Origin of the sequence: Streptococcus infantis, assembly GCF_047464215.1 — a bacterium.
Lineage (GTDB): Bacteria > Bacillota > Bacilli > Lactobacillales > Streptococcaceae > Streptococcus > Streptococcus infantis_P.
Genome location: NZ_JASHCG010000012.1, coordinates 1 through 57,671 on the forward strand (window position 1 = coordinate 1; position 57,671 = coordinate 57,671).

At 41.7% G+C, this 57,671-nt stretch carries 49 protein-coding genes (1 of these 49 running past the window's edge); 14 read left to right on the forward strand and 35 right to left on the reverse strand.

The features are described 5' to 3' along the window. A partial coding sequence (locus QM469_RS07615; protein ID WP_414276478.1) for a Rib/alpha-like domain-containing protein occupies positions 1-4,329 on the reverse strand: 4,329 nt, incomplete at its 3' end. A 293-nt stretch (positions 4,330-4,622) separates the two neighbouring features. Here QM469_RS07615 and QM469_RS07620 point away from each other — a divergent pair. Both QM469_RS07620 and QM469_RS07625 read left to right on the forward strand, forming a co-directional pair. After that, entirely contained in the window at positions 4,623-6,092 is a 1,470-nt protein-coding gene (locus tag QM469_RS07620; protein ID WP_414276479.1) for a M protein trans-acting positive regulator PRD domain-containing protein, read from the forward strand. A 962-nt stretch (positions 6,093-7,054) separates the two neighbouring features. Further along, the gene (locus tag QM469_RS07625; protein ID WP_414276480.1) at positions 7,055-10,750 is read left to right on the forward strand and encodes a pullulanase; all 3,696 of its coding nucleotides are present in this window, start codon (positions 7,055-7,057) and stop codon (positions 10,748-10,750) included. A gap of 378 nt (positions 10,751-11,128) precedes the next feature. Here QM469_RS07625 and QM469_RS07630 read toward each other — a convergent pair whose 3' ends face one another. Continuing rightward, complete coding sequence (locus QM469_RS07630) at positions 11,129-11,566, reverse strand: Rrf2 family transcriptional regulator (protein WP_281335747.1); 438 nt, start codon at positions 11,564-11,566, stop codon at positions 11,129-11,131. A gap of 71 nt (positions 11,567-11,637) precedes the next feature. After that, entirely contained in the window at positions 11,638-12,477 is an 840-nt protein-coding gene (locus tag QM469_RS07635) for a metallophosphoesterase family protein (protein ID WP_371560951.1), read from the reverse strand. 144 nt (positions 12,478-12,621) lie between these two features. On the opposite strand from QM469_RS07635, the gene QM469_RS07640 reads away from it, so the two are divergent. Beyond that, the gene (locus QM469_RS07640; protein ID WP_045762643.1) at positions 12,622-13,074 is read left to right on the forward strand and encodes a universal stress protein; all 453 of its coding nucleotides are present in this window, start codon (positions 12,622-12,624) and stop codon (positions 13,072-13,074) included. Between the two features lie 115 nt (positions 13,075-13,189). On the opposite strand, the gene QM469_RS07645 is transcribed toward QM469_RS07640, so the two are convergent. Then, complete coding sequence (locus QM469_RS07645; protein WP_371560954.1) at positions 13,190-14,581, reverse strand: Cof-type HAD-IIB family hydrolase; 1,392 nt, start codon at positions 14,579-14,581, stop codon at positions 13,190-13,192. Between the two features lie 66 nt (positions 14,582-14,647). On the opposite strand from QM469_RS07645, the gene QM469_RS07650 reads away from it, so the two are divergent. Next, positions 14,648-15,610 (forward strand): asparaginase, encoded by a 963-nt coding sequence (locus QM469_RS07650; RefSeq protein ID WP_414276481.1) that lies wholly within the window; start codon positions 14,648-14,650, stop codon positions 15,608-15,610. Between the two features lie 303 nt (positions 15,611-15,913). On the opposite strand, the gene ccpA is transcribed toward QM469_RS07650, so the two are convergent. Beyond that, positions 15,914-16,921, reverse strand: coding sequence for a catabolite control protein A (gene ccpA, locus QM469_RS07655; RefSeq protein WP_311522810.1), 1,008 nt, complete (start codon positions 16,919-16,921; stop codon positions 15,914-15,916). A 205-nt stretch (positions 16,922-17,126) separates the two neighbouring features. On the opposite strand from ccpA, the gene QM469_RS07660 reads away from it, so the two are divergent. Next, complete coding sequence (locus QM469_RS07660; RefSeq protein ID WP_311522812.1) at positions 17,127-17,444, forward strand: DUF960 domain-containing protein; 318 nt, start codon at positions 17,127-17,129, stop codon at positions 17,442-17,444. A gap of 48 nt (positions 17,445-17,492) precedes the next feature. Here QM469_RS07660 and QM469_RS07665 read toward each other — a convergent pair whose 3' ends face one another. From QM469_RS07665 to QM469_RS07700, 8 genes are all read right to left on the reverse strand, one after another. Then, complete coding sequence (locus QM469_RS07665) at positions 17,493-18,776, reverse strand: DUF308 domain-containing protein (protein ID WP_311522813.1); 1,284 nt, start codon at positions 18,774-18,776, stop codon at positions 17,493-17,495. After that, positions 18,769-19,590: a 2-amino-4-hydroxy-6-hydroxymethyldihydropteridine diphosphokinase gene (folK, locus tag QM469_RS07670; RefSeq protein ID WP_311522815.1), complete on the reverse strand. Its 822-nt coding sequence runs from the start codon at positions 19,588-19,590 to the stop codon at positions 18,769-18,771. Before folK ends, QM469_RS07665 begins: the two co-directional genes overlap by 8 nt. Before the next feature lie 40 nt (positions 19,591-19,630). Next, positions 19,631-20,185, reverse strand: coding sequence for a GTP cyclohydrolase I FolE (gene folE, locus QM469_RS07675; RefSeq protein WP_000380927.1), 555 nt, complete (start codon positions 20,183-20,185; stop codon positions 19,631-19,633). A 1-nt stretch (position 20,186) separates the two neighbouring features. After that, positions 20,187-21,485 carry a bifunctional folylpolyglutamate synthase/dihydrofolate synthase gene (locus QM469_RS07680; RefSeq protein ID WP_414276482.1) on the reverse strand — a complete coding sequence of 433 codons (1,299 nt, stop codon included), beginning with the start codon at positions 21,483-21,485 and terminating at the stop codon, positions 20,187-20,189. Position 21,486: 1 nt separating this feature from the next. After that, complete coding sequence (gene folP / locus QM469_RS07685; RefSeq protein WP_311522818.1) at positions 21,487-22,437, reverse strand: dihydropteroate synthase; 951 nt, start codon at positions 22,435-22,437, stop codon at positions 21,487-21,489. A 135-nt stretch (positions 22,438-22,572) separates the two neighbouring features. After that, positions 22,573-23,772 (reverse strand): phosphoglycerate kinase, encoded by a 1,200-nt coding sequence (locus QM469_RS07690; RefSeq protein ID WP_001096781.1) that lies wholly within the window; start codon positions 23,770-23,772, stop codon positions 22,573-22,575. Between the two features lie 374 nt (positions 23,773-24,146). Further along, positions 24,147-24,680 (reverse strand): hypothetical protein, encoded by a 534-nt coding sequence (locus QM469_RS07695; protein WP_075231975.1) that lies wholly within the window; start codon positions 24,678-24,680, stop codon positions 24,147-24,149. Positions 24,681-24,931: 251 nt separating this feature from the next. Then, a complete protein-coding gene (locus QM469_RS07700; protein ID WP_414276483.1) occupies positions 24,932-29,932 on the reverse strand; it encodes an endo-beta-N-acetylglucosaminidase in 5,001 nt (1,666 codons plus the stop codon). A gap of 304 nt (positions 29,933-30,236) precedes the next feature. Between QM469_RS07700 and QM469_RS07705 the strand changes: the two genes are divergently transcribed. Beyond that, complete coding sequence (locus tag QM469_RS07705) at positions 30,237-31,868, forward strand: Na/Pi cotransporter family protein (protein WP_248034841.1); 1,632 nt, start codon at positions 30,237-30,239, stop codon at positions 31,866-31,868. A 96-nt stretch (positions 31,869-31,964) separates the two neighbouring features. Here QM469_RS07705 and QM469_RS07710 read toward each other — a convergent pair whose 3' ends face one another. From QM469_RS07710 to QM469_RS07765, 12 genes are all read right to left on the reverse strand, one after another. After that, complete coding sequence (locus tag QM469_RS07710; protein ID WP_414273922.1) at positions 31,965-32,261, reverse strand: bacteriocin immunity protein; 297 nt, start codon at positions 32,259-32,261, stop codon at positions 31,965-31,967. A 24-nt stretch (positions 32,262-32,285) separates the two neighbouring features. After that, positions 32,286-33,350, reverse strand: coding sequence for a glutamyl aminopeptidase (gene pepA, locus QM469_RS07715; protein WP_414273923.1), 1,065 nt, complete (start codon positions 33,348-33,350; stop codon positions 32,286-32,288). 103 nt (positions 33,351-33,453) lie between these two features. Beyond that, a complete protein-coding gene (gene yidD, locus QM469_RS07720) occupies positions 33,454-33,708 on the reverse strand; it encodes a membrane protein insertion efficiency factor YidD (RefSeq protein WP_414273924.1) in 255 nt (84 codons plus the stop codon). Then, a complete protein-coding gene (locus tag QM469_RS07725; RefSeq protein WP_414273925.1) occupies positions 33,708-34,433 on the reverse strand; it encodes a pseudouridine synthase in 726 nt (241 codons plus the stop codon). The genes yidD and QM469_RS07725 overlap by 1 nt, the downstream gene beginning before the upstream one ends. After that, positions 34,420-34,989: an SMC-Scp complex subunit ScpB gene (gene scpB, locus QM469_RS07730; RefSeq protein WP_414276484.1), complete on the reverse strand. Its 570-nt coding sequence runs from the start codon at positions 34,987-34,989 to the stop codon at positions 34,420-34,422. Before scpB ends, QM469_RS07725 begins: the two co-directional genes overlap by 14 nt. Positions 34,990-35,001: 12 nt before the next feature. Further along, a complete protein-coding gene (locus QM469_RS07735; RefSeq protein ID WP_414276485.1) occupies positions 35,002-35,736 on the reverse strand; it encodes a segregation/condensation protein A in 735 nt (244 codons plus the stop codon). Then, positions 35,736-36,470 (reverse strand): site-specific tyrosine recombinase XerD, encoded by a 735-nt coding sequence (xerD, locus tag QM469_RS07740; RefSeq protein WP_414276486.1) that lies wholly within the window; start codon positions 36,468-36,470, stop codon positions 35,736-35,738. The genes QM469_RS07735 and xerD overlap by 1 nt, the downstream gene beginning before the upstream one ends. Next, positions 36,467-36,928, reverse strand: a complete 462-nt coding sequence (cbpB, locus tag QM469_RS07745; RefSeq protein WP_414273927.1) for a cyclic-di-AMP-binding protein CbpB — start codon at positions 36,926-36,928, stop codon at positions 36,467-36,469. Before cbpB ends, xerD begins: the two co-directional genes overlap by 4 nt. Continuing rightward, entirely contained in the window at positions 36,925-37,446 is a 522-nt protein-coding gene (locus QM469_RS07750; RefSeq protein WP_004251713.1) for a metallophosphoesterase, read from the reverse strand. The genes cbpB and QM469_RS07750 overlap by 4 nt, the downstream gene beginning before the upstream one ends. Beyond that, the gene (locus QM469_RS07755; RefSeq protein WP_414273928.1) at positions 37,422-38,393 is read right to left on the reverse strand and encodes a nucleoside-triphosphate diphosphatase; all 972 of its coding nucleotides are present in this window, start codon (positions 38,391-38,393) and stop codon (positions 37,422-37,424) included. The genes QM469_RS07750 and QM469_RS07755 overlap by 25 nt, the downstream gene beginning before the upstream one ends. After that, positions 38,390-39,184 carry a glutamate racemase gene (gene racE / locus QM469_RS07760; RefSeq protein ID WP_049503242.1) on the reverse strand — a complete coding sequence of 265 codons (795 nt, stop codon included), beginning with the start codon at positions 39,182-39,184 and terminating at the stop codon, positions 38,390-38,392. Before racE ends, QM469_RS07755 begins: the two co-directional genes overlap by 4 nt. 205 nt (positions 39,185-39,389) lie before the next feature. Next, positions 39,390-39,635, reverse strand: coding sequence for a YneF family protein (locus tag QM469_RS07765; protein ID WP_001048970.1), 246 nt, complete (start codon positions 39,633-39,635; stop codon positions 39,390-39,392). Between the two features lie 315 nt (positions 39,636-39,950). Between QM469_RS07765 and QM469_RS07770 the strand changes: the two genes are divergently transcribed. Then, the gene (locus QM469_RS07770; RefSeq protein ID WP_414276487.1) at positions 39,951-45,464 is read left to right on the forward strand and encodes an SIALI-17 repeat-containing surface protein; all 5,514 of its coding nucleotides are present in this window, start codon (positions 39,951-39,953) and stop codon (positions 45,462-45,464) included. A gap of 110 nt (positions 45,465-45,574) precedes the next feature. On the opposite strand, the gene QM469_RS07775 is transcribed toward QM469_RS07770, so the two are convergent. The 3 genes from QM469_RS07775 to QM469_RS07785 form a co-directional block, all read right to left on the reverse strand. Next, entirely contained in the window at positions 45,575-46,237 is a 663-nt protein-coding gene (locus tag QM469_RS07775; protein WP_248034830.1) for a hypothetical protein, read from the reverse strand. 190 nt (positions 46,238-46,427) lie between these two features. Then, positions 46,428-47,123, reverse strand: a complete 696-nt coding sequence (locus QM469_RS07780; RefSeq protein WP_248034829.1) for an LrgB family protein — start codon at positions 47,121-47,123, stop codon at positions 46,428-46,430. Next, complete coding sequence (locus tag QM469_RS07785; RefSeq protein ID WP_049530030.1) at positions 47,120-47,494, reverse strand: CidA/LrgA family protein; 375 nt, start codon at positions 47,492-47,494, stop codon at positions 47,120-47,122. Before QM469_RS07785 ends, QM469_RS07780 begins: the two co-directional genes overlap by 4 nt. A gap of 282 nt (positions 47,495-47,776) precedes the next feature. Between QM469_RS07785 and QM469_RS07790 the strand changes: the two genes are divergently transcribed. The 7 genes from QM469_RS07790 (at position 47,777) to queF (ending at position 51,327) form a co-directional block, all read left to right on the forward strand. After that, positions 47,777-48,157 (forward strand): MarR family transcriptional regulator, encoded by a 381-nt coding sequence (locus QM469_RS07790; protein ID WP_153195764.1) that lies wholly within the window; start codon positions 47,777-47,779, stop codon positions 48,155-48,157. Positions 48,158-48,258: 101 nt separating this feature from the next. Beyond that, a complete protein-coding gene (locus QM469_RS07795; protein WP_000570253.1) occupies positions 48,259-48,480 on the forward strand; it encodes a DUF4649 family protein in 222 nt (73 codons plus the stop codon). 15 nt (positions 48,481-48,495) lie between these two features. Continuing rightward, complete coding sequence (gene trxA, locus QM469_RS07800; protein ID WP_001029581.1) at positions 48,496-48,810, forward strand: thioredoxin; 315 nt, start codon at positions 48,496-48,498, stop codon at positions 48,808-48,810. Between the two features lie 201 nt (positions 48,811-49,011). Next, on the forward strand, positions 49,012-49,665 hold the full coding sequence (gene queC, locus QM469_RS07805) for a 7-cyano-7-deazaguanine synthase QueC (protein ID WP_000828764.1): 654 nt from the start codon (positions 49,012-49,014) through the stop codon (positions 49,663-49,665). Further along, positions 49,665-50,108 carry a 6-carboxytetrahydropterin synthase QueD gene (gene queD / locus QM469_RS07810; RefSeq protein WP_414276488.1) on the forward strand — a complete coding sequence of 148 codons (444 nt, stop codon included), beginning with the start codon at positions 49,665-49,667 and terminating at the stop codon, positions 50,106-50,108. The genes queC and queD overlap by 1 nt, the downstream gene beginning before the upstream one ends. Then, complete coding sequence (gene queE, locus QM469_RS07815; protein ID WP_000196456.1) at positions 50,101-50,817, forward strand: 7-carboxy-7-deazaguanine synthase QueE; 717 nt, start codon at positions 50,101-50,103, stop codon at positions 50,815-50,817. The genes queD and queE overlap by 8 nt, the downstream gene beginning before the upstream one ends. Positions 50,818-50,835: 18 nt before the next feature. Further along, positions 50,836-51,327 carry a preQ(1) synthase gene (gene queF / locus QM469_RS07820; RefSeq protein ID WP_000082587.1) on the forward strand — a complete coding sequence of 164 codons (492 nt, stop codon included), beginning with the start codon at positions 50,836-50,838 and terminating at the stop codon, positions 51,325-51,327. A gap of 57 nt (positions 51,328-51,384) precedes the next feature. Here queF and QM469_RS07825 read toward each other — a convergent pair whose 3' ends face one another. The 7 genes from QM469_RS07825 to QM469_RS07855 all read right to left on the reverse strand — a co-directional run. After that, entirely contained in the window at positions 51,385-52,053 is a 669-nt protein-coding gene (locus tag QM469_RS07825) for an MIP/aquaporin family protein (RefSeq protein WP_414276489.1), read from the reverse strand. Positions 52,054-52,162: 109 nt separating this feature from the next. Next, complete coding sequence (locus tag QM469_RS07830) at positions 52,163-52,954, reverse strand: DUF2785 domain-containing protein (RefSeq protein ID WP_075231898.1); 792 nt, start codon at positions 52,952-52,954, stop codon at positions 52,163-52,165. Positions 52,955-53,189: 235 nt separating this feature from the next. Then, entirely contained in the window at positions 53,190-54,986 is a 1,797-nt protein-coding gene (gene pepF / locus QM469_RS07835) for an oligoendopeptidase F (protein WP_414276490.1), read from the reverse strand. A 10-nt stretch (positions 54,987-54,996) separates the two neighbouring features. Further along, positions 54,997-55,740 (reverse strand): 16S rRNA (uracil(1498)-N(3))-methyltransferase, encoded by a 744-nt coding sequence (locus QM469_RS07840; protein ID WP_049531871.1) that lies wholly within the window; start codon positions 55,738-55,740, stop codon positions 54,997-54,999. A 1-nt stretch (position 55,741) separates the two neighbouring features. Further along, entirely contained in the window at positions 55,742-56,692 is a 951-nt protein-coding gene (gene prmA, locus QM469_RS07845; RefSeq protein WP_414276493.1) for a 50S ribosomal protein L11 methyltransferase, read from the reverse strand. A gap of 137 nt (positions 56,693-56,829) precedes the next feature. Beyond that, entirely contained in the window at positions 56,830-57,303 is a 474-nt protein-coding gene (locus QM469_RS07850; protein ID WP_153224866.1) for a GNAT family N-acetyltransferase, read from the reverse strand. Further along, positions 57,296-57,671, reverse strand: partial view of an NUDIX hydrolase gene (locus QM469_RS07855; RefSeq protein ID WP_322741472.1) — the 3' portion only. Its footprint extends 56 nt past the window's final position; 376 of the gene's 432 nt are visible here — the last part of the coding sequence; the start codon falls outside the window, past its right edge; it ends in the stop codon at positions 57,296-57,298. Before QM469_RS07855 ends, QM469_RS07850 begins: the two co-directional genes overlap by 8 nt.

Consider the following 57,671-nt stretch of genomic DNA (forward strand, 5'->3'; position numbering starts at 1 on the left):
GGCTACTGTTGTACCCTTAGGAAGATCTTTCAAGTTACCGATTGAATCTTCTGCTTTTGGTTCAGTTCCTTTATCTACAGTTTGAGCTTTTGGTGTTGGCTCGTTCTTATCTGCATCTGTTGGTTTTTTAGTTACAAATTCTGATAATGGTTTTTTATCTGTAGAACCATCTGTGTATGTTACGACAAGATTTCCATCTGCATCTTTTGTGACTGATTTAATCTTACCATCTTTATCAACTGGAGTATCTTTTGCGATATTCGCATCGTCATTTTTCTTGTTGTACTCAAGTTGAAGTTTTTCTTTGATTTTATCTAACTCAGCATCTGTTACGTTAGTTGGATCTGATACTTCAACTTTATCAGCTGGAGCTGGAGTTGCAATATCGTACTTATCTGTTTGAGATTTAACGATAAAGTGAACATATCCTGGTGTCTGAGTTGCATTAGGGTTTTGATCCAATGCTCTAAAATCAGTAGTTGATGGTGCATTATCATTGTCATTAGCAACAACAAAACTTGTCCAATGGTTTGGAGCTTTAAGTGTTGTAACACCTGTCATCTTAATAGTAGCTGTAGCACCTGATACAGTACCATCACCATGAGTGACTGCTGAATTCTCGATTTTTCCAGTTGTGAAACCGTAATCTGCCGTATTATCTTTTCCAATACCACCAGGACCACGTACATACATATCTTTAACAGCAGTGTTGTCTGATGCTTTGAATGTTAAATCAGTGTTTTCACCTGTATAAACATAGATTTCTTTCTTAGCTTCATTTGAGTATGGGAGCTCAACTGTTGGAGCTACGTTTACAAATTCTGACAATGGTTTCTTATCTTGAGAACCATCTTTATAGGTCACAACAAGATTTCCATCAGCGTCTTTTGTGACTGATTGAATCTTAGCATCTTTATCAGCTACAGCTGTACCTTTTTTGTCTGCCAAGTTAGCATCATCATTCGTTTGAGAGTACTCAAGTTGGAGTTTCTCTTTGATTTTAGCTAAGTCGTCATCTGTTACATTCGTTGGGTCTGCTACAGCAACTTTTTCTGTTGGAGCTACAATGTCATATTTTTGAGTTTGTGCCTTAAGCATGACACGGAATGCACCTGGGTCAGTTGGGTTTGAAGCATTTGTTGCTCCATTCTCAATAAATGCACCATCTGTATCCGTTGCAGTTGCATAACGCCATCCCAAAGCCAAACCTTCTGGATTTAGTCCTTTAGTTGCTGCGTCTAGTCTTTCTTTTGATAAACCATCTGTTGCTGCTGGAGTACCTGAGTAGGTAATGACTGCTGGTGCATCTGCTGTTGCCGGAGTTTCAGCATTGATAACATTTGCTTTAAATCCATATTGAGTGTTGATGGTATTTGCTTCACCTGCAACATCAGCAAACGCTTTGTTACCACCTTGTTTTACAGTAGCACTTGCAATTTTTCCGCTATCATCTTTGAATTTGATATCGAATGAGTTTGCTTCTCCACCATATACATAAACTTCTTTAGTAGCTTTATTAGAGTAAGGGATCTCTACTGTTGGTGCTACGTTTTCACGTGCAGGAGTAGTTGGGTTAACAAGATATGCTGCTGCAACCTTATCTGTTGATCCATCAGGATAAGTGATAGTAAGGTTACCTTTTTCATCTACACTGTATTGTGTTTCTGCTGGAAGATTTGGGTTAGCAGTTTTAACTGAGTCGATAATCTTGTTCTTTTCATCATCACTAACGTTGTTTGGATTTGCAATATCTACTTTTGTACCTGCAACTGGGTCATACTTTTTAGTGGTTTCAAGAACTGTGACAGTAATTGTTCGTTCAATTGCTGCTCTCTGATTGCTTGTTGGATTTGGACTTCCTTCAGCTCTAAAGGTAACCGTAGTATCTCCAAGACGTTGGTTCCATGAAACAGTACCTTCTGTTTCGGCATGGCTGTTTCTTATTGCACTACTTCCATTAGTAGCTAATCCACCCGTTGGTGATACCCCTTTTACATTAAAAGCTGTGGCTTTAGTAATCCCAAACCAACGCAAGGCTGTCCCAGCAGCATCACCTGTTAAATGAAGTTTATCTCCACGATAAAGTGTAACCTTAGTCGCATTGGTCATCATTTGTAACTTATAAGGACCCGTAGTTACCTGCTTGTTCTCAATTGGAGTTGGTGTTTTTGTAACCGTAATCGGTGCACTCTTAGCTGACTCTGTTCCACCTGCTGGTGTTGAAGTCGCAGTAATCTCTCCTTCTGGAAGGCTGTTTGTAGGGTGAACAGTTGCTACACCTTGGTCGTTAGCTACAGCTTCACCAATCACAACGCCATCTTTGTTGTAAAGCTTAACAGTTGAACCTGCTGGTGCTTTCACTGTCACATCAGCTGGAGTACTTGCTTTACCTGCCAAGTTATTGACAATTTCTGGGGCTGATGCTGGGGCTGTAGTTGCGCTATCTACTGCTGGAGTGTTTGGTTTTGATGGTTCTGGTTGTGGTGCAACTGGTGCTGGAGTTTCTTCTTTTGGAGTCTCTTCTTTTGGAGCTTCCTCAACGTTACGTGATTGCCATCCTTGAAGACTTGAGTAGCTGCCTTCTTGCATGTTAGAGATAACTCGAGCTGTTGTTCCAGCTTTCATATCTTTGTTCAAGGTCAAGTTGATTGTTGAGTAGAACTTACCATCTTCACTTGAAGCAACGCTTGCAAGTGCACTGCTTGAAGAGTTTACTTGCCACTTACCTGGAACAGCATCACGTTTGAGCCCAACTTCTCGAGCATTGCCATCAGCGTCCGTAAATTGGAAGTAAGCTGCTCCTGCATCGTGTGGCACTTTCAAGGTAACGTTTCTATCATTTGCAACAAGATTATTCTGTTGTTTTGATTTAGATGATGGTACGATCTCTGAGTGACCGAGAGAGATGTTTACAGGGGTAGCAGCACTTTCTTGACCATTAACTGTTTGGGTGACGCTAATGTCATCCCCAGTAACTAACTGTGGACCACCAGAGACACTACTATTCAAGCCAAAATCAAGTGGGAATGACCATTGGCCGTTTGGTGCAACTTGGGTTTGCTTAGCAGTTTGACCCTTACTCTTAAGATTGATGATAGCACCTGGCTTACCTGTACCTGAGATTGTTGTATCTGTAGAAGCTACAGTAGGCACTGTAATCGTGTCATTTGTTTGGGTATAAGTGTTGTTGACTCCTGGTTGTGGTGCAAGTCTTGATGAAAGATTGATACCGACTTCTGGGAAGTCTGAAGTACGATTTTTAACAGCTGATGAACCATTCATCCCACCATTTTCTAGTGAGTTTTTTACAATAGCTGTTGCAAAACGAGCAAACAGATTGTGATGGGTCCCTTTAGTCACTACACTATAGGTAAGCGAATCAGGAACTCCTCCACCAACGTATTTATAATGAGACGCCAAAGCTTTGTGATTGCTCATAGCAGGGAGCTTTCCAAAATCTTTCTCAACGTAATAGTCCTCATTCAGACGTCCAGCATTAGGACCACGGTCTACGACAGTAATACTTTGAATTGTATCATCTGATGCGACCACCAAGCCAGCAGCTTGGTGATTCTTATGCTGCGGTACAACACTAATTGTCCAAGTTGTTTTGTCTCCATCCACACTGTAGCGAACTGACTGAAACTGCTTGACACCCGCACCAGCAAATTCACCTTCAGCGATTGATCCGTCAGTCGAACGGCTTGCTGCACGTGAACTTAGATCACGTTTGCCTCTTGGACGAGCTACTTCAGTTTCCGCTACTGCTGTTTCAGCTTTATCCTCTGTCGCTTCAGCTTTAGCTTCAGTGGCTACTGCTGTTGCTTTTTCTTCTTTAGCAGCAAGTTGAGCTACAGCCTCTTTGAGGCTAGCAAGAGCTGCATCCACTTGGTCTTGGCTAGCTTCTGCATTTGCCAAAACATTTTGTGCTTGTTCAAGTGCTGTGTTCAAGCGAGAAAGAGAGTCTTCTGTCTTGCCTGCTTTGTCCAAGCCTTTCACTTCTTCGACCAATTGGGTCAAAGCTTCTTTGTTAGCTGTTTTAGCAGTAGTATTTTCCGCTACCACTGCTTTTTCAACTGTTGCTGACTGAGTCTCTGCTACAGCAGCAGGAGCTTCATAAGTCCCCGTTTCTCCACCATATCCAGGCTTAGCCTCTTCAGCTTTTGAGCCACTCTCAACTGTAGATTCCGATGCTGTGTCTGCATGGACCGTTTGAGTAGCTAAGCTAGCTCCGACCGCAAAAACAAGCGAACAACCAAAAAGGAAATGTTTTCCTTTTTTAATCATACGCCAGTTCTTCTGCTCTGCATTTTTACGATTAAAATACATTCTTATCTCCTATTTATTTTTTATTAGAGTCGCATGTGTTTTACATACATTGCTATTATAAAATATGGTATCAACATAGTCAAGTTTTTTGCTCCTTTTAGAAAAAAAAAAAACATTTGATGCAAATCATTTCCAAATTTTCGATTTTTTTAGTAAAATTATTATAAAAATTGGTAATTTATAAACGAATTTTAAAAATTTTTTCCGAAAACATGCTATAATAGAAAAAAGCCCTGATAATTTTTTTATCTTTTTTTGTTTATAATACATTATATTTTCAAGGAGTATTTTCTATGAGAGAACTATTATCTCACAAAGAACAGAGACAATTAAAAATTCTAGAATACTTATTTGAGAACCAAGAATGGATTCATATCGACACCTTGGCTGATATTCTAGATTTGAATGGACGCATCATCAAAAGCGATATCAAAGAAATGCGCGAGCAACTTTCGTGTTTTGATATTCTATCATCAACCGCTGGTATCATACTGACGAACGAACATAATTTTGGTATTGAGCGAATTTATAGACACGTTTTGCAAGAGTCTGTTAATTTTCAGGTACTCAGAGCTTTCTTCCTATTAGAAGAACCATTTACTTTCGAGCACCTAGTTCAAACGCTTGACATTTCTCTTCCCTCACTTCGTAAGAAGGTTGCTGAAATCAATAATATTCTGCAGTCAAAATATAAATTCAAGCTCAAGGTGACGCCTATTTCAATTATTGGAGACGAAAGAGACATTCGCTTCTTTTTTGCCCAGTATTTCCATGAAGCCTATGGTTTCTTCAAATGGCCATTTCATCTGTCTTCTGAAGATGTAGAGGAACTTGTGACTTTTCTTGTCAAGGTAACAGGCTATCCCATCACCTACCAAAATATGTTTCAGCTGAAGACACAAATTGCAGTCAATCTCCATCGAGCAAAGATTTTACCGAGACCTAAAGGGGAAATCGAGTCTGACTCTCTTCGCCCTATTTTTAGTCAACTTTCAAACTTCCAGCAGGAATTGCAATCTCTTGGTGATCGTCTTGGAATCACACTCGATTTTACAACTATTGACCAAATTTTCAGCTCCTATACTCAAGAGGGGATTTTCTTCACGGTTGAAGATTTCCTAGAGGCGCGGAAAGACAATGAGAAAGTCGATCACTCCTATCACTCAGCTCGAGATGTCCTAGACAATCTTACCCGACAGTTTGATGTCCACTTTTCAAATACCGATCAATTGATTTGGCACTTGCATAACACTGCATTTCTAGAACGTCAAGAAATCAACTCAGAATCTATCATTTCTCATAATAAATCTTATGCACTGAATAAGATTAAAAAGTTCTTCCCAGATTTTTACGAAGCTGCTAGTTTTGAAATGATGCGCTATAAGTCTAGCTTGGGACAAAAGGAGCAACTTCACGCTGTTGTTCATCTAGTCTATACTCTTTTAACCCACGCAACTGATCTAATGGAACAACTCCTAAAGCGCCAAACTAAGGTTCGTGTTCTTGTTTTGAGTGAGTTTGACTTTGCCCATCCTCAGGCCTTGATTTCACTTTATCAATTTTACACCTCTAAAAACATTCACTTTGAAACATGGGATAAAGAGACACTCAATGTTGATGAAATCATGGAAGCGGGTTACGATGCCATCATTACAAACTTTGATATTGAAGGATTGGTTCATCCGAAAGTCATGAACGTAGGCCGTATGGCTAATCTACAAGTCGTCAATGAACTCAATACTCTTTCCATTGGTAAACTTTAAAATAGCCTCTGTTTTATGACCAAACAAGCAGGCTAAAATAGATATAAACGCATAATGTCAGGTATTTTAAAAACTTGATATTATGCGTTTTTATACTCTTCGAAAATCTCTTCAAACCGCGTCAACGTCGCCTTGCCGTACTCAAGTATAGCCTGCGGCTAGTTTCCTAGTTTACTCTTTGATTTTCATTGAGTATTACTTTCAACAATGGATTCGCACTTATTGATAAATTTCTGCTCATTTACAACATAGTGGATTGAAATAAGGGATGAACAATTCGATTAGGAAAGTCAAACTTATTTCTAGAAATATTTTTAGCAGCCGTGATGTACTATTCTAGATTCAATATACTATAATTTTGTTGTGTAGCAGATTAAATAGAAAACACTATAGTAGATTCAAATAAGATATGAACAAATAGATTAGGAAAGTCAAACTTATTTCTACAATGTTTTAGAATTCGTAGCGTACTATTCTAGATTCAATATATTATAATTTTATTGTGTAGCAGATTGAATAGAAAACACTATAGTAGATTCAAATAAGGGATGAACAAATAGATTAGGAAAGTCAAACTTATTTCTAGAAATATTTTTAGCAGTCGTGATGTACTATTCTAGATTCAACAAACTCTGCATTGTGAATTCTAAAAAATTGCTAGAAATTGACTTAACTTCTCTAGTAAATTTGTTGAGATTTTATTTCATCTATCTATGTAAACATATATATTTTAGTCTGCCTAAAAACTTTTTCCTTGCTTTGCTAGAATATAGTAAGATCTACTGATGAGCTGGTCAATGTCAATGTTTTTACTCAGGCTACAATATTTCTTCAGTAGACTATCAACAAAAAGGGGTTTTGATTTTAATGGAGGATGATTTTTCACCTACAAAAAGAAAACGATTGCATAAAATTTTACTCCATGCTATACTAGGATAGAAATAAATGATAGGAGAGTGTCTATGAAAAACACGTCATCTCAACCAGATAAAAAAATGGTTTACAGTATCCGTTCTCTGAAAAACGGAACTGGCTCTGTCCTTATTGGAGCAAGCTTTATCCTCCTTGCCTTAACAGCACCTTCTGTAGCTGCAGCTGAAACTAGTCTTGGCACACAAGAAAATGTAAGCGCTATTAGTGCAGGCCCAGTTACTACAGAAACCAGCCAAGCTGAGGAAAAAACGCCTATTTTGGACCACAAAGATGCAAACGCTTCCCTAGAGTCTAAAACATCTGAACCAGTAGCAGTTTCTGAAATAACTACAACTGAAGCTACTCCAAACCTTCCAAACAACAAAGACGAGAAAACAGAAGTATCAAGTCTAGCTGCTGAGAAAGCTTCGCCAGCAGACACTGTATCTGAAAATCCGATCCAAGACAACTACTTCCGTATCCACGTCAAAAAACTTCCCCAAGAAAACCAAGATTCGCAAGGTCTTTGGACCTGGGACGATGTCGAAAAACCATCTGAGAACTGGCCAAATGGCGCCCAGTCCTTCAAGGATGCCAAGAAAGACGACTACGGCTACTACCTTGATGTCAAACTTAAAAATGAGCAAGCCAAGAAAGTCAGCTTCCTCATTAACAACACCAAAGGTGACAACCTTACTGGAGACCGTTCGGTAGAGCGCCTCTCTCCAAAGATGAATGAAGCTTGGCTTGATGAGGACTACAAGGTCCACAACTATCAACCTCAGCCTGCGGGAACGATCCGCGTCAACTATTTCCGCACCGATGGCAACTATGACAAGAAATCTCTCTGGTACTGGGGAGATGTGAAGACTCCAAGCAATGGTGAATGGCCTGACGGTACAGACTTTACTGCAAGTGGAAAACATGGACGCTACATCGACATTCCGCTCAATGAAGCCGCCAGAGAATTTGGATTTTTACTATTGGATGAGAGCAAGAAAGGCGATGATGTGAAAATCAGAAAAGAAGATTATAAATTTACTGACCTGAAAAACCACAGTCAAATCTTCCTTAAGGATGATGACGAAACAATCTACACCAACCCTTATTATGTGCATGACATCCGTATGACTGGTGCCCAACATGTGGCTAAGTCCCGTATTGAAAGCAGTTTTTCTACCTTGGTTGGGGCTAAAAAAGAAGACATCCTTAAACATTCCAACATCACTGACCACCAAGGGAATAAAGTGGCTATCTCCGATGTTACAATCGATGAAGCAGGTAAGAAAGTAACTTACATCGGTGATTTCTCTGACACTCAAAACCCATATACAGTCGCCTATGATTCAGACCATTTTACAACTCGTTCAAACTGGCGTCTCAAAGATGAGACTTACAGTTACGATGGCCCACTCGGTGCAAATCTTAAAGAAGATGGTAAACGTGTTGATCTGACTCTTTGGTCTCCAAGTGCCGATAAGGTTTCAGTTGTCGTCTACGATAAGAAAGATCCTGAAAAAGTGGTCGGAACCGTCGCCCTTGAAAAAGGAGAAAAAGGAACCTGGAAACAAACTCTGAATGAAAACTCTGGTCTTGGCATCAGCAACTATACTGGCTACTACTACCACTACCAGATCGAGCGCCAAGGCAAGACTGTCCTCGTACTTGATCCTTACGCTAAATCTCTGGCAGCTTGGAACAGCGATCTAGCCAAAACAGACGCTGCCCATAAGGTTGCTAAAGCTGCTTTTGTGGATCCAGCAAAACTTGGACCTCAAGACCTGACTTATGGTAAGATTCATAACTTCAAATCTCGTGAAGATGCTGTTATCTACGAGGCTCACGTTCGTGACTTCACTTCAGATCCTGCCATCGCAAAAGATTTAACTAAGCCATTTGGTACTTTTGAAGCCTTTATCGAAAAACTTGACTACCTCAAAGACCTGGGCGTGACCCACATCCAGCTCCTTCCAGTCTTGTCATACTACTTTGTCAATGAATTGAAGAACCATGAACGCTTGTCCGCCTATGCTTCAAGCGATAGCAACTACAACTGGGGTTATGACCCTCAAAACTACTTCTCCTTGACTGGTATGTACTCAAGCAATCCTAAGGACCCAGAAAAACGTATCGCAGAATTTAAGAACCTTGTCAACGAAATCCATAAACGTGGCATGGGTGCTATCTTAGACGTAGTTTACAACCATACTGCCAATGTTGATATCTTTGAAGACCTTGAGCCAAACTACTACCACTTCATGGATGCAGACGGAACACCTCGTACTAGCTTTGGTGGTGGTCGTCTAGGAACAACCCACTACATGTCTAAACGCGTCATGGTAGACTCTATCAAGTATCTAGTTGAAACCTACAAAGTAGATGGTTTCCGTTTCGATATGATGGGAGATCATGATGCAGCTTCTGTCGAAGAAGCTTACAAGGATGCACGCGCCCTCAATCCAAATCTCATCATGCTTGGTGAAGGTTGGAGAACCTATTCTGGTGATGAAAATATGCCTACTAAAGCTGCTGACCAAGATTGGATGAAACATACCGATACTGTCGCTGTCTTTTCAGATGACATCCGTAACAACCTCAAATCTGGTTATCCAAACGAAGGTCAACCTGCCTTTATCACAGGTGGAAAACGCGATATCAATACCATCTTTAAAAATCTGATTGCTCAACCAACCAACTTTGAAGCAGATAGCCCTGGAGATGTGATTCAATACATCGCAGCCCATGATAACTTGACCCTTTTTGACATCATTGCCCAATCAATCAAAAAAGACCCAAGCAAGGCTGAAAACTATGCGGAAATCCATCGTCGTTTGCGCCTTGGAAATCTCATGGTCTTGACAGCTCAAGGAACTCCATTTATCCACTCTGGTCAGGAATACGGACGTACCAAACAATTCCGTGACCCTGCTTACAAGACTCCAGTAGCAGAAGATAAGGTTCCAAACAAATCTCACTTACTTCGTGATAAGGATGGGAACCCATTTGACTATCCTTACTTCATCCATGATTCTTATGACTCTAGCGATGCTGTCAACAAGTTTGATTGGACCAAGGCAACTGATGGAAAAGCTTATCCTGAAAATGTCAAGAGCCGTGACTACATGAAAGGTTTGATTGCACTTCGCCAATCTACAGATGCCTTCCGACTCAAGAGTCTGCAAGATATCAAAGACCGTGTCCAACTCATCACTGTCCCAGGCCAAAATGGTGTGGAAAAAGAAGATGTAGTGATTGGCTACCAAATCACTGCTCCGAATGGAGATATCTACGCAGTCTTTGTCAATGCGGACGAAAAAGCTCGTGAATTTAACTTGGGAACTGCCTTTGCCCACCTCAGAAATGCTGAAGTTTTAGCAGATGAAAACCAAGCAGGACCAGTCGGAATTGCCAACCCGAAAGGACTTGAATGGACTGAAAAAGGATTGAAATTAAATGCCCTTACAGCTACTGTTCTTCGAATCGCACAAGGTGGTGCCATCGTTGCCCCAGCTGTGGAAGAAAAACCAGAATTTGATCTTTCTAGCTTGAATGTCGAACAAGAACAAGGTCAAGCCCAAAACCTAGCAGCAAATCCTGAAACCCAAGAAACTGCTGCAGAGGCTCTTTCTCAGAAAGTCCTTCCAAACACTGGAACTGAGAGCAAATCTCTTCTTACTCTTGCAGGAATCAGCCTCCTAGCCCTCCTTGGACTTGGTAGCTTCCTCAAGTCAAGAAAGGAACAATAAAAGCAAGGACTCTATAAATCTATCACCTTAGTATAAAGACATGTAAAAAAAAGCTGGGATAAAAGTCTTTAAAATCAGAAAAACGCATATTATCAGATGTTTAAAAAACTTGATAATATGCGTTTTATTGTAGAAAGATTTATACTCAATATTCTACTAAAATTATGTTTATACCTCAACTCTTCAGATTAAAGAAAAGATTCATTTTGATCAAGTTGCTTCAATCTCTTTCTTTTACTAGAGAAAATAAAAAACTCTTAAAAATAGCATTATGTCAGCATTTCTAAGAGTTTTTACTATATAGTATCCAACCTCTATAAGGGCAATTTTTTTATTACTGATAGGGTATGTCTACGTTCCGCCTCTTTCTAGAAGCTCTTATTTCTCTATCCTTGCTTCTGCATCTGCCACTACTTGGGCAAGACTGGTTTGGCCCAACTCCTGCTCCATAGCTAGCTGAATCTTTTGTAATTTCTCATCTAAAATCCCATGGATATTTGCGCCAACTGGACAGGCTGGATTGGGATTGTCGTGAAAACTAAAGAGTTGACCTGTCTTTCCTAGACATTCAACTGCTTGGTAAACATCTAAAAGACTGATATCCTCTAGGTCTTTGATGATCTCTGCTCCACCAGTTCCACGCGCAACTGAGATCAACTCTGCCTTTTTCAGTTGAGATAAGGTCTTACGGATAATGACAGGATTGACTCCAACGCTACTAGCAAGAAAATCACTAGTCACCTTACTTTCTTTCCCTTTTAAGGCTATGATAATCAACATATGGGTCGCGATGGTAAATCGACTTGAAATTTGCATAAGGTTCTCCTTTTTTCGTCAGATTAGTTCCTTCTTTTCTTAAGTTTATTATATCTCTTCTAGTTGTAATGTCAAGAGTTACCACTAAGCCAGTCATCCAATTCAACATCATGTCCTTGACTCTGAGCGATTTCGTGCAACAAGTCCTGATTGTGGGTATGGTGAATCCCATTAACCAAACTTTCATAATAAACTTGGTAGTAGGGTAATTGTAAGTCTTTGGCTAGCTGTAATTCTGCCTCAATATCATAATCAACCCGACGAAAATCAGCATCTTTCAAGCCTTTTTCATCAAATTCTAAGATCATGTACTGGGCCCGCAAGTCCTTGCGTAAATTCTCAGATAAAAAGAAGGGTTGCCCAATGGAACCTGGATTCAGGATGAGCTGGCCACCACTACCATAACGAAGAAACTGTTGATGGATATGCCCGTATATGGCAACATCGCAGTTAGGATTGGTGACAAGACGGTCAAAGTCCTCTTGCTTCCCAAGATGAATCAGCTCTCGTCCCCAATTTTTATCAGGCAAGTGGTGGCTAATCCCTAGCTTCAAATCTCCAAACTGGCGGTGCACTTGCAAGGGATAGTTCTGTAGCGCCTCAATCTCCTCAATGCTGAGTTCTTCCATAATATACTGACACTGGCGTAAGAGATAACGATGGCTGGGTCTGGTTTCATCTAACTGACGATGGCAGGCACGCCATAAACTCTCCTCCCAATTCCCTAAAACTCTAAGAGTGATTGGTAAAGTGTCCAAGATCTGGAGAATATTTTTTCGTCCTGTTCCAGGCATGAGAATATCTCCTAAGAGCCAATACTCATCAACCTCCGCCTTCTGCGCATCTGTCAGAACAGCCTCCAAAGCTGTCGTATTGCCATGTATATCCGATAATACTGCGATTTTTGTCATATCTCTTCCTCTTAGCTTTTCTAGTTTTATTATAACAAACTCTAAGCCAAAGTCAAAAAGCATCTATATTCCTATCGTTTTTTACTTTACTTTTTTAGTGAAAAGGAATACAATGAAGGTAATAAGAATGAGGAGGTTTTTGCTATGGCACAACGTTATGAAAACATCATGGTAGCGGTTGACGGTTCTAAGGAAGCTGACTTGGCTTTCATCAAAGGGGTTCATTCAGCACTACGTAACCAGGCAAAACTAACGATTGCCCATGTTATTGACACACGTGCTCTTCAAAGCATCTCAACATTTGATGCCGAAGTTTACGAAGAATTGCAAGTAGAGGCCAACGATTTGATGGCGGAATACGAAAAACGTGCAAAAGATGCTGGGCTCACAGACATTAAAGTAGTTATTGAGATGGGAAATCCTAAAACTCTCTTAGCTAAAACAATTCCAGACAAAGAAAAGGTTGATTTGATTTTAGTTGGGGCAACAGGACTCAATGCCTTTGAGCGCCTACTAGTTGGTTCTTCATCAGAATATATCCTACGCCATACCAGCGTTGACCTTCTCGTCGTTAGAGATAAGGATAAAACTTTGTAATAAAAACAGAAATGAGGTTGGGATTTTTCTCCTAACCTCATTTTTTTATAAATTGTTGATGTCGTAGTTAGAGCTAGGAACTCAAAATATCATTCCAGGCTTCCTCTGCGATCGCCTATTTTTTATCTTCTCTTTCCTTGTGGCGTTCATAGGCCTTTATCTGGCGCTCAATCTCCTTTTTAATAGCAGGCTCTGGAGCGTATTTTTCTTCCCAGTCATCTGGTTTTAGGATCTTGTGGGTCACTGGATCAAAATGAGCTTTTCCATCAGGGAACATTTTACCCATATTTGCTTGATGGACAATGTCAAAAATCCGTTCTGGATCCACCCCCATCAAAACAAAGCTACCATAGGTGAAGTATAGGGTGTCAATCAAGGCATCCACTTGCCCTACCAAATCTTGCTTCGCAGGTGTCTTCTTGACTACTTTCTCTGCTGCCTGATCCAGCGCTTGGTGTAGCTGTCCAACTGCCTGTTCAAAATCTTCTTCAGAAGAGCTAGCAGCTCGAACAAACTCCACCAATTCTTCTATCTTAAATCCTGCTCTATGGGTGGCACCTTCTAAGTCCCAAGCTTGTGGCTCTTCTTGAGTTCGTTCATCCATCATGTGGTGGAAGGTCTTGACCTTATTAAAATGGTAATCACGACTGACAAAGACTTTTTCTGAAGCCAGAACACCAAAATGCTCTAAAGCTTTGTGAATCCCATCTTGCTGGTTGCTGGTTGTGATATGCTTAGCGACTTCCTTGACACTGCTACTACCATTGCCCATAGCGACTGACATCCCAACACCCGCCAGCATCTCTAGGTCATTGTCCGAGTCACCAAAGGCCATGACTTGATTGAGATCAAAACCATACTCTTTTCCGACACGGCGAATGCCTTCTAGCTTGGAATTTCCTTGGTTGATGACATCAGCTGCAAAAGGATTACTACGAGTCAATTTCAAGTCTTGAAAATCAGCTGCTGCTTTCTCAGATTCTTCTGGCGTCATTAGCATCAAAACTTGATAAATAGGCTGATTCATCAACTGGAGCAAGTCTTCTTCCTTCTGAGGAACAACCTTACTCACCATTCGATTAAAGGAATGACTAACCGTACGAGTCAACATAGAGGGGACAAAACGACTCACTCTTTGTGAAAAAGAACCTAGGCCAAAAGACATGATTTTTGAACCCAGCATGGCATCCTTGGTCCCCAAAGCAATTTCCTTGCCCTCTTTTTTAGCATAGGCTATCAACTGCCGTAAATGAGATTTGGAAAGAGGACTTGTAAACAAGACTCTGTCTTTATTAAAGATATATTGGCCGTTATAGGTTACAGCAAAATCCAGATCTAACTCTTCCATTAAATCCTTAACAAAAAAAGGTCCTCGACCTGTCGCTACTCCAACAAGCACTCCCTGTTCCTTTACAATCTTAATCGCATCCTTAGTGGATTTCAAAACACTCTTGCGATCGTTGACCAGTGTTCCATCGATATCAAAAAAAACAGCTTTGACTTCCATCCTACCTCAATCTCCCCTTTTTGTGATACAATGATTATACCACATTTCAGAAAGAGTGAGTAAATCATGCCTAAGAAAATCCTTGTTTTACATACGGGTGGTACTATTTCCATGCAAGCCGATGACTCTGGTGCTGTTGTGACTAGTCAAGACAACCCTATGAATCATGTATCCAATCCACTTGAGGGAGTTGAAGTCCATGCTCTCGACTTTTTTAATCTGCCAAGTCCCCATATTAAACCCAAACATATGCTGTCCCTCTATCAAAAGATCAAAGAGGAGTCTGAACATTATGACGGTTTCGTGATTACACATGGGACAGATACCTTGGAGGAAACTGCCTATTTCCTTGACACTATGGAGGTTCCTCACAAACCAATCGTGCTAACAGGGGCCATGCGTAGCTCTAACGAACTTGGAAGCGACGGCGTCTACAATTATCTTAGTGCCCTACGCGTCGCGAGTGACGATAAGGCTGCTGATAAGGGTGTCTTGGTCGTGATGAATGACGAGATTCACGCTGCTAAGTATGTGACCAAGACGCACACGACAAATGTTAGCACCTTTCAAACGCCAACCCACGGCCCTCTTGGGCTCATCATGAAACACGAGATTCTCTACTTTAAAACAGCTGAACCCCGTGTTCGTTTTGACCTAGATAAGATTCAAGGCTTGGTCCCTATTATCCCTGTCTATGCCGGTATGACAGAAGAACTCCTCGATTTACTTCCCGTTGATCAACTGGATGGACTTATTATTCAGGCTTTTGGTGCTGGAAATGTTCCCAAGGAAACAGCACAAAAATTGAACGCCCTCATCCAAGAAGGACTTCCAATCGCCTTGGTCTCTCGTTGTTTTAACGGGATTGCCGAACCTGTTTATGCCTATGAAGGTGGTGGCGTTTGCCTGCAAAATGCTGGTGTCTTCTTTGTCAAAGAGTTAAACGCTCAAAAGGCTCGTCTCAAACTCCTCATTGCTATCAATGCTGGCCTTAGAGGAGAGGAATTACGAGCCTATATGGAAGGATAATACTCTTCGAAAATCAAATTCAAACCTCGTCAACGTCGCCTTGCCGTAGGTATGGTTACTGACTTCGTCAGTTTCATCTACAACCTCAAAGCAGTGCTTTGAGCAACCTGCGGCTAGTTTCCTAGTTTGCTCTTTGATTTTCATTGAGTATAAAAAAGTCGGTGAGATAGAAATTACTAGATCAAGTCTTGTTTTCTAGTCACCCCCAAAGCCTTCTACCATCAACTTGATGCTTGAACTATTGGCTAAAAAGTTTTTACTACTAAAAAGCGAGGTCGGGATTTTTATCCCGACCTCTTCTTGTTAATCTTTACGAGTTGAATGACGTTCTACCAAACCATGTGGCAAAAGAACTTCACGCTCTTCTAACTCTTCCTTATGCATAATCTTCGTCAACATACGCATACTAATAGCACCAAGGTCATACAAAGGTTGCGCAATGGTGGTTAGGTTTGGACGAGTGTAACGCGCGATTTGCGAATCATCACTGGTGATGATTTCAAAGTCTTCTGGTACAGAAACTCCCTTGTCAGCAAGTCCGTTCAACACACCTGCTGCTAGTTCATCTCCTGTTACAATCGCTGCGGTTGCTTTAGAAGAAATCAAACGTTCTGCCAAGGCATAGCCATCATCATAACGGTATTTTGATTCGAAAACAAGACCTTCACTGTAGTTAATTCCCGCTTCTTTCAAAGCATCTTTGTAACCAGATAAGCGAATCTTGCCATTAATATCATCCACTAATGGTCCACTAACGAAGGCAATTTTTTTATTTCGTTTCAAGAGATGCCGGACTGCATCAACCGTAGCATGTTTATAGTCAATATTGACACTTGGAAGTTGGTGCTCCACATCCACTGTTCCTGAAAGAACCACAGGTGTGCGTGAGCGTGAAAACTCTGAGCGAATCTTCTCAGTTAAATGATAACCCATGAAGATAACGCCATCCACCTGTTTAGAAAAGAGAGTATTGACCACAGATACTTCCTTTTCATCATCCTCATCACTGTTAGCAAGGACGATGTTGTATTTGTACATCTCCGCGATATCGTCAATCCCTTTAGCAAGGGCAGAGAAATAAGTATTTGTGATATCTGGAATGACGACTCCAACTGTTGTCGTTTTCTTGCTTGCTAGACCACGTGCTACTGCATTAGGACGATAATCTAGACGTTCAATAACCTCTAAGACTTTCTTTCGAGTATTTTCTTTAACATTTTTATTGCCATTGACAACACGGCTGACAGTCGCCATTGACACTCCCGCTTCTCGGGCAACGTCATAAATTGTTACTGTATCATCTGTGTTCATTCCGTTTCCTTTCTACTTTGAAAATTTTGTTTTCATGATTCCACTGTTCTCATTTTACCACTAATTGTAAGCATTTTCAAGCGTTTGATGAAGATTCGTTGAAAAAATTTCAAAATCATTCTCATATTTTTAAAGGTAGTTGACTTTTCTTGATTTTTCTAGCAGTTTGCAGTATGATAATAAAAAAATCAATTAGGAGATAGGAATGGCTTTTACAGATTCTCATAGACGATGTGCCAGTTTCGGTGTGGTGACCAATTTACCCGACGATGTTATCGATTCAATCTGGTATATAATCGATCATTTTTTAAAGCATGTTTTTGAGCTAGAAGATGAATTGGAATTTCGACTTTTGAATCATGAAGGCTCCATCACTTTTCGTTTTTCTAGTCAACATCTACCAACTACGATTGAATTCGACTTCAATCATCCCTTTGACCCACTCTATCCACCTAAAGTTCTGGTCATGGATATGGATGGGAAGGAAACCATTCTCCTACCAGAAGAAAATGACCTATTTTAAAAACTCTAGTCTCCTCTATCTACTTAGGAAACTAGAGTTTTCTTTTTGCTAATAAATGGAACGACTGACTACTATACCACTTGGTTTGGTGTATTCTAAGTCAAGATAATCCTGATAAGTTCCTGGGACAATAAATCCTTGGGGGCTGAGAATGTCTGTTCCAGCTTTACCCACGATAGAGTCAGCCAATAAGACACAATTTGTGCTGAGAACAAAATAAGTCTTAAACTTGGACGAACTGAACTTATAAAGAGTGGCATCAGCCTCGTGTTTCAGCTGATAAGAGTAGGTATGCTTGATTTCCCCTTCTCTTCTTTTCATGAGTTGCGAACTTGGTTTCCAAGGAATTAAGAGTCCTTCAATTTCTCTCAGTTGTTCTTCTATAGCTTTTTTCTGTTGCTCAGACAAGCTTAAGCCATAGGCAAATAGAGTTTTCTGACTTTCTCTCTTACAGAGTTCGATGTATTTCTCTTTATTGGCCTTAAACAAAACCCCATTCCCAATCATCCCAAATAAACGCTCCGAGTGAGGATCATAAGAACCATAGGAGATAACCTGACCTTGATAGCAGATATCCACATGCCCCATGGCTAAAAAGAAAGAGGATTCTGAAGCATGGATAAAAATTTCCAAATCAACTGTCTGATCATTTTTCCTCTCTGAATGTACTTGACTTTCTTCCGTCTGATGAGTAGATAACAGTTCATTCCATCGTCGTAAAGTGCTGATTGGAATCAAAGCTGTCATGAATATAGGCAGTGTCATTCTCATTCTGCGCTTCAGCTTGGGATTACTTCTCCCTTTTTCAAAATAGAAACCATCCCTGACACTACTCGCTCCCAACATGATTAAGTAAAAACCTAACAGGAGCAACTCAAAATTTGTTGCATCATGAAAAGGGGAGATACTATAGAGACCAAATCCCATCATCCACATTGCATCAAATAAGTAATTGACCCTCGGATGGATATGATTATTTCGGTAAATCAACCAAGTAATCAGACTGATCAGACCTGTAAACAGTTGATAACCTCCGATAATCATCACAAGGAGATAGAGGGCTATCCCTTGCAGGATGACTGAATCAAATAGGATGACTGCAAGAAAGAGCTTGGCTATGGTTACAAAAATATTTTCTCTACGGGACTTTTCCTGAAACCATCGTGTCAATAAATGCCAAATAGCCGACAAGGAAAAGTACCCCATCAAGAGTTGATAACCAAGCCTCGGTACAATCTGCCCAAAACAAATCAAGAGAAGACCTAGGACAATAGCTAGCGCTCCCTCCCCTAGACTTCTCCATTTACTATAAGTTTCGGAAAACTTAGGCATTTTCTTTCTCCAATTGACGATACAAGTGCCGAATCGGTTGTTTCAGTGTTGGGTGGATAAAATGGGGGGCTATTTCCTGTAAAGACTCTAAAACAAAGAGACGCTCAGCAATATAAGGATGAGGCAAGATGAGGTCGTCTGTATAGATGACCTGGTCCTCTACAAAAAGCAAATCCAGGTCAATCAAGCGAGGTCCCCAATGCACCTCTCTGACCCGTCCCATCTCTGATTCAATCTCTAACAAGGTTTCTAACAAGATTGGAGCTGGCAACCAGGTTTCCACCTCAACCACTTGATTAGCAAAGCTATCCTGCTCCACTCCACCCCAAGGCTTAGTCGTAATTACGCTAGACTCCTTGAGAACATGGATGCCACGAGCTTGCATTTTGTCAATCGCTTGCTGGAGATTAGTCGTCTTATCCCCCATATTGCTTCCTAAAGCGATAAAGGCACGCTGTTTGCGACGGTGGATGGTTACTGAACAAGTATCCAGCGGAAGATGGATAGGTGCCCAAGGTTTTTTTAGTTCCAGCTCAATCTCTTGAACGATAGGATAGGTCTCAAAAGTACGCTCTACTAGTTTGTAGGCTACTGTTTCAATCAAATCCTCACTCGTTTCCTGAAACCATGTCGTCCATTGCTGGCAAAGTTCTCCGTAATGGACAGAAGCAGTTAAATCCAAGTCTGTCGCAGCCTTGGTCATATCATAGGATAGGGTGGCTGAAACGACAAACTTCTGCCCCAGTTCCTTCTCACTAGGGAAAAGTCCATGAAAGGCAAAAATTTCTAGGTCTTTAATTCGCAGTTGATCCATAACTAATCCTTTCTAGAAAAATCCGCTTGACGCGGATTTTTTATAGTCCCATCAGACGATAAGCCTGATCCCGAAGATCCTTATCTGTCTCAAATAGACCACGAGCTACTGTAGTCAAGGTCGCAGTTCCTGGTTTTCGAACACCACGCATACTCATACACATATGCTCTGCTTCGATGACAACAAAAGCTCCCTTAGCACCCAAATACTCCATCAAGGCATCGGCCACCTCAATATTCAAACGCTCTTGAATCTGTGGCTTTTTAGAGTAAACTTCCACAGTACGAGCTAACTTTGATAAACCTGCTACACGTCCATCTGGGATATAGGCAATGTGAGCTCGACCATAAAATGGTAAAAAGTGGTGTTCACACATGGTATGGAAAAAGATATCCTTTTCCACTACCATATTGTCATCGATAATCTCAAAGGACTTTGACAGGTGCTCTTCAGCAGTTTGCCCAAGACCTGAAAAAATCTCTTGGTACATGCGGGCTACACGGGCTGGTGTTTCCTGCAAGCCTTCGCGATTTGCATCCTCACCAACTGCCTCGATAATCATTTTTACAGCTTCTTCAATCTTTTGTGTATCCATTCTAATTTTTCCCCTCCATTAGGTAGGCTCTCACTTGGGCTAAAAAGTATAATGAGCCCGTGATAATCCTAACTGTTTTTTTCTCTTCATTTCCTGATAATTTTTGGTCTAGAAATTCTTGCCAATCTTGGTAGTTGAGATTTCTAGAATCAGCTAGTTCTTTCAAGACTTTTTCAGCCGTCGCCCGACTATCCTCAAAATGAGTTAGCGTAATCTTAGTATCGGGCAAGGTTTCTAGCAAGTCCAACATTTCCTCCAAGGCCTTAGTTTTGATACAAGTAAAGAGGATTTCCTTCTGATAGTCCGTAAAGCGTTCTTTCAAGGTAGCCAACAAGGCCTTGACAGCATGAGGATTGTGGGCCCCATCCAAAATCATCAAGGGTTCTCTAGAAACAACTTCCAAGCGTCCTGGCCAACTTGTTTCTTCCAAAGCTTGAGCCACTAAAGCATTATCTGGCAATTCTCGACCAGTCGCTTGGCAATAGCTATCTAACAAGGCCAGAGCCATCCCAGCATTCTCAATCTGGTGCAAACCCAGCAATCCTGTTTGGAAACGACCTTGTCTAAGCGTACTTGTATAGTCGAAGATTTCGCCCGTTACGGTACTCTCACAATGATTGAGCTGATAGTCATCTCCATGGGCAAGTCTAGGAGCTTGTTTCGCTTTTGCAATCTGGTCAATAACCGCCAAGGCTTCTGGGACAATGTGACCAGCCACTAGAGGAATTCCTTGTTTGATAATCCCTGCTTTCTGCTCTGCTATGGCTTCCAAGCTATCTCCTAAAAGTGCTACATGATCCAACCCAATGGTAGTGATGCCTGTTAGGATGGGTTGACAGACATTGGTACTATCCAAAAGTCCGCCCATACCAACTTCCATAATCGCCACATCGACTTGCTCAGAAGCAAAATAGTCATAAGCTATAGCAGTGATAATCTCGAATTCTGTCGTTCCTTGCAAGGCTTGAGCATGCTCCCCTTCAAGTAGTAAACGATAATCCGCCATCAAGGACTCTAATCTTGCTTCTGGGATAGATTCCCCATTAATGGCAATCTGGTCGGTATAATGAATCAGATAGGGAGAGCTAAAAACTCCAACTCTTAGCCCCATCTTTTCCAGCATATTCTTCAAAAAGGCTATAGTAGAGCCCTTGCCATTGGTTCCACCAATGTGGATAACCTTAAGCTTAAGATGTGGATTGCCTCGTAAAGCTAAAAGCTCTACCATTCTTTCCAAACCAAAGTGCGGTTGGTCTGTCCGGTAGTGGGCAATCCACTGATTCGTTTCGTTTTTATTCATCTTACTTATATTGTTTCAAATCTAAATTTTCCGCATGGTCTGCCAGACGGATAGCAGACGCAATTTCGACTGCCATCTTGTGGCTGGCTACATCGTGCACGCGCACCACTTCCACACCTTGTCTAGTAGCGATACTAGTCACATAAGCCGAAGCCGTATCACGATTTCGGAAGCCTTCTTCAGTATCAGGATTGACTTCAAATCCATTTTCTTCAAGAATATTGATGACAAAGCGCTTGCGAGAGACTCCTAAAAAGATAGGATAGCCCATCTCGTGAAGCTTATCAAGGTCACGTAGGAGGATGAGATTTTCTTTCTTTGTCAAACCAAAGCCAATCCCTGGATCCAGCATGATGTTTTCTTTCGAAATCCCTGCTTTTTCCGCTCTTACTAGAGCACGATCAAAGAAAGCTGTCATCAATTCTTCTACTGGTAGTTGTTCAAAGTCTGCTAAGTCTTCCTTTGTAAAAGGCTCTCCAAATCCAAAATGAGGAAATATGAGTGAACTAGGGTGCTGAGGGCGTGCCATGACTGGATTAAACATGATGACCACCTGAGCTCCAGCCCTGGCAACCACCTCTGCCATCTTCTCATCCCCCATAAGGCCTGTAATGTCATTGACTATATTGGCACCAGCATTTAAAGCTGCTTCTGCCACTTGGCTTTTCCAAGTATCGACCGAAATCAGAACATCACTTTCTTGACGAATAGCCTGAATGACTGGAACCACACGCTGGATTTCCTCTCCAATCTCAACATAGCCACTTCCAGGTCGAGTAGATTCTCCACCGATATCTAAGATAGTGGCACCTTCAGCTATCAATTTTCTAGCCTGTTTTAAGGCTTCTTCAATAGCAAAAAATTGGCCCCCGTCAGAAAAAGAATCTGGGGTAACATTGATAATACCGCAAATAGCTGTTTTTGTAAGATTCTCTCTTTTTTCCACGTTCATCACTCAAATTTCATTTAGATTGGTATTCCTCTATTTTACTGTTTTTTTTGGATTCTGTCCAATTATCCCTCAGTACTCTTTAACTTTAAAAGAGCGCAAAAAAAGGAGAACCTGAGTCCTCCTTTTTCTATATTCTTATTTCTCAGTCAAAGCTGCAAGTCCTGGAAGAACTTTACCTTCGAGAAGTTCCATTGAAGCGCCTCCGCCCGTACTAATCCATGAGAACTTGTCTGCACGTCCAAGGTTGATTGCTGCGGCAGCTGAATCACCACCACCGATGATTGATTTAACGCCTGGTTGTTTCACGATAGCGTCCATCACACCGATTGTACCAGCTTGGAAGTCAGGGTTTTCAAATACACCCATAGGTCCGTTCCATACAACTGTTTTCGCACCAGTCAATGCTTCATCAAATTTAGCGATAGATTTTGGACCGATATCCAAACCAAGGAATCCTGGGTCTACTGCTTCACCTTCAGTGTCTTTCACTTCAGTGTAGTCAGCAAATGCATTAGCTTCTTTTGAGTCAACTGGCAAGATCAATTTGCCGTTTGCTTTTTCAAGAAGAGCTTTCGCAACATCCAATTTGTCTTCTTCTACAAGTGAGTTACCGATTTCGATACCTTGTGCTTTGTAGAATGTGTAAGTCATACCACCACCGATAAGAACTTTATCAGCTTTTTCAAGCAAGTTTTCGATAACACCGATCTTATCTGAAACTTTTGAACCACCAAGGATAGCCACGAATGGACGTTCTGGAGCTTCAACAGCTTCTTGGATGTATGCAATTTCGTTTTCAAGAAGGAATCCAGCAACTGCTTTTTCAACGTTTGCTGAGATACCAACGTTAGATGCGTGTGCACGGTGAGCTGTACCGAATGCATCGTTTACGAAGATACCATCTCCAAGTGATGCCCAGTATTTACCAAGTTCAGGATCATTTTTAGATTCTTTCTTACCGTCAACATCTTCAAAACGAGTGTTTTCAACCAAAAGAACTTGTCCATCTTCAAGAGCGTTGATAGCTGCTTCCAATTCAGCACCACGAGTTACACCTGGAAGGAATGTAACTTCTTGACCCAATTTAGCAGCCAAGTCAGCAGCTACAGGAGCAAGTGATTTACCAGCTTTGTCTGCTTCTTCTTTTACACGTCCAAGGTGAGAGAAAAGAATCGCACGTCCACCTTGTTCAAGGATGTACTTGATAGTTGGAAGAGCTGCAGTGATACGGTTGTCATTAGTAATCACGCCATCTTTTACAGGTACGTTGAAGTCAACACGAACGAGAACTTTTTTCCCTTTCAACTCAACGTCTTTAACAGTCAATTTTGCCATTTGGAAAGACTCCTTAATTTTTTTTACGTGTTAATTATATCACAAAATCAATAAAAGAGATAGCAAAACCTTAAACTTTTATCTTGAAACAGGTCTCTCTAGTAAATTAAACTTACTCTTTACTCTCTGAGGAAATCCCTCACTGTTTTTATCTTCATCTATGGTATGTTGCTCATTTATAGAGAAAGAGCTACTGTCTGGAGTTGTGTCTTTATTTTTTGAACTAACTCTTCAGAAACCGTTCAATTTTTAAAAATCTATTTTGAAAGTTTTGCATGGCGATAGAAAAACTCTCAGAAATATCAGCATCGCATTTCTAAGAGTTCAATCACTTTTGTTCAGTTTAATTTCAAATTAAAGACCTATCTGCATCTCTAATTAAACCTATCCTGATACTTCATATTAAACAACCATTGAAGATTGACAACGGGCTTAGATTGTACATCAAGTATGGGTTTAAGGGTCTCTCTAATCTCTCCTTTTATCTTTGTTTCATCAATTGTTGCAAGATCAATTTCTTTATACTCTTTATCGAGGGTCCACTCAAGCTCAAAATTCTTATCAAACTTATAGGACACATCGTTTTTATCACTGTAGCCATAACCTCCATCAAACTCACCAAAACTGGTAGGATTACCACTTGAATCGATAGAATTTTCGATAAATTTCGCTCCATCATCATAGCGAATACCTTCAATTTTCGGAGTATAAATCTCCCCCATGTTTTCAATCAACATGACTAAGTCGGGTTCTGTCCCCTCCTTATGAGGCATCCGTTGCGCATAATAGACTGAGTTAGATAGCAAATTGATTGTAGTAACAGCATACATACTCGCTCCTATGAATACTACTAAGCCAAGGCTCACTACTACAATGATTACAGCAATGACTACTTTTAACAATTTCATCGTCTTTTTCCTTTCCTATCCCCAAACCAATTCTTGATGAGAGTTACTTGAGAGTTACTAGAAATAACTCTATAAACAGACACAACCAAAAAAATTAAAAGCAGAACATGCAAACATTTCATTACAAGGTTTCTTATGGAGTAATAAAAATCTTAACACAAACATTCTAAGAATGCAAAAAGGCAGGAACCAAAAATGGCTCTTGCCTTTTAATACTATTATCTTGTCAGACGGTAATTTAGAAGTTCAACTCAATCTTCTTTTTTCTTTTGAGCGAGTAGTCCAAAGCCACCTAGAACTCCAACCAATCCAAGAGCTACTAGATTTGCATCTACTCCTTCACCTGTACTTGGAAGTTGTTTTCCTTCAGGTTTTTCAGATTGTGCTTCTGTTTTTGCTGGTTCCTGCTTAGCTGCTTCTACTACTGGAGCAGGTGCAAGAGATTTGTCAGTTTTGACATCCACTTTTGGTCCAATCTCAACAATCTCAGTTACAGTTTCTTTGACAAGTTCTGTACCCTTAAGACTGCGTTTGCCTTCAGCATCAACTTCTATAAGATTTCTACGAAGTCCTTCCACTCCAGCTTGAACTAGACGATGTTCACCTGCTAAAAGGTTTGAGTTTTCTCTTTCTTCACGTCCAAATGCAAGAACTTCTTCTTCAACTACCAGGCTTGGTTTCTTAACTTCCAAGACTTTTGGTCCTTCTAGTGGCTCAACACGGCTTTCTACTTTGGTACCAACTTCAATAATCTCAGTCACTGCTTCCTTGACGACTTCTGTCTTAAGAAGTGTACGACTGCCTTTAGAATCTACCTCAATCAAGTGACGGATTTGACCAGCCTCACCTGCTTGAACCAGACGGCGTTCACCTAGTAAAAGCTCTCCTGTCGGACGCTCTTGGTGTTTGAAGGCTACGGCTTCTTCTTTCACTTCCAATTCTAGTTTTTCGAGAACAAGATTTCCAGAACCGTCCAATGGTTGAACACGGCTTTCTACCTTGGTACCAACTTCAATGATTTCTGCCACTGCTTCTTTGACTACTTCTGTCTTAAGAAGAGTACGGTTGCCTTTGGCATCCACTTCAATCAAGTGACGGGTTTGTCCTTCTACACCCGCCTGAACAAGACGTCGTTCACCCAACAAGAGATCTCCTGACGGACGTTCTTGATGCTCGAAGGCTTGAGTTTCTGTCTCAACCACTAACTCAGGTAGTGCTTCAACTGTTGGCGCAGTTTCACCTTCTTCTAAGCTACCCACATGATGGCTTTCTTTAACAAGGAGTTTTTTATTGAGTTCTTCCTTGAGGTTGGCAAATGCTTCTGGAGTTGGCGTTTGTGAAGATAACAAAGCTTCAGCTTGCGCAATCAACTCAGATTGAGGATCTTTTTCAATGACGGATTCGAGCAAGCTTTCCAATTCTTCTCTAGCAGTTTGATAACGTTGATTGCCATCCAATTCAGTACCAGCTTGTTTCAAATCATTCAAGGCTTGGTTGACTGCTTCTTGACTAGCATCATGGTTTTCTAAAATCGCTTTCGCTGCATCAATCTTCTCAACGAGAGCTGCTTGTTTTGCTGCATCGGCAAATGTATAAACTATTGTTTCTTTGCGTCCTTGGGCAGATGTGATTTCTTGTTTCAGGTATTCGTCGTTGACAGCTGCTTTAGGTGATACTAGAACATCAAAGTCGACAGTTTGACCTTGATAGTGCAACTGAAGTTTTTGACGGCCTGTTTTTTGAGAATCATAGCCTGTAATTTCGACACCTTGGTCTGTAAAGTTATGTTCAGTCTCCGTTTCATCATCATACAAGACCTTGAAACGTCCTTCTGATAAGTCAAGAGTATCGCCTACGAAGTAATCAATTTTCGGTTGCTTGCTAATATACAAGGCTGCGACTTCTTTTGGACCAGCTTCTTCACCAGTCACTTGAACTTTAAAGCTACCTGCAACTGGAAGACCAAGATAGGTTACTGTTAACTCTTGTTCACCATGATGGTGAGCATCGTAGCCGTTAACAACTACACCTGCATGACTAAGGTGGATGACTTCGTCTGCTTCTTCACCCTCATATTTAACACGAAGAAGACCACCTTTAAGATTCAATTCCTCACCATCTTGGTAACTTGTCTTTTTAGGTGCCGCTTCTAGACTGACAGCCTTAATCTTTCTTTCATCCTGAGGAATCGTTACAGCAAGGGTATTACTGATTTCTTTACCTGGCAATTGTGTACGGTAGTATAGAAGGCTCGGACGTTTTTCAAAGCTCAATGGATCTGTCGCCAAATCTCCTCCAACTGCTGTATTTAAGGTAGCGATTGGAGTTTGTGAATCTGCCTTGTCATAAACTGTGATGGTTGCCCCAGCAGGAACTTCTGAGAATCCAAGCTGAATCTTATTGTCCGTTAGGACACGCGCCGCCACTTTCGCCATTGGAATGTTTTGACTCTCCGTATCAAGAGCTTCATACATCTTCCAGTTGTAGATACGAATAGCTTTCCATGGCGTTCCATTGTCAGACGTGATAACATTCAAGCGCCAGTCTTGGGCCGTAATTGGACTATCAAGAGTAATATCTGACACATGGGCTTTATTACCACGAACGGCTTTAGCTAGTTTCCATTCTCCAGCTTCATCCTTGTAGTAGAGGTCGAAGTCCTTCGTGTTCATCAAGCCGTCGTTGACAGATTCACCACCAGCACCGGCATGGTCCATGACCCATCTAACGACACGGCGTGGTTGTGTCAAACGGATATCAACGCTACCACTCAACTGAGCAGAAGACCATTTGTCAGATAGGCTGGTGATTGTACCATTCAACATACCTTCGATGCCTTCTCCGCCTTCTGTATTTGGGAAGGTACTTCCAATAACAGTCGCTCCTGGAACGATATTTTCTGCTAATGGTCTTGGGAGACGTGTATCTTGAACCGTCATGCCCCATTCGAAGTTTGTAGTTGCAGCTTCAGAGCGAAGGCCATTCTTACCGACTGCAACAACCTTCAACTCTTGACTGGTTCCAGTTGCACTAGCTGAACGGCTAACTTTTGGTAGGTAGATAGTAGTGGCAGATGAGCCTGTCAATAGGCGCCAAGCATCGCCATCCTTTTCATAAACTTCATAGAAGTCAGCATCTTTGTTACCTGTAAATTGAACAATAGCTTCCGCTTCTTGGGCATTTTTGAGAGATTGTTTGGCTACTTTCAGAGCAGTTGGAGCCTGAGGAGCCTCTTGATTATCTGTCACAGTCAACTCACCCAAGTTAAATTGATAATCCTTAAGAGCAGCAGAATTTTCGAAAGTAAGTTTTATACCGTAAATGGTCTGACCTGCCAAGTCACTCAAGTCAAATTCGTCTTTTGTCCAGTCGTCAGATAGAGTCAGTTCTTTACGAGCATTCTCACCACCATAAGTATAGTTTTTCTGAGTCGCAAACTCTACATAAACCTTGCTTCCCTTACCACCCTTATGGGCAACCCGAAGTTTTGTTTTATCCGTTACTTCCAGTTTGGTAGAGTAAAGACGAACGTCTTGGTTGGTATTTTCGGCTAAATCACCCGCAAATTTGAGTGAGTTACCGCCATTGTAGGCATCTTCAAAATCATAGTCAGCTTGGAGTTTAGCTCCTGATGATGTTTGCCACCAGCGCCATGTAGGCAAGATACCTGATACAGAACGATAGTTCCATTCAGAATCCTTAGAGACTTTACCGTCTACAAACCATTTTTTACCATGTCCTGTGTTAAAGGATGTTGTAAAGCTACGGCCTACTGCTGGTGTACGGTCAGCTACTAGGTTAGCAATCCCGTACCAGTCCTTGTCATCTGGTTTTTGACCAGTTGGATCTCCTTGGTAACCTGTGAAGAAGATATTTTCATTCTTATGATAGTCTTCACCTGTTTTCCCAAGACTCGTGATAGTATCTGGGGCAAAAAGTCCAAGTGATAAGCGAAGTTTTCCATTCTCATCAAAAAGGGCATCCCATTTCACTTTTGTCTTATAAGAACCACCTTGTTGCAATTCCAAACCTGCAAAAACATCATACTGACTGCGTTCTAGCCATTTGGCCATAGCTACAGAATAGTCATTTTTCTCTTTAGTCCAGTTAAAGTTGGCAAAGAAGTGATCTGCAGGAACCTTGTCCCCTTCTTTTTGCATGAATGGATAGTTGTATTCACCAAGTCCATCTTCGTGATAACGACCATATTCATAGGTCATGGCATCGTACCAAGAATACTTGACAGGATGGTTGACTTTAGCAGCATATTCCTTGGTATAAAGCATGAAGTCACGCATTTTCTTACCAAGGGGCGTTACGATATCACCTGTTGTTTCTTGGTTGATAAAGTAGCCATCAAATCCATAATATTTGGCCAAATCAACCAACTTGCGAGCGATAGGGAATGTTCCGTCTTCGTCTTGTTGAAGGGCCGCAGCGAATTTTTCTTGGTCTGCAATGCTATTTGACCAGTTGAAGAAGAGTGTACCCAATACAGGAACACCATTACGGTGACCAGCATCAATCACATCCGGAGTTGGAACCAGCCCTTCCCAGAAGACCATGGAATTCAAGTATTGCCAGTAGTCAAAAGCATAGGCCTTAAACTCTTCACCACCTACAGAAGCATGGTCTTTAGCCTTAGAGTTAGTGTTAGCAAGGGCTTCAACCTTGGCATCCTTATTAGCTTTTTCATTGACAACATGTCCACGATAGCGCTTGGCTAGTTCTACTGAAGATCGGTTAATAGCATCGTCTTCACGGGCACCTGGTTCCCATTTTAACAAATCTCCCCAGGTGTCAAACTTAATTTCTTTTGGTCGAAGACTTTTTTCTTCTTTCTTAGGAACGTCTGAGACAGTTGCTTTCTCTTCAGCCTTATTTTCTGTAGCTACAGGTGCCTCTTCAGCCTTTGGCGCTTCAGCAACCGGGCTAGCTACTTCCTTATCACCTGCAGTCAATTGGTCCATGGTTGGTTTTTCTTCTGAAATAGGTTGTTCACTAACCTTGTCTTCCCTCGCTTCTAGCTCTTTCAATACTTCTGGTGCTGGTGTAGTTGCTTCTGCTGGAGTAGTGGTTGACGGTTGCTCTGAAACTACTGCTGTAGTTGTTGTCCCATTTTCTGGAACGACAGACTCTTCAGCCAAAGCTGGACCTGCAAATAGAACTGAACCAATCATCAATGAGCAGGCACCCACTGACAATTTTCGAATACTATAGCGACAACGTTTTTCAAAAAATGGATTCTTCATCTTTTTCTCCTTTGACTTTCTCCTGAAAGTAAGCGCTTTATTTTTGAATTAAAAAAGTAGCTGTTCCAAAAATACACAGAACAGGTCATTTTTATTTTACGATATTTAGAAAAAGAGTCAACACTAGCCCTTTAAGAACTATAAAGAAGTGAAGAATTAATATAAATTAGACAATCATCTGCCATTTTTCGAATAAAATCAACATTTTTCTAAAAAAAGAGCATTTACTACTTGTTAGATTTACTTTTATCCTTTAAAATAGAATGGGAGAAATTCCGCGATTATTTTTCGGAGGAAAAAGAAAATGTCCATTAATTGGCAGGAAATTATTTTTCACTTTTTAGGTGGTCTGGGACTATTTTTATATAGTATCAAGACCATGGGAGACGGTTTGCAACAAGCAGCTGGAGATCGTCTTCGATATTACATTGATAAGTACACAAGTAATCCCTTCTTAGGGGTCTTAGTGGGGATTGTCGTCACTGCCCTCATCCAGTCAAGTACAGGTGTAACGGTTATTACGGTTGGACTGGTTAGTGCTAGTCTCCTCACCCTTAGACAGGCCATCGGGATTATCATGGGAGCCAATATTGGAACGACCGTAACGTCCTTCATCATCGGTTTCAAACTTGGCGAGTATGCCCTACCCTTGATTTTCCTTGGAACCATGTTCTTATTCTTTACAAAAAACCGTACTGCAAATAATATTGGACGTATCCTTTTTGGTGTGGGTGGTATCTTCTATGCACTCAACCTCATTAGTGCTGGGATGAGCCCTCTTAAAGACTTGCCTCAGTTCAAGGAATACATGGTTACCTTGGGGCAAAATCCTATCTTGGGAGTTGTGGCTGGTGCAGTCATTACCGTTTTGATTCAGGCATCTTCTGCAACCATCGGGATCCTACAAGGTCTCTATGCAGGTGGATTCCTCGACCTCAAAGGGGCACTACCAGTCCTATTCGGGGATAATATCGGTACAACCTTAACGGTTATTATCGCAGCAGCCGGAGCAAACATCTCTGCTAAACGAGTTGCAGCAACACACGTTACCTTTAACGTTTTAGGAACCATCCTCTGCTTAATCTTGTTAGGCCCATTCACTGCGATGATCGAGTACTTCCAGGCACTACTTCACCTCTCACCTGAGATGACGATTGCCTTCTCACACGGTGCCTTCAACGTAAGTAACACCATTGTACAATTCCCATTCATCGGTGCTCTGGCTTACTTTGTTACTAAGCTAATCCCTGGTGAAGACGAAGTTGTTAAATACGAACCTCTTTACTTGGATGAACAACTCATCAAGCAAGCCCCTTCTATCGCCCTAGGAAATGCCAAGAAAGAACTCTTGCACCTAGGAAACTATGCGGTTAAAGCATTTGACCTTTCTTATGACTACATCATCAATTCTGACGATAAAGTAGCTGAAAAAGGACACAAGACGGAAGAAGCTATCAACACAATCGACGAGAAATTAACACGTTACCTCATTAGTCTATCTAGTGAAGCATTGAGTCAAAAAGAGAGTGAAGTCTTAACCAACATCCTTGATTCTTCTCGAGACTTGGAACGTATCGGTGACCACGCTGAAGCTTTGATTAATCTTAATGACTACTTGCAACGCAAGAATGTTCAATTCTCTAACTCAGCCTTAGAAGAGTTGGAAGATATTTACCGTCAAACAAGCGATTTCGTTAAAGATGCTCTTGAGAGTGTTGAAAACAATGACCTTGAAAAAGCTCAAGCTCTTATTGAACGCCATGAAGCCATCAACAAGATGGAACGCGTCCTTCGTAAGACTCACATTAAACGTCTCAACAACGGCGAATGTTCTACCCAAGCTGGTGTCAACTTTATTGATATTATTTCACACTACACTCGTGTGTCAGACCACGCTATGAACCTGGCCGAAAAGGTTTTGGCAGAACAAATTTAATAGATAAGAAGCCACCTTGACTTAGGTGGTTTTTTCATCTCTTACTCGAGAGTATCTTTTCTAACGTATAGAAAAATGCTTTGATTCACAATGGAATCAAAGCATTTTAAATAGTTCTCCAATCATAATGGAAGATGCAGCTGCGCCCTTGTACCTAGCTTCTTCCTTTTGGATAAAGCGGGCCAGATTGACTAACTCTGGTGCTGGTGTTTTGGGATTTTGGAGTAATTCGAGTGTAACTAAACCTGAAAGTCGTACCGCCAATAATCGCTCATTGGTGCTGGGCAATTGCTTGGCAGTTTCTAGGAGTGCAGCCACTAAATCTTCACTCAAGTTTTGACGGGCATGATTGTAAAGGTCCCGTATCAAGGTTTCTAGGTTTGGTTCTTCCATACCTATCACCTCCATCTTTTTAGTTTAATAATTTTTAATCAAATCAACCGTTGAACGATCCAATTTCTTCACCAAGGCTTGTAGGAAAGCTTGGGCTTCAAGGAAATCATCCATTGCATAAAGTGTTTGGTGAGAGTGGATATAACGGGCACAAACACCGATTGTTGTTGATGGTACTCCACCATTTTTCAGATGAGCTGCACCTGCGTCAGTTCCACCTTTTCCACAGTAGTATTGGTACTTGATTCCGGCTTCTTCAGCAGTTGTCAAAAGGAAATCTTTCATCCCTGGGAGAAGCAAGTGACCTGGATCGTAGAAACGAATCAAGGTTCCATCACCAATCTTACCTTGGCCACCATAAACATCTCCAGCTGGTGAGCAATCTACAGCAAGGAATACTTCTGGGTCAAATTTTGTTGTAGATGCATGAGCACCACGAAGTCCGACTTCTTCTTGGACATTAGCCCCAAGATAAAGTTCATTGCCTAGTTTTTGGCTTGACAAGTTTTCTGCCAACTCGCTAACCATGAGAACTCCGTAGCGGTTGTCCCATGCTTTTGAGATGATATTTTTTTCGTTAGCTGTTAGGATTGCGCTACTGTCTGGAACGATTGTGTCCCCAGGACGGATACCAAAACTTTCAGCCTCAGCCTTATCCGCAAAACCACCGTCAAAAACGATATCTGAAATAGCTGGCATGGTTGGTCCACCTGTCCCACGAGTCAAATGTGGAGGTACTGAACCTGAGATGACTGGAATTTCACGTCCTTGACGCGTAAAGAGTTTAAATCGTTGGCTGCTAACAACCATCGGGTTCCAACCACCGATTTCAACGACTCGGAAGGTTCCATCTGGTTTGATTTCACTCACCATAAAACCAACTTCATCCATGTGAGATGCTACCAAGACGCGAGGTGCATTCGCAACTTCTGAATGTTTGATACCAAAAATACCACCCAAGCCATCTGTCACTACTTCATCCACGTGAGGTGTAATTTTTTCACGAAGATAAGCGCGGACAGGTGCTTCATGACCTGAGATAGCGGAAAGTTCTGTTACTTCTTTGATTTTAGAAAATAATGTTGTCATTTCTATCCCTTCTTTCTTTCAACCATTTTACCACTTTTTATAGGAGAAAGGTAGTGGAAATCAACATTTTACCAAGTAACTTACTCTTATAACAATAAAAGAATCACAAATGTGATCCTTCTTCTCTTGTATTTCGCTTTAATGAAAAATGATCTGGTACTGGATCTTTACCCGTTTCAGACCAAGGATGGCAACGTAATATCCTAGCCAAGCCCATCAAAACTCCCTTGAATCCATGTTTTTCAATAGCCTGAATCATATAGTTTGAACAACTAGGCTCAAATCTGCAAGACGGTGGAAAGGCTGGCGAGATAAAGCGTTGGTAAAAGCGCACTGGCGCAATTAAGATTTTTTTCATTATTTATTATTTGTTACAGCCATGTTGTGTAGTTGGCTGATTTCTTTTTTATTAAGACGGCGTGATTCTCCTGGACGAAGTCCTGTCAAGTCTAGATGACCAAAACGAGTTCGAGAAAGTTTATCTACTTGGAGACCAACTGCTTCAAACATCTTTTTAACCTGGTGATTGCGTCCTTCATGAATGGTTAGCTGGACAACCGAACGGTTTTTAACAGGATCTACTTTTAGAATTTCATAAACAGCTGGCTTGGTTTTCTTGCCTTCAATCTCAACTCCACGAGTCAAAGGACGAAGATTTTCCTTGTTAGCTACACCTTTAACACGCGCAACATAGACCTTGTCAATCTCATTTCGAGGGTGAATCATCTCGTCTGTAAAGTCCCCATCGTTGGTCAAAATCAAAACTCCAGATGTATCCCAATCCAAACGCCCTACCGGATAAATCCGTTCTTTAACATTGCGTAAAAGGTCAACAACAGTCTTGCGGCCCTTGTCATCTGTCACGCTGGAAATTACACCACGTGGTTTATTGAGCAGATAATAGACCTTTTCTTCGTTGTAGATGGGTTGGCCTTCAACTTCGACCTTGTCTCCTGACTTGATAGTCGTCGCTAGTTCACGTACTACCTCACCGTTGACAGTCACCAAGCCCTGCTTGATCAACTCTTCTGCTTTTCTCCTACTGGCCACACCTGCGTGGGCAATATATTTATTGATTCTCATCTTCTTCTATCCTTTCACCAAATAATTGGCTTTCTTGTGCTTGAATATCAAGCTCATCTATCACTGGCAATTCTTCCAAATGATTAATACCCATGTAATCCAGGAAATAATCCGTCGTTACATAGAGATTAGGGCGTCCAAGAACTTCTTTTTTCCCGTCTTCTTTTATCAAGTCAAAGGCTTGCAACTTAGCTAGCGCTCCACTTGAATTAACCCCCCGGATAGCATCGATTTCTATCCGTGTGATAGGCTGCTTGTAGGCAATGATAGACAAGGTTTCTAGCGCAGCCCGAGATAGGCTCTGGTTGATGGGTGCCTTAGAATATTCTTTCAAAATAGCTGCAAATTGAGGCTTGGTTACCAATCTGTAGGCACCACCTGTCTCAATCAGGGCTAGACTAGAATCCTGGTCTTTTTCATACTTTTTGGCTAATTTTTCTAAGCTTTGCTGAATTCCTGTTGGTGGAAGCGATAGAACCTCTGCCAACTGGCGAGCCCTAATCCCATCTTCACCCGACACAAACAGGAGCGCTTCTATTTTTGCTAAAGTACTCATACTTCCTCTCTATCAAGCCTGACTTTGCTCTACTTGATTTTCCTCATTCTTTTTCAGGAGATAGATATCTCCAAAGCTCTCTTTTTGAATCAAGAGAATTTCTTGGGTTTTAATCAACTCCAAAGTTGCTAAAAAGAGTGTGATGACCTCTTGTAAATCCTTGGTTTCTTTAAACAAATCCTGCAAGCATAATTGCTGACCTTCAACCAAAGCTTCTCGGACGATGACCATCATATCTTCAATCTTGTATTCATCGCGTAAAATGGTTGTATGACTTTTGGAAAATTCTTCTTTTTTCTTAGCTAACAAAGTTGAAAAGGCTAAGAAAAGGTCAATCGTGGTCTTATCATGCACGAGTTCTGCATCTTCGTAAATTAACTCTGTCGGTGCTTTTGAGTAATATTGAGCTCGTTCTTGGTGCTTCACTTCCAACTGCTCTCCCAAAAGTTTAAACTTACGGTATTCTTCGATTTGAGAAAGGAGGTCCTGCTCAAGGTCATCCTCTAAATCCGTCACTTCTGCAACCTTTGGCAAGAGCTTTCGACTCTTGATTAGCATGAGTTGACTAGCCATCACCATATACTCACCTGCTACTTCGAGGCGCATGGCCTGTAAGGTTGACACATAGGCTAGATACTGCTCAATAACTTCTGTAATCGGTACATCATAGATATCCATCTGATACTTTGAAACCAAGTGTAAGAGCAAGTCCAAAGGCCCTTCAAAATCTTTTAATTTAATATCCATTATCTATATTTTTCTAGGGTCATGACTGTTTTTAATCCCAATTTTTTGGCGATTTCGTACAAGTCAACCTTCTCTTCAATTTGTCTCAGTATAAACTGTTCCCTTAACCCTTGAGCCGATAAATCTGCAAAACCTTTTTCCTTTAGAAAGGCTTCTAACTGACGAAAGGCCCACTGACGCGAGTAGGCTTTGCCAGACTTTTCAAAAATATAGGTCTGGTCCATCAAGGGAGCCAATTCTGGAAGCAAGCGCGTTGGGATAGCTACAATTCTCTGTTGGGAAGCCTTCTTGATTCTCAAAACTTGAAAATCCAGATTGATATCCGCAACCTTTAGAGTTAAAATTTCACTTGGTAAGAGGCCCAATTCAACTATCAGTAAGGCCAACAAGCGTCCCTCAGGATAAGCACTTTCTTGCCAGAAAGAACTGAGGTCTAAAAGTTCTGATTGAACTTTCTTTTTCTCAGCCTGTTTAGGCAATTCTAAACGATAAAAGGTACCAATTTTCCCTTTCTGGTATAAAAAGTAAAGAAATTGATTACAAGCAGAAACCTTACGCTTTTGGGCACTAATTTTAAAATTTGATAGTTGAGCTTGGTAGATTTTTAAACTTGTCTCAGAGATTCGTTCTCCAATCAAATCTAAAAACTGCTCCAAGTCATACTTATAGGATTGCTTAGAATTTACAGACAAACCTTGTTTTTCTTCTAAAAATGCTGAAATTCCTTCTCTCATTTGCTTCGAATCTCATATTCCTTACTAAAATCATGCAAGAGAGCATTGACAGCCTTAAGGATAGACTTCCGTGTGATAATGCCTTGGAAGATACCATCCTTGTCAACGACTGGTAGGAAAGACTCATCCACTAACTTATGTAAAACATCCGTCAGTGTATAGTCTGGACTGACAACTGCTACGTCCTTCTTGGCCATATGTACGATATCCGTATCTGCCATGGCTTCCTGACTCAAGCCCTGCTCCATCTGGTAGGCCAGAATGTCTCTAAGTCCAATGGTTCCGACAAATTCTTTCTCATCAGTCACCACTGGCACTCTGGTATAGGTCATCTGGCTAAGGAGGAGAATTGCATGATCTGCATTGTGGGTATCAATGAGCACAGCCAAATTTTCAGCAGGAGTTAAAAAGGTTTCCTCTTGCTCCAGTAAAAACTGTTCAAACTCTTTGGCAATCATCGAGCAAACTCCTTGGATAAGCCTGGATAGACCTCATGGTTCCGTGTCAAAAAGTCCACTTTAAAGTAGCTATCATCAATCTCTACACGGGCATAGAGACATTCTCTGATGGTCCCACGTGGTTGACTAATAGAACCAGGATTTAGGAAAAGGGTCTTCCCTTCCATCCAAGCATTTGGAACATGCAAGTGCCCATAAAGACAGATATCTGCATCTTCCTCTTGAGCCCAAAAATCAAGCTTTTGGAAATTGAAGTTAATATCAAACAAATGTCCATGAGTCTGGATAATCTTGGTAGGACCCAGTTGAGTCACCAAACGTTCTGGATAGTCTGAATAAAAGTCCATGTTTCCTCGGACTACTTGGATTCCTTCCCAGAGTGGTGAGTCTGGGCGAAGTTCCGAGTCACCATCGTGAAAAATAGCATCGACTTTCCCAAGATAACGGTCCCGGATTTCTTCTACAATTAAGCTATCTCCGTGGGAGTCACTCATTACAATGATGGTTTGCTTTGCCATGATGGAAATACCTCCAAAAGTTTCTTAACGGCTAAGGCACGGTGGGATTGACTATTTTTTTCTTCGAGGGTTAATTCAGCTGATGATTTGCCTGTTTCTCCTACTAAGAAGAGTGGATCATAACCAAAACCATTTTCACCCTTAGGTTCAAAATTAATGTAGCCTGGCCAGTCAGCTTCGACAACCAAGCTTTCCTTACCTGGGCTAGCCACGACCAAAGTTGTGTGGAATTGTGCTGAACGGTCCTTAAGTTCAAAGACCATAGCTAGTTCGTGCAAGAGTTTGGCGTTATTTTCTTGATCAGTTGCCCCTACTCCGGCGAAACGAGCTGACCAGACACCTGGTAGACCACCAAGCACATCGACTTTGAGTCCAGAATCATCTGCCAGAACCATCTTGCCTGTTAATTTAGAAATAGTTTCAGCCTTGAGGCGAGCATTTTCTTCAAAGGTCATACCTGTTTCAGCTACTTCAGGTAGATCTGGATAATCATTTAGATTTTCTACGTCATAGCCCAGTTTGTCAAAGATAGCTCGAAATTCCTTGGTTTTACCCTCGTTACGAGTTGCAATCAACAAGGTTTCTCTGACTTTATTTGTCTCGAAAAAGTCCTGAACATTGACTCCTTCTTTAGGCAATTCTACATGCAAGAGCTTCCCATTTTCAACCAGAAGCAGAGCTCCCTGACGTTGGATGACTTCCAAGTTTCGATTCGCTTCTTGGTTGAGAATATCTACCACAAAAGAGAGTAAGCGGTAGGCTGAACCATATCGTAAAACAGTGACTGAAAGTGGAAATCCTCGCTCCTCATCTCGAAAGATTTTAGCCAAATCAAATAGCGGAAACTCTAACTCATCATCCGTCAAAGTCCGAATGCCACCAAAAACACTGTAGGATCCAACATACCAGTCCTGGTCATCCTTGTATTCATAAATTTTGTTTGTCATAATGTTACATGCTCCACATGAATCTCTTTTTCCAGCCATTCTGCTCCTATCTGGGCAAAACTTTGGCTATTTGCAGTTGTATAAAAACGGTGTTGAAGGGGCGCCGCATCTCGGCTACGGTTAATCTCAAAGTAATTGAGCAAGACTGAAATATCACGTACACACTCAGCTCCGCTATCAATCAGTTGAACCTTAGGCCCCATGACATTTTGGATGATAGGTCTGAGGAGTGGATAATGAGTACAGCCTAAAATCAAGCTATCTACTTTTCCGACCAAGGGACGCAAGGTTTCATAAACGACTTTCTTAGTCACACTGGTCGATAGAGCACCTGACTCTACCAAGGGAGCAAACTTAGGGCAGGCCAAGCTTTCCACTTGTAAATCTGGGTCTAGATCATGAATCTTTTGTCGATAAATATCTGATTTTACCGTCATCGGGGTTCCAATCACACCGATCTTCCCACCTTGACTTGCTTTGATAGCTGCTGATGCACCAGGCAAAATCACACCCAACACCGGAATATCCAACTTAGCTTTAATCTCTTCCCAGACGACTGCCGTTGCTGTATTACAAGCAATAACAATCATCTTAACATCCTTGGTCAAAAGAAAGTTGACCAGTTGCCAAGTATATTCACGAATCTGCTCAGCAGGACGGGGACCATAAGGAGCCCGTGCCGAATCTCCAATATAGACGATTTCTTCATGGGGAAGCTGGCGCATGAGTTCACGTACAACGGTCAAGCCTCCAACGCCCGAATCCAAAAAACCAATCGGTCGATTATCCATACAGTCTTCTTTCTAGTATTTTTTTCTGATTGATAGTTCATTATTATTCATTTCTTCCTGAAATTGCTGACAGACTGGGTAGCTCCCCACTGTCTCCCTCTTAATCATAATCAATTATCAATAGAATGCAAGGAAAAAGTCTTATCTCTAAATATCAGTCAAACATAGTGAGAAGTCTGGAACTTTCATCCCAGACTTTTCCTATTTATTTCTTTTTATTGTTAGCAAGGGCTGCTTTTTGTTGGCGAATGATTTGGTGGTAAACTTGTTGTACTTTAGCTTCACTTGGCTTTTGACCGTTTGCACTCAAGAGAGTACGAACTGCTTCTGCGTTCAAACGTGGGTTATCCGCAAATTCTTTTTCGATTTGCTTGCGCACCAAGTACATACCTCCAAGAGCTCCTCCTAGAAAAGCCAAAAGAATCAATACAATTGCTAAAATAAGGTTCATAACATTTCTCCTGTTTCTTTTTGAATCTTCTATATTATACCATAAAGTCCTACGCCTGACTAGTTTGAGTTACGCTTTCAGATGGCTAATTCCTCATATTTCATTTCATATCTAATCATTTTTAAGTTCGATTTTTATAAAAAAAATAGAAGCACTAAAATTTGGTAAAATAAGGCCATTTCTCTTGAAAGCCCTTGCAATAGTTTTGTTTATTTGTTATATTAAGATTATCTGAAAAAATCACACATATTTCTGCAAGACTTATTTTTTTAAAAGACAATGTATGCGCTTACAGAATTAAGAAAGGAGAATTTTGTGGATAAGAGATATTGGGAAAAATCCTGCAAGTATAGCATCCGCAAGCTAAGTGTCGGAGCTGCCTCTGTTTTACTTGGAGCTGTGTTTTTAGCAGCACAGGGTGTTGCTGCTGATGGTGTCGAGATTACGGAAAGTGAGGCAACAATTACTGAAACCTCTGCTAAACCGGATACGAAGGTAGAGGAAGTTGTTGCTTCTAACACAGAGACTCAGCCTGTAGCTGAATCAGCTGAAAAGCAAACAAACCCTGAGGCAGAACTACCTCAAACTAGTAGTCAGTCAGAGACAAGTGCTACTACCGCACCTGCTGACAATAAGGAGAGCGAGAAACCAGAACTTCCTGTGAACAAGCAAGAACATTACGAATTACATTACAACCAGCCAACTGCTCCTTCCTATGACGGATGGGAAAAACAAGCCCTCCCAGTCGGAAATGGGGAAATGGGTGCCAAGGTTTTCGGACTCATCGGTGAAGAAAGAATCCAATACAACGAAAAAACACTTTGGTCTGGAGGCCCACAGCCAGATAGTCAAGACTACAACGGAGGAAACTACAAGGACCGCTACAAAGTCTTAGCCGAAATTCGTAAGGCCTTAGAAGACGGTAACCGTCAAAAAGCCAAACAACTAGCAGAGAGAAATTTGGTTGGGCCAAACAATGCCCAATACGGTCGCTACCTAGCCTTCGGTGATATCTTCATGGTCTTTAATAACCAGAAGAAGGGCTTGGAAAATGTTACTGACTATCATCGTGGCTTAGATATTTCTGAAGCTATCACAACTACCTCCTATACCCAAGATGGGACAAGTTTCAAACGAGAAACCTTCTCTAGTTATCCAGATGACGTCACTGTTACCCATTTGACTAAAAAGGGAGATAAGACGCTTGATTTTACCCTTTGGAACAGCTTGACTGAAGATTTGATTGCTAATGGAGATTATTCTTGGGAGAATTCTAAATACAAACAAGGGACTGTTAGCGTTGATTCTAATGGTATTTTACTCAAGGGAACTGTCAAAGACAACGGTCTGAAATTTGCCTCTTATCTTGGTATCAAGACAGATGGACAAGTCACTGCTCAAGATGGTTATTTGACTGTTACAGGAGCAAGTTATGCAACACTGCTACTCAGCGCCAAGACTAATTTTGCTCAAAATCCGAAAACCAACTACCGCAAGGATATTGATGTAGAAAAAACTGTCAAATCTATCGTCGAAACTGCCAAAGCCAAAGACTATGAGACTCTGAAAAATGACCACATCAAGGATTACCAAAGTCTTTTCAATCGTGTTCAACTAAACCTCGGCGGTAGCAAGTCTAATCAAACTACAAAAGAAGCTCTCCAAACCTATAATCCAACAAAAGGGCAAAAACTAGAAGAGCTCTTCTTCCAATACGGACGTTACCTACTGATCAGTTCTTCTCGTAACCGGACAGATGCCCTCCCTGCCAACTTGCAAGGAGTCTGGAATGCTGTAGATAATCCACCTTGGAACTCAGACTACCACCTCAATGTCAACCTACAAATGAACTACTGGCCTGCCTACATGAGTAATCTCGCAGAAACGGCTAAGCCAATGATCAATTATATCGATGACATGCGTTACTATGGCCGTATCGCTGCAAAAGAATATGCAGGTATCGAATCCAAAGAAGGTCAAGAAAACGGTTGGTTGGTTCATACTCAGGCGACACCATTTGGCTGGACTACTCCTGGCTGGAACTATTATTGGGGTTGGTCTCCTGCTGCCAATGCTTGGATGATGCAAAACGTCTATGACTACTACAAATTCACCAAGGATGAAACTTATCTTAAAGAAAAGATTTATCCAATGCTCAAGGAAACTGCTAAGTTCTGGAATTCCTTCTTGCACTACGACAAGGCTAGTGACCGTTGGGTTTCTTCTCCATCCTACTCACCAGAGCATGGAACTATCACGATTGGGAATACCTTCGACCAATCTCTAGTTTGGCAGCTATTCCACGACTATATGGAAGCAGCCAATCATCTGAAAGTCGACCAAGATTTGGTGACAGAAGTGAAGGCTAAATTTGATAAGCTCAAACCACTTCACATCAACCAAGACGGCCGTATCAAGGAATGGTACGAAGAAGACAGCCCGCAATTCACCAACGAAGGCATTGAAAACCATCACCGCCACGTTTCTCATCTGGTTGGACTATTCCCAGGTACTCTATTTGGCAAGGATCAGCCTGAATATCTAGAAGCTGCACGCGCAACCCTAAACCACCGTGGAGATGGTGGTACTGGTTGGTCTAAGGCCAATAAAATCAACCTCTGGGCTCGTCTCCTAGATGGAAATCGCGCCCACCGTTTGTTGGCAGAACAGCTCAGATCTTCAACTCTAGAAAACCTCTGGGATACGCACGCGCCTTTCCAAATCGATGGAAACTTTGGTGCAACCAGCGGTATGGCAGAAATGCTCCTTCAGTCTCATACAGGCTACATTGCCCCATTACCAGCCCTTCCAGATGCATGGAAGGATGGACAAGTTTCAGGTCTTGTAGCTCGTGGCAATTTTGAAGTCAGCATGAAATGGAAAGAGAAAAATCTTGAAACGCTATCTTTCCTTTCTAATGTTGGTGGAGACTTAGTCGTAGACTATCCAAATATCGAATCTAGTATTGTCAAGATTAATGGCAAGGAAGTTCAAGCTAGTCGCCTCAAAGATAACCGTATCCAACTTGCGACTCAAAAGGGTGATGTCATTACCTTTGAAAACTTCCCTGGACGAGTGACTCGCTTATCAGCCCTTCGAAAAGATTCCGTCACAGCTGAACTTCACTTTAACACAGTTGAAGGAGCAAGTCATTATGTCATCCGACGAGAAAGCAAGGATGAAAACAGTCAAACTCCTAGCGTTCGTGAGTTCATCACTAACCAAACTCACTTTATCGATCGCTCAATTGATTCTAGTCATGCCTATACTTATAGCGTTAAGGCTATGCTAGGGGACCGTACAACACCAGTTTCAGACGTTGCCTCCATCGATGCCTTCAGTGAGTTGATGGATGACCGTGACAAGCGCATCCAGTACGGCTCTGCTTATGGAAACTGGGCTGACTCAGAACTCTTTGGTGGAACAGAGAAATACGCCGATATCTCAAATGGAAATTACTCCGATAAGGATGCGACTGCAACTATTCCTTTCAATGGACCTGGTATTGAAATCTACGGACTCAAGTCATCTCAATTGGGACTTGCTGACGTTAAAATCGATGGTAAATCTGTTGGAGAACTTGACTTCTATACAGCAGGAGCAACTGAAAAAGGTGTCCTAATCGGTCGTTACACAAATCTTTCTTCAGGTCCTCACCTCATGACCATCACTGTTAAGCGCGAACACAAAGGACGTACAAACGAGCGTGCAAAAATTTCTCTCGACTACTTCAAAGTCTTCCCAGGCCAAGGAGCAACTGTTGAGAAGATTGACGACCGTGACCCTCGTATCCAGTATGGTTCCATGTTTAAGGATTGGAGCGATGCAGAACTCTATGCTTCTACAGAAAAATACGCTGACATCAACGCTGATGATAGCCTTGCTTCTGAAGCCACTGCAACCATTCCATTCTCTGGAACAGGTATACGAATCTATGGATTAAAAACAGCATCACTAGGCAAGGCACTTGTCACACTGGATGGAAAAGAGATGCCAGCCCTTGACTTCTACACTCCAGGAGCAACTGAAAAAGGAGCTTTGATTGGTGAATTCACCAATCTAACAGATGGCGACCATGTTCTCACTTTGAAAGTAGATCCAAATTCTCCACAAGGACGAAAGAAAGTTTCTCTTGATTCCTTTGATATCTTAAAGGCACCATCTGTGTCTCTCGATAGTCCAAGCCTTGATCCTATTAAGTCCAAAGATAAGACTGTTACCTTAACCCTACCAACTGGTAATTGGGATGGAGTCGCTGTCACCTTCCCTGGTATCAAAGGTCCTCTTCTACTCAGAAAAGTCGATGATGACCATCTTGTCACATCGGGCGAACAAACAGTATTAACCATTAAGGACAACAAGGTTCAACTAGATATTCCTGAGGCTACAGATCGTAAAGCTGGCAATTCGATAGAAGCTTATGCCATCCAAGATACAACAACTACTAGTCCTGTTGTAGCAGTCTTTCCTAAAGACGAAACTGCTCCAGTTGAAGAAAAAATCCTTACAAGTAAAGGGGATGAGCCTGCTCCAGTTGTAACCATTCCTGAGTACACAGAGCCTATTGGAACAGCGGGAGATCAAGAAGCACCTACTGTGGAAAGACCTGAATACACTGGTCCTATCGGAACTGCTGGGGAGCAAGAAGCACCTTCCGTGGAAAGACCTGAATACACTGGTCCTATCGGAACTGCTGGGGATCAGGAGGCACCTTCTGTGGAAATTCCTGAATACACCGGTCCTATCGGAACTGCTGGGGATCAAGAAGCACCTTCCGTGGAAAGACCTGAATACACTGGTCCTATCGGAACTGCTGGGGATCAGAAAGCACCTACTGTGGAAAGACCTGAATACACTGGTCCTATCGGAACTGCTGGGGATCAGAAAGCACCTACTGTGGAAAGACCTGAATATACCAAACCTATTGGAACTGTGGGAAATCAGGAAGCACCTACTGTGGAAATCCCCGAATACACTGAGCCTATCGGCACAGCGGGAGACCAGGAAGCACCTTCCGTTGTAATTCCTGAATATACCAAACCTATCGGGACTGCAGGAGACCAAGAAGCACCTTCCGTGATAATCCCTGAATATACTGAATCTATCGGGACTGCAGGAGACCAAGAAGCACCTTCCGTTGTAATTCCTGAATACACTGAGCCTATTGGAACTGCAGGAGATCAAGAAGCGCCTTCTGTGGTTATCCCTGAATACACTGAGCCTATAGGGACTGCAGGAGACCAAGAAGCACCAAGCATCACACTTCCTGAGTTTAAACTCAAAGTAATGAAAGATAAGACCACAAGAGCTCAAGTTATTAGTGGAACAACTGAACTCGAAGGAGCAAGTTATCTTGACAGTCAAAAAGTTGAAAACAAAGAACTCTTAGGCAAGATATACGATGCTTATGCCCTTCAACTCAAGGATAAAGATGGCAAATTAGTTCAACCAAAAGGTGCTGTACTCGTTCGTTTACCAGTTTCAGGTGCTGTCCAAGAACTCTATCAGTTGACTCCGACAAAAGACTTAAAATCACAAGAGTTCACCATCCGAGATGGGTATCTTGAGTTTATCGCTCTTGACCTGAACACCTATGCTATTGTTTACAAGACAGAAGGATCAACTATTAAACCTATCCCAGTTCATATGGAAGAAAGAAACCTAGAAACTACAAAACCATTGGTTGAAAGTAATGATGTCAATGACAAAGCCTCTACGAATGAAAAACAACTTCCAGCTACTGGTGAACAGACTAGTCCCCTCCTCTTTATGGCGAGCCTCAGCCTAGCCCTCTCGGCTGCCTTCTTACTAAAAGGTAAGAAAGATTAAACATTGTCCCCCCAGGAATAAAAATTTATTCCTAGATAAAAAAGGATGGAAAATCATTCCATCCTTTTTCTGTTTTAACCTTATCAATAAAGTCACTGACAATCAAACACCTAGAAATCAAGCCCCAGAATAATCCATTCATCTACATAATCCCAAAAAGGGATTGGGTAAATGGGTAACTCATCCTTTGACCAGAACACTCCACCTTGACTCATTGGTTTAGATAAGTCTAATACGAGATACTTTCCCATACCATTGCTAAAAAAATTGTAATAACTGGAAATGTCATTTGTTAACTGATCCTCAAATTCCCAATCATAATCAGCTATTGGTTCAATCATATCTAGATCGTCTAAGCCCATGCTTTTACTGGTATAGTCATTAAACCCTTCATGAATATGTGTATAGAAATCACGGATACTCCCGTCAAGTTCTAGTTTTGACTGATTAAAGTGGTCTGTAAACTCTCGGTCCGAAATCGGTATTTTACCCTCATAAAATACTAGACTCTTGCTCTGATAAGTTCTAATGGAATAAAGCAAGGAATAGGTAGGTCCAATTTTGATAAGGTCTATAGCCTCCAGAAACTCTTCTAGATAAGAGATCGTATTGCTGAGTTCTTCAGCTAGATATTTTTTCCATTCTCCTAGGATGATTTGTTTTCTTTTAGAAAAATCTGATGTTTGAAACGCATCCCGCCAATATTGTGGAATAGGATGATTGGACAGATTTTTAAAATTAGATAAAATCTCGACCAGCTCTCCAGATATCACATATTTCTTTAAAAATTTAATTTTTCATTCATAAACTATCTCTATTCATTTCTGTAAAATCCCCTTGACGCCACTTTTCTTCAACTCTTAAGTCCTAGATAGATAGATATAGTTTCGGGTCACAGGACAATCTTTTTCATCCTCACCCTAAAATAAAACCGATGTTCTCCAAATTCTTAACCCTTGCTTTTTAACTCAAGATCAAATTAGCTACAATAGGACTGATAAATACATAGAGAACACCTGTAACACCAATAGCTAATCCTCCCATAGCACCTGCAACTGGTCCATAGCGAAAGGCCGTTCCAGTTCCAACAGCGTGTCCTGTTCCACCCAGGGCTAGTCCAACAGCTACTGGATCGTCTATTTTTAGCCATTTTAGAAGTGTTGGTCCGATTACACTGGTCAAAATACCAGTCGCTACGACAACTACTAGAGTCACAGTAGTCAAGCCCTGCAACTTTTCTGTGATTCCCACTGCCATAGCAGTCGTTACTGACTTAGGAAAGAGGGAAATAGCTAGGAAAAAGTCCATACCAAAGATTTTGGCCACAAGGGCTGTGAAAGAGGTATTGACCACTACCGCCAGCAAACTACCAAAGAGAATACTGCGAGCATGATGCTTCATCAAGTGGAAACTCTTATAAAGGGGAATTCCTAGAGCCACTGTTGAAGGAACAATCAAGTTGTTAAGATAAACCCCACCTTGGTAGTAATCTTGGTAGGAAATGCCAGTTACCTTTAGAAAGATGATAATAAAAATAGCTGACAGCAACAAGGGAGTCGTTAAGGGATGAGGATAGCGTCTGAAAATCATCATTCCCCCAAGATAGGCTAAGATGGACAGGGCGATCCCAAAAAGGGGATTGGATACAAATTCGCTCATTTAGCACCTCTTTCTTCGTAGTCACCTTCATAGCGTTTTTTGATAAATTGAACCACAAGCGCAATCAAGATGATATTGATTACTGCCGCAAAAAAGACAATCAAGACAATAGGTAGGAGATAGGGAGCAATCACATCAAACTTTTCCATAATTCCAACCGCAGGAGGTAGAAAGAGGATGGTCATGTTGGCCAGCAAGAAATTCCCCACCATATTGACATGCCTAGTTCTCAGCCACTTGAATTGTAGGGCTAGAAAAAGAATAATCAAGCCGATAATACTGCCTGGGATGGGCAAATGAAAGAAACTGGAAATCCCCTCTCCGATTAGAGAAATCACAAAGAGAATCATTAATTGAACATATAATTTCATCCTAAACTCCACGAAATAGACTTCTTGCATACCAGTTTACTCTTTTTTCAGAAAATTTCAAGGAAATGCATAAGAGTTGATGAAAGTTTAAGAAGAAAGGGGATACAGACAATTATAGACTAGTGAAAACAGGCGTAATTTAGGATAAAAGATGCCAGCGTCCTTCTTGCCAGCTCTTTTGAAAAGTAGTATAATTATTGCATGCGCAATCATCTTGTGATACAGAGATTGTCCGTGAATGGACTTTCTTCTATTTATGACTCTAAAAAGAAAGGAGATACTATGACTTATTTGGAAAAATGGTTTGACTTCAATCGTCGGCAAAAAGAAATTGAAGGTCTCTTGGAAGAGACCATTGCCCAACAGAGTGACCAAAGTCTGACCTTGAAAGAGTTTTACCTGCTCTACTATCTGGACTTGGCTCAAGAAAAATCTCTACGACAGATTGACCTGCCAGATAAGCTTCATCTGAGCCCGAGCGCTGTTTCTCGGATGGTAGCTCGCTTAGAAGCTAAAAATTGCGGTCTGCTTAGTCGCATGTGTTGCCATCAAGATAGACGCTCTAGTTTTATCTGCCTGACAAGTGATGGGCAAAAGACACTGGCCTCTCTACAAAAGGCTGTCGAAGAAAGCTTGGAAACTGGTTTGGATTTCTTGCTTTAAGATGATTTTTTAAAAAAAAGTTGCGTGCGCAATCATTTTTCTTGACATTCTCTTTTACAAGGAGTAAAATAAAGTCATCATTAAACAAAGGAGTTTTTAAAATGATTGAAATTACCTATCTAGATGCCAGCAAGAACGAAAGAACTGTAACGTTCGAATCTTATGAAGACTTTGATCGTTCACAACAAGCTTGCCTTATCGGCGTCGCAGACTACTACCCTGTTCAAAAATTGACTTACAAGGGTCATGATTTGGACTACCATGGAACTTACGGAGATATCTTCTTCTATCTCAAGAAACAAGATTTAAGCCAATATAACTAAAAAAGGAGAAATACAATGGCAAAAGCAATTACAGATGCAACATTCGAACAAGAAACAAAAGACGGTTTGGTCTTGGTAGACTTCTGGGCAACTTGGTGTGGTCCATGTCGTATGCAAGGTCCAATCTTGGATAAATTGTCTGAAGAACTTTCAGAAGATGTCTTGAAAATCGTTAAAATGGACGTTGATGAAAATCCAAACACAGCTCGTGCTTTTGGAATCATGTCTATCCCAACTCTTCTCTTCAAAAAAGACGGCCAAGTGGTGAAACAAGTTGCTGGTGTTCACACAGCAGAACAAATCAAGGCCATCGTTGCTGAATTGAGCTAATCACATTAGAGACCAAGTACTTGCTTTGGTCTCTTTTTTCTTGCCCTTTGCCATTTTTCAAAAAATATGCTAGACTATAGGTAGAATATTACGATGTTTGGGACATGCCATCGCTAAAAAAAACCTTGACTTGGTATTTTTTAGCTCCCTCAAGGGAGCTTTTTGCGTGCTCTGAACATTTCCCATTTCGGAAGGAGTACTATGAAACGTCAATCTGCCTTGGTCGTCTTTAGTGGCGGTCAAGATTCCACAACCTGCCTCTTTTGGGCTAAAGAACACTATGAAACGGTCGAAGCAGTTACCTTTGCCTACGGCCAACGCCATCATCTCGAAATTCAAGTTGCTAGAGAAATCGCTGAGGAACAAGGAATTCGTCATCACATCCTAGATATGTCGCTGCTGGGACAAATCACTGAAAATGCCCTGACCTCTGATCTGGAAATTGAGCAAAAAGAGGGGGAGGTTCCCAATACCTTTGTTGACGGTCGCAACCACCTCTTTCTGTCCTTTGCGGCAGTCCTTGCTAAGCAACGGGGCATTAAAGATATCGTGACAGGTGTCTGCGAGACAGACTTCTCAGGCTACCCTGATTGTCGGGATGTCTTTGTCAAATCCCTTAATGTTACTCTCAACCTTGCCATGGATTACGACTTCATTATCCAAACGCCTCTCATGTGGCTAGACAAGGCTGAAACTTGGGAATTAGCCGACCAACTCGGTGCCTTTGACTATGTTCGTGAAAAAACATTAACCTGCTACAACGGAATTATCGGGAGTGGCTGTGGAGATTGCCCAGCCTGCCACCTACGTCAACATGGTCTAGATGTTTATCTCTCACAGAAAGGAGAAGCCTAATGTTTTTTGCACCCAAAGAAATCAAACAAGAAACTGGAGAATCTCTCGTTTATAATCCTTATCGGACTCTAGTCTCCAAAGAATTTACCTTTGATGCTGCCCACCACCTCTTTCACTATGAGGGAAAATGCAAATCCCTTCATGGTCACACCTATCATCTGCAGATTGCTGTCAGTGGATTTTTAGATGAACGTGGCATGACCTACGATTTTGGAGATATCAAAGCCATCTACAAGAACTACTTAGAACCCCACTTGGATCATCGCTATCTCAATGAAACCCTTCCCTATATGAATACGACTGCTGAAAATATGGTTTACTGGATTTTCCAAACCATGTACCAAGAGTTGCCAGACGAGCGCGGTCTCCGTTTGGAATACGTTCGCCTCTATGAGACTCCGACTGCCTTTGCGGAGTTTAGACGGGAGTGGTTAGATGACTAGGGAACGTGTCCTCAAACTACCAGTTTTGGAAATTTTTGGCCCAACCTTTCAAGGCGAAGGCCGTGCAATCGGGCAGAAAACCATGTTTGTCCGCACTGCTGGTTGCGACTACCACTGCGACTGGTGCGATTCTGCCTTTACTTGGGATGGTTCTGAAAAGCCAACTCGTATGACAGCTGACGAGGTCATTGCTGCCTTGGATAAATTGGGAAGCTACGACTATGTAACCCTATCTGGGGGAAATCCTGCTATCCTAGCAGCCAACATGGCTGAACTCGTCAAAAAGCTCAAGGAACGTGGTGTCACCCTTGCTGTCGAGACTCAAGGTTCTCGCTGGCAAAATTGGTTGAAAGACATCGACCAAGTCACCCTGAGTCCCAAACCTCCTTCATCCAAGATGGAAGTCAACTTTGAGACCTTGGACTTTATCGTTTCCCAACTTGATCCAGACAAAGTCACCTTTAAAATCCCTGTCTTTGACGATGCCGATTTGGCCTTTGCTAAAGGAATACAAGAACGCTACCAACCAGATGTCCTCTTCTTATCGGCTGGAAATCCTGAGCCCAAGGCCACAGGCAATATTATCCAAGATCAACTGGACCGTCTCAAAGAACTCTGGGAACGCATCGCTACTGACGATAGCTGGGGCAATGTCCGCGTCCTTCCTCAACTCCATACCCTCCTCTACGATAATCAACGTGGTGTTTAAGATTAGAAAGAAAAAAACATGTCACAACAAGAAGAAATGAAAAACCTAAGCCTACTAGGCAACAAAGAAACCAACTACATTTTCGAATATCAACCCGAAGTCCTAGAATCCTTTGATAATCGTCATGTGGAAAATGACTATTTCATCAAATTTAACTGTCCTGAATTTACCTCACTTTGCCCAATCACTGCTCAGCCAGACTTTGCAACTATCTATATTTCCTACATTCCTGACAAGCTCTGTGTTGAGTCAAAATCCCTCAAACTCTACCTCTTTAGCTACCGAAACCACGGAGATTTCCACGAAAACTGTATCAACACCATCGGGAAAGACTTGGTCAACTTGCTAGACCCTCGCTATTTGGAGGTTTGGGGAAAATTCACTCCGCGCGGTGGTATCTCAATTGACCCCTACTACAACTACGGTAAGCCTGGAACTAAGTATGAAGGCTTGGCAGAACAACGCCTATTCCAACACGACCTTTATCCAGAGAAAATTGACAACCGCTAAACTCATACGAAAAAGCCCTGTTCCTCAAGCTGAGGAGCAAGGCTTTTTGTTTTTCAATTATTCTTCAGTTCTAAGGAAGTTTTTAGCAACAAGAGCTGCAAGAACTCCACCAACGATTGGTGCAAGGATGAAAATCCAAACTTGTTGAAGAGCTGCGCCACCCACCAAGACAGCTGGAGCCAAGCTACGAGCTGGGTTTACTGAAAGTCCAGTGATGTTCAAGCCAGCTAGAATCAAAGCTGTCAATGACAAACCAATCACCAAACCAGCGATTGCGCCATTACCTTTGCTTGCTGAAGTTACAGTCATGATGACCAAAACAAATAAGAAAGTTGCAATTGTTTCAAACAAGAAACCACCAAAAACAGTTACACCATTTGCCAAGGCATTTTCACCAAGACTTGCAGTTGACATACCTGAATTTGCCAAGAGGAAGAAGACAGATCCTGATGCAAGGAAAGCACCAACCACTTGACCGAGGATGTAGTTTACAAGCTCTGAAGATGACAAACGTTTGTTAACAAACATAGCGATAGAAACAGCTGGGTTCAAGTGAGCACCTGAAACAGTTCCAACTGAGAAAGCTGCGACTACGATTGCCAAACCAAAAGCAAGAGCAATTCCAAGGTGTCCAAGTCCTTCAATACCATTTCCAAAAACAACAGCTCCTGTTCCGATGAACACAAGCATAAAAGTACCGATTAATTCAGCAACAAATTTTTTCATGTTAAATCTCCTTTTTTCAAACTATGTATTAGTCTATCAGAAGAAGGAAAGGGTTTCAAGAAATGTGCTTGGAAATTTTGTGCAAATTTTCACATTTGATAATCAAAATCTAATATTGGAAAGATTGAATAGCTTTTTTCAAGTCATCTTGTAAATTATTTCTCTGGTCGAGTTGAACATAGACTTCTAAGAGACAGGATCTGAAATTGGAAAATTGATAAAAATCTTCCCTCTCTTCTATCTGGAAATCAAGTGACTTTATCCAAGAAGCCAGTGTCGCTTGCTCCACCTTTCCTTGCAAAATAGGTTCGTAAAGGACTCTGGCCAAGCGCCAGTCCTCATCATCTATAAATCGAACCGAAATTCTTTTAAATAGTTGGCCAAGTATGTCAAATACTTCATGAACTCTATTTTTAGAAAAGTCTGGATGACAAACAACTTCAGTCAAAAGATCAGCCCCATGAGCAAAAGCATGCACCCAACCATACTGACTTGAAAAACCTGTCGTATCCTCTTCTTTTTCAAGGTAATGCAAACCTTGATCGAGCATCGTATTTCTGATATCAGTTTTTAGCTCTCGATAAAAAAGAGACTGTTCATTACCATCAGCAGATAAGAGATTGGCATAAATAAGGGCCCTAAAAGAACGTTCAAGCGTTGAAGCTCCTGTCTTATCAATCTCTTTATCTAGCCCATCATCAGAGACAATCTCAGCAGCAATCAACTGAAATTGCTCCTTGATAAATAACTCTTCTTGAATCCCCCTAGCCAAACTGGTAAAAACCAATTCATCGCGAATCTCTGGACTAGTATCCCCTATGTGCTCAAGTAGCCACAGGAGTTCTTCTTGACGATAACTCGGTTTTTCTTCTACTACTTTTCTTTTCAATTCTGGATACATCTGCCTACCTCTTTTTATGAGTTGTCAAAAAATCATCCGCAGATGACTTTATATTAAATTCTTAAGGAAATAGAATCTGGGATAACTGGTCTAAAATGAAGTAAATAACTATCAGTAGCAGCTCTACAGCAAGTTCAAATTTAACATCACGACCTTCAACGGCGTTTTTGAAAATAGCTACAGCTAGTCCAATACAAACCCAGGAGCATTATTCTAGAACAACCTTTCTATTCCTTTACTCCCCCAACTGGGCACTATAGGCAATAATTTGGTCAACCGTGTCTGACAAGAATTGAATCGTATCACGAAGTGGTTTATCTGTTGAAATATCCGCACCGATAATCATAGCTGACTCAAGCGGTGTCTTGCTACCACCTGACTTAAGCAGATTGAGCCAATCTTCAGCTCCAGTTTCAGAATGTTTCAGATGAAGATAACCAGCAGTCGAGATGACTAGTCCTGCCGAGTAAGTGTAGCTATACAAGCCCATGTAATAGTGAGCTTGGCGCATCCAAGTCAAAGCCGCATCATCATCGATTTCAATGGCATCTCCCCAGAAATCCGTCAAGACTTCCTTCATAATACTGTTGAGTTTACTTGCTCCAAAGGTCTCCCCTTCTTCAATCAATGTATACACCTTACGCTGGAAGGCTGCTTCCAAGAGGTGAGTAATGAAATTATGAAAGTAAGTATCTGTCAAACGGTGAGCCAGAGCGAAGCGTTTTTGACGTGGGTCGTCAGACTGGTGCTCCAAGTAATCACTGAGGAGCAATTCATTGAAGGTCGAAGGCGCTTCAACATAGTAGGTCGACATGTGGGCATTAAAGTAGCTTTGATGATTATCTGAAAAGATGAATTGACCAGAATGCCCGATTTCATGAATCAAAGTATAGACATCGCTCAAACGGCCTGTCCAGCTCATGAGAACATAAGGATGCACGCGATATGGGTCCGCTGCATAGCCACCAGAATCCTTGCCACTATTGGCAGCAAAGTCCACCCAGCGCTCTTCTTGATAGCGAGCAACTTCCTGACAATATTCTTGCCCCAAAGGTTCTACTGACTTCATGACCAAATCATAGGCGTCGTCAATAGTCACTTCAGGATTAAGAGCGCTATCCAAGTCCAATTTCCAGTCAGCAAAGGTCATCTTTTCAAGACCATTGACCTTGGCAACATGCTTGAGGTATCTCTGGGCAACTGGCGCAAAGTCCTTCATAATGAGGTCAATCTGGCGGTCAAACATGGCACGGTCCACTTCTTGTTCAGCTAGAAGATAATCAAAGACTGAGTCGTAGCCCTTCATATCAGCCAAGAGTTTTTCAGACTTTACCTGGGCTAGATAGGCTGCAGCAGCCGTATTTTGGTGCTTACGAAGTCCTTCTGAGAAGGAACGGAATGATTTCTCACGAACCTCAGCGTCCTCATGGTTTTGGTAGAAATTCTCATAGGTCACAAAGCTGTTTTTGTATGTCTTGCCATGGGCTTCAAAGTCAGCCATTTCAAAATCCCCAGCACGCATCTTAGTGTAAATGTCCTGCGGACTGTAGAAAACTTCACCGAGATTGGTCAAGGCTTTTTCCACATCAGCCCCTAGATAGTGGGCTTTTTTGATTTTGGCCTGACGAATGGCAGCTGTTAAATGTGGCAATTTACCCAAACGGTCTAAGACTTCCTCATCAGCTTCCACCAAGGCATCGTCAAAGAAGGTCAAGGCTACACTGGCAGCTGTTTCGAATTCCATCCCAGCTTGAGCAATATTGGCAAATTCGTCATTGCTATAGTCTGTCGTCTGAGGCATAAAACCATAGTTACCAATATGGCTCATCTGAATGTAGATTTGTTCCAATTCTGCAAAGGATTTCTCGAAATCCTCAAAAGTACGAAGATTTCCCTTGTAGTCACGGCTAAATTGGTCGATGTCTTCACGAGCTTTCTCGATTGCACGCAAGAAATCCTCACGGTCTTGGTATAGGGCTGTTAAGTCCCAGAGTTCCTTCTCTGGAAATTCTGAACGGTGTTTTTGTTCCATTTTCTTCCTCTTATTTCTCTAATTCTAATAAAACACTAAGGGCTGATAAGGCGTAAAGTGGTGCTGTTTCTGCTCGCAAAATGCGAGGGCCAAGTCCTGCCAATACTGCTCCCTTAGCTTCAAAACTTTCGATTTCTTCAGGTGACAGACCACCTTCTGGACCAAAGATAAAGAGCAGTTTGGCTCCTTTTTCAAGACCAGAGACCGCTTGTAAGAGCGCAGCGGCTTCTCCTTCTTTTGCTGATTCTTCATAGGCCACTATGATAGAGTCAAATTGGTCCAGTTGAGCTAGAAAATCTGCTTTTTTCTCGAAAAGCTGAATACTTGGAACAATATTACGTTTACTTTGTTCTGCTGCTCCAAGGGCAATTTTTTCTAGTTTTTCAACCTTTTTACCCAATTTCTTGCCATCCCACTTGGCGACCGACCAGTCGGCAGGAAAAGCCCAAATCTGGCTGGCACCTAGTTCCGTCACCTTTTGAGTGATAAACTCCAACTTATCTCCCTTGGGAAAACCAGATGCAATGGTCACTTGAACGGGCAGTTCCACATTGTCATCTAGTTCTTCTACCAATTCAAACTGACGAGCTTCCACATCCAGCACACGCGCCAAGCGCTTAATTCCATCATCAAAGACCAAAGTAACCTCATCATCTTCTTTCAAGCGCATAACCTGAAACATATGCTTGCTGGTTTCCCTGTCCTCGATGGTGACAGGAGAGTTAGCACTGCCTTTGACAAAATACTGCTGCATCCTAGCCTCCAATCACACCGGAGATATCCTTGGTCTTCTTGAAGACACAGGCATTCCACTCCCCTTGAATCATGTGGGTTTCAAGGAAAAATCCAGCTGACTCAGCTGACTCACGCACCATGTCCCACTTGTCCTTGATTATACCACTCATGATGAGGTAGCCTTCGTCCTTGACCAAGCGATAAGCATCCTCCGTCAGATGAATGAGGATATCCGCCAAGATATTAGCCACGATAACATCTGCCTCAATTTCCACTCCTTTAAGCAAATCGCCTGGGGCTACATGGATGTTTTCCATACAAGGATTGAGCTCGATATTTTCCTGAGCGACCCGAACTGCTACATCGTCTAGGTCATAGGCGAAGATTTCCTTGGCACCTAAAAGCGAGCTGGCAATAGAAAGAACGCCTGAACCAGTCCCTACATCTAGCACTGTTTCACCACCACGAAGAACTTGCTCCAAGGCAAAGAGGCTCATCTTGGTTGTTGGGTGCGTTCCCGTTCCAAAGGCCATGCCAGGGTCCAGCTTGATAATTTTTTCTCCCGCAGTCGCCTCATAGTCCGTCCATGATGGCACAATAGTCAAATCATGAGTGATGCGAGCTGGTTCATAGTATTTCTTCCAGTTGTCCGCCCAATCTTCCTCAGCCAAGGCAGTCGTCCCCATCTTGACCTCTCCCAAATCCATAAAATCTGTCAATTCTGCCAGACGTGCCTGCAAGGCCGTCTCAACCACTGCCACATCCACCGTGTCAGGGTAGTAGGCCGTCACCACAATTTCTTCTTGTTGCTCAACCTCTGGGAAAATCTCACCAAAGCGATCCACATTTCCCACATAGTCCATGCTGTCTTCAATCGCAACACCTTGGGCACCTAGCTCAATCAAGAGATTGGAAACCAATTCCTCTCCCTCACGCTTCACTGTAACTTTTAACTCTTGCCATGTTTCCATCATTAAGATACCAAGCCCGTAAAACACAAAGCCAAAATAGGAAACTCTCTGAAGACGCTTGTGTCTAAGAAAAGTTTATCTTTTTGGCACAGTGTTTAGGGCGGATTCAGTTTAGAAATTTAACTGAACCATCCTTTCTATTTCTCTATCAATTTTTTCATGTAGACCATATCCATGCCTTCTTTTTCAGGTTCGATATGGGTTTGTTGGTAGCCATTCTTCTCGTAGAAGGCGACCATGCCTGCATCCTGTAATACCGTACACAAATCCCATTGTCTAACGGTTGAAAATTCCTCTTCTAGCAAGCGCAATCCTTCAGATCCATACCCTTTTCCCTGATACGGAGGCAAAATCGCTGCTGTTCCCAACCAAGCTTTCGTTAACTCTTCATTAGTCTGAATTCGTAGAAATCCGATTTTATCTTCGTTTTCTTTTACAAAGTAGTAATAGCTATTGGGACGCTCTACTAATTTCCACTTAATTCGTTCGTGGTCCTCCAGATAAGGATCGTATTCATCTTGGTATTTGTCATAAACAGCCTTAAAGCTGGCTCTCTGAATTGCAATGATGGTCTCCAAATCCTCTGCTCCTGCTCGTTCAAGTCTAATCATAGTTACTCTCCATATAATCTATCAGTCTATCCTGCAATTGGGGAACAACTTGACTGGATGCCAAAAATTCCTCAATGCTCATGAGTTTATATCCCTGACCTTCATCTCCAAAGGTGATACTGTCAAACTGATCCTGACTTAACTGACCGACCATAAATACTGACTGTCTGCCTTCATAGAGCATGCTGGGATAGACCTTACTCCAGAGCAGGCAGTTTTCATTTAAATGAATTCCCAGTTCCTCATAAACTTCACGCGCTGCGCACTCGAAAGGACTTTCGTTTCCTTCACGACCACCACCTGGCAACTCCCACATGTTGGGACAAGGGATATCGTCCTTGTCATCACGTAAGATGGTCAGTAGCTCT

Excerpts from the sequence above, each read along its gene's own strand:
- QM469_RS07765 (WP_001048970.1), bottom strand. The coding sequence starts at position 39,635 with ATGAACCTTATTTTAGCAATTGTATTGATTCTTTTGGCTTTTCTAGGA.
- QM469_RS07620 (WP_414276479.1), top strand. The coding sequence starts at position 4,623 with ATGAGAGAACTATTATCTCACAAAGAACAGAGACAATTAAAAATTCTA.
- QM469_RS07795 (WP_000570253.1), top strand. The coding sequence starts at position 48,259 with ATGATTGAAATTACCTATCTAGATGCCAGCAAGAACGAAAGAACTGTA.
- ccpA (WP_311522810.1), bottom strand. The coding sequence starts at position 16,921 with ATGAACACAGATGATACAGTAACAATTTATGACGTTGCCCGAGAAGCG.
- pepA (WP_414273923.1), bottom strand. The coding sequence starts at position 33,350 with ATGACAACATTATTTTCTAAAATCAAAGAAGTAACAGAACTTTCCGCT.
- QM469_RS07690 (WP_001096781.1), bottom strand. The coding sequence starts at position 23,772 with ATGGCAAAATTGACTGTTAAAGACGTTGAGTTGAAAGGGAAAAAAGTT.
- QM469_RS07830 (WP_075231898.1), bottom strand. The coding sequence starts at position 52,954 with ATGTATCCAGAATTGAAAAGAAAAGTAGTAGAAGAAAAACCGAGTTAT.
- QM469_RS07700 (WP_414276483.1), bottom strand. The coding sequence starts at position 29,932 with ATGAAGAATCCATTTTTTGAAAAACGTTGTCGCTATAGTATTCGAAAA.
- QM469_RS07825 (WP_414276489.1), bottom strand. The coding sequence starts at position 52,053 with ATGAAAAAATTTGTTGCTGAATTAATCGGTACTTTTATGCTTGTGTTC.
- folK (WP_311522815.1), bottom strand. The coding sequence starts at position 19,590 with ATGGATCAACTGCGAATTAAAGACCTAGAAATTTTTGCCTTTCATGGA.
- pepF (WP_414276490.1), bottom strand. The coding sequence starts at position 54,986 with ATGGAACAAAAACACCGTTCAGAATTTCCAGAGAAGGAACTCTGGGAC.
- folP (WP_311522818.1), bottom strand. The coding sequence starts at position 22,437 with ATGAACGTGGAAAAAAGAGAGAATCTTACAAAAACAGCTATTTGCGGT.
- QM469_RS07625 (WP_414276480.1), top strand. The coding sequence starts at position 7,055 with ATGAAAAACACGTCATCTCAACCAGATAAAAAAATGGTTTACAGTATC.
- QM469_RS07665 (WP_311522813.1), bottom strand. The coding sequence starts at position 18,776 with ATGCCTAAGTTTTCCGAAACTTATAGTAAATGGAGAAGTCTAGGGGAG.
- xerD (WP_414276486.1), bottom strand. The coding sequence starts at position 36,470 with ATGAGAGAAGGAATTTCAGCATTTTTAGAAGAAAAACAAGGTTTGTCT.
- cbpB (WP_414273927.1), bottom strand. The coding sequence starts at position 36,928 with ATGATTGCCAAAGAGTTTGAACAGTTTTTACTGGAGCAAGAGGAAACC.
- QM469_RS07640 (WP_045762643.1), top strand. The coding sequence starts at position 12,622 with ATGGCACAACGTTATGAAAACATCATGGTAGCGGTTGACGGTTCTAAG.
- yidD (WP_414273924.1), bottom strand. The coding sequence starts at position 33,708 with ATGAAAAAAATCTTAATTGCGCCAGTGCGCTTTTACCAACGCTTTATC.
- QM469_RS07840 (WP_049531871.1), bottom strand. The coding sequence starts at position 55,740 with ATGCAGCAGTATTTTGTCAAAGGCAGTGCTAACTCTCCTGTCACCATC.
- QM469_RS07695 (WP_075231975.1), bottom strand. The coding sequence starts at position 24,680 with ATGAAATTGTTAAAAGTAGTCATTGCTGTAATCATTGTAGTAGTGAGC.
- racE (WP_049503242.1), bottom strand. The coding sequence starts at position 39,184 with ATGGATAATCGACCGATTGGTTTTTTGGATTCGGGCGTTGGAGGCTTG.
- QM469_RS07635 (WP_371560951.1), bottom strand. The coding sequence starts at position 12,477 with ATGACAAAAATCGCAGTATTATCGGATATACATGGCAATACGACAGCT.
- QM469_RS07790 (WP_153195764.1), top strand. The coding sequence starts at position 47,777 with ATGACTTATTTGGAAAAATGGTTTGACTTCAATCGTCGGCAAAAAGAA.
- QM469_RS07785 (WP_049530030.1), bottom strand. The coding sequence starts at position 47,494 with ATGAAATTATATGTTCAATTAATGATTCTCTTTGTGATTTCTCTAATC.
- trxA (WP_001029581.1), top strand. The coding sequence starts at position 48,496 with ATGGCAAAAGCAATTACAGATGCAACATTCGAACAAGAAACAAAAGAC.
- queF (WP_000082587.1), top strand. The coding sequence starts at position 50,836 with ATGTCACAACAAGAAGAAATGAAAAACCTAAGCCTACTAGGCAACAAA.
- folE (WP_000380927.1), bottom strand. The coding sequence starts at position 20,185 with ATGGATACACAAAAGATTGAAGAAGCTGTAAAAATGATTATCGAGGCA.
- QM469_RS07660 (WP_311522812.1), top strand. The coding sequence starts at position 17,127 with ATGGCTTTTACAGATTCTCATAGACGATGTGCCAGTTTCGGTGTGGTG.
- QM469_RS07850 (WP_153224866.1), bottom strand. The coding sequence starts at position 57,303 with ATGATTAGACTTGAACGAGCAGGAGCAGAGGATTTGGAGACCATCATT.
- QM469_RS07645 (WP_371560954.1), bottom strand. The coding sequence starts at position 14,581 with ATGGAAGTCAAAGCTGTTTTTTTTGATATCGATGGAACACTGGTCAAC.
- queD (WP_414276488.1), top strand. The coding sequence starts at position 49,665 with ATGTTTTTTGCACCCAAAGAAATCAAACAAGAAACTGGAGAATCTCTC.
- QM469_RS07705 (WP_248034841.1), top strand. The coding sequence starts at position 30,237 with ATGTCCATTAATTGGCAGGAAATTATTTTTCACTTTTTAGGTGGTCTG.
- queC (WP_000828764.1), top strand. The coding sequence starts at position 49,012 with ATGAAACGTCAATCTGCCTTGGTCGTCTTTAGTGGCGGTCAAGATTCC.
- QM469_RS07725 (WP_414273925.1), bottom strand. The coding sequence starts at position 34,433 with ATGAGAATCAATAAATATATTGCCCACGCAGGTGTGGCCAGTAGGAGA.
- queE (WP_000196456.1), top strand. The coding sequence starts at position 50,101 with ATGACTAGGGAACGTGTCCTCAAACTACCAGTTTTGGAAATTTTTGGC.
- scpB (WP_414276484.1), bottom strand. The coding sequence starts at position 34,989 with ATGAGTACTTTAGCAAAAATAGAAGCGCTCCTGTTTGTGTCGGGTGAA.
- QM469_RS07710 (WP_414273922.1), bottom strand. The coding sequence starts at position 32,261 with ATGGAAGAACCAAACCTAGAAACCTTGATACGGGACCTTTACAATCAT.
- QM469_RS07650 (WP_414276481.1), top strand. The coding sequence starts at position 14,648 with ATGCCTAAGAAAATCCTTGTTTTACATACGGGTGGTACTATTTCCATG.
- QM469_RS07755 (WP_414273928.1), bottom strand. The coding sequence starts at position 38,393 with ATGACAAACAAAATTTATGAATACAAGGATGACCAGGACTGGTATGTT.
- QM469_RS07680 (WP_414276482.1), bottom strand. The coding sequence starts at position 21,485 with ATGAATAAAAACGAAACGAATCAGTGGATTGCCCACTACCGGACAGAC.
- QM469_RS07735 (WP_414276485.1), bottom strand. The coding sequence starts at position 35,736 with ATGGATATTAAATTAAAAGATTTTGAAGGGCCTTTGGACTTGCTCTTA.
- QM469_RS07630 (WP_281335747.1), bottom strand. The coding sequence starts at position 11,566 with ATGCAAATTTCAAGTCGATTTACCATCGCGACCCATATGTTGATTATC.
- QM469_RS07750 (WP_004251713.1), bottom strand. The coding sequence starts at position 37,446 with ATGGCAAAGCAAACCATCATTGTAATGAGTGACTCCCACGGAGATAGC.
- QM469_RS07780 (WP_248034829.1), bottom strand. The coding sequence starts at position 47,123 with ATGAGCGAATTTGTATCCAATCCCCTTTTTGGGATCGCCCTGTCCATC.
- prmA (WP_414276493.1), bottom strand. The coding sequence starts at position 56,692 with ATGGAAACATGGCAAGAGTTAAAAGTTACAGTGAAGCGTGAGGGAGAG.